General features: G+C 40.3%; 52 protein-coding genes and 1 riboswitch (2 of these 53 cut by a window edge). Of the genes, 24 read left to right on the top strand and 28 right to left on the bottom strand.

The features are described from left to right. The 3 genes from glnL to glnA all read right to left on the bottom strand — a co-directional run. Window positions 1-157, bottom strand: partial view of a nitrogen regulation protein NR(II) gene (glnL, locus tag I6E85_RS06500; protein ID WP_007582173.1) — the 5' end (the start) only. 914 nt of this gene lie to the left of the window's left edge; the window shows 157 of its 1,071 coding nt (coding positions 1-157); it begins with the start codon at window positions 155-157; its stop codon lies off the left edge, out of view. An 82-nt stretch (window positions 158-239) separates the two neighbouring features. After that, the gene (locus I6E85_RS06495; protein WP_024589531.1) at window positions 240-761 is read right to left on the bottom strand and encodes a DUF4124 domain-containing protein; all 522 of its coding nucleotides are present in this window, start codon (window positions 759-761) and stop codon (window positions 240-242) included. Window positions 762-874: 113 nt separating this feature from the next. Next, window positions 875-2,281, bottom strand: a complete 1,407-nt coding sequence (gene glnA, locus I6E85_RS06490; RefSeq protein ID WP_024589532.1) for a glutamate--ammonia ligase — start codon at window positions 2,279-2,281, stop codon at window positions 875-877. Between the two features lie 507 nt (window positions 2,282-2,788). Here glnA and typA point away from each other — a divergent pair. Next, entirely contained in the window at window positions 2,789-4,612 is a 1,824-nt protein-coding gene (typA, locus tag I6E85_RS06485; protein ID WP_024589533.1) for a translational GTPase TypA, read from the top strand. Window positions 4,613-4,981: 369 nt separating this feature from the next. Here the strand turns inward: typA and I6E85_RS06480 are convergent, their stop codons facing one another. The 3 genes from I6E85_RS06480 to I6E85_RS06470 form a co-directional block, all read right to left on the bottom strand. After that, window positions 4,982-5,710 (bottom strand): CBM9 family sugar-binding protein, encoded by a 729-nt coding sequence (locus I6E85_RS06480; RefSeq protein ID WP_024589534.1) that lies wholly within the window; start codon window positions 5,708-5,710, stop codon window positions 4,982-4,984. Between the two features lie 67 nt (window positions 5,711-5,777). Next, window positions 5,778-6,857 carry an MBL fold metallo-hydrolase gene (locus I6E85_RS06475; protein WP_024589535.1) on the bottom strand — a complete coding sequence of 360 codons (1,080 nt, stop codon included), beginning with the start codon at window positions 6,855-6,857 and terminating at the stop codon, window positions 5,778-5,780. 74 nt (window positions 6,858-6,931) lie between these two features. After that, window positions 6,932-7,588, bottom strand: a complete 657-nt coding sequence (locus tag I6E85_RS06470) for a DUF2959 domain-containing protein (protein WP_007582161.1) — start codon at window positions 7,586-7,588, stop codon at window positions 6,932-6,934. An 87-nt stretch (window positions 7,589-7,675) separates the two neighbouring features. Here I6E85_RS06470 and I6E85_RS06465 point away from each other — a divergent pair, with 87 nt between their 5' ends. After that, window positions 7,676-8,581, top strand: coding sequence for a virulence factor BrkB family protein (locus I6E85_RS06465; RefSeq protein WP_024589536.1), 906 nt, complete (start codon window positions 7,676-7,678; stop codon window positions 8,579-8,581). Further along, window positions 8,582-9,019 (top strand): D-aminoacyl-tRNA deacylase, encoded by a 438-nt coding sequence (dtd, locus tag I6E85_RS06460; RefSeq protein WP_024589537.1) that lies wholly within the window; start codon window positions 8,582-8,584, stop codon window positions 9,017-9,019. Here dtd and I6E85_RS06455 read toward each other — a convergent pair. Continuing rightward, on the bottom strand, window positions 9,008-9,721 hold the full coding sequence (locus I6E85_RS06455) for a spermidine synthase (protein ID WP_024589538.1): 714 nt from the start codon (window positions 9,719-9,721) through the stop codon (window positions 9,008-9,010). The genes dtd and I6E85_RS06455 overlap by 12 nt on opposite strands. A gap of 247 nt (window positions 9,722-9,968) precedes the next feature. On the opposite strand from I6E85_RS06455, the gene I6E85_RS06450 reads away from it, so the two are divergent. After that, window positions 9,969-10,862: a bifunctional GNAT family N-acetyltransferase/hotdog fold thioesterase gene (locus I6E85_RS06450; RefSeq protein ID WP_024589539.1), complete on the top strand. Its 894-nt coding sequence runs from the start codon at window positions 9,969-9,971 to the stop codon at window positions 10,860-10,862. 72 nt (window positions 10,863-10,934) lie between these two features. Here I6E85_RS06450 and I6E85_RS06445 read toward each other — a convergent pair whose 3' ends face one another. The 5 genes from I6E85_RS06445 to dapA form a co-directional block, all read right to left on the bottom strand. After that, window positions 10,935-11,969 carry a phospholipase A gene (locus I6E85_RS06445; RefSeq protein WP_002958796.1) on the bottom strand — a complete coding sequence of 345 codons (1,035 nt, stop codon included), beginning with the start codon at window positions 11,967-11,969 and terminating at the stop codon, window positions 10,935-10,937. A gap of 215 nt (window positions 11,970-12,184) precedes the next feature. Then, the gene (locus tag I6E85_RS06440) at window positions 12,185-13,306 is read right to left on the bottom strand and encodes a succinylglutamate desuccinylase/aspartoacylase family protein (RefSeq protein WP_024589540.1); all 1,122 of its coding nucleotides are present in this window, start codon (window positions 13,304-13,306) and stop codon (window positions 12,185-12,187) included. Window positions 13,307-13,311: 5 nt separating this feature from the next. Further along, a complete protein-coding gene (locus I6E85_RS06435) occupies window positions 13,312-14,517 on the bottom strand; it encodes a PLP-dependent decarboxylase (protein ID WP_024589541.1) in 1,206 nt (401 codons plus the stop codon). Further along, window positions 14,517-15,257 carry a 2,3,4,5-tetrahydropyridine-2,6-dicarboxylate N-succinyltransferase gene (locus tag I6E85_RS06430; protein WP_007376223.1) on the bottom strand — a complete coding sequence of 247 codons (741 nt, stop codon included), beginning with the start codon at window positions 15,255-15,257 and terminating at the stop codon, window positions 14,517-14,519. Before I6E85_RS06430 ends, I6E85_RS06435 begins: the two co-directional genes overlap by 1 nt. A 15-nt stretch (window positions 15,258-15,272) precedes the next feature. Continuing rightward, complete coding sequence (dapA, locus tag I6E85_RS06425; RefSeq protein WP_024589542.1) at window positions 15,273-16,157, bottom strand: 4-hydroxy-tetrahydrodipicolinate synthase; 885 nt, start codon at window positions 16,155-16,157, stop codon at window positions 15,273-15,275. A 190-nt stretch (window positions 16,158-16,347) separates the two neighbouring features. After that, window positions 16,348-16,547: riboswitch (Lysine riboswitch) on the bottom strand. A 192-nt stretch (window positions 16,548-16,739) separates the two neighbouring features. Between dapA and I6E85_RS06420 the strand changes: the two genes are divergently transcribed. The 6 genes from I6E85_RS06420 (at window position 16,740) to I6E85_RS06395 (ending at window position 25,278) form a co-directional block, all read left to right on the top strand. Further along, complete coding sequence (locus I6E85_RS06420) at window positions 16,740-17,435, top strand: DNA-3-methyladenine glycosylase I (protein WP_024589543.1); 696 nt, start codon at window positions 16,740-16,742, stop codon at window positions 17,433-17,435. 11 nt (window positions 17,436-17,446) lie between these two features. Then, window positions 17,447-18,856, top strand: a complete 1,410-nt coding sequence (locus I6E85_RS06415) for a YdiU family protein (RefSeq protein WP_197236726.1) — start codon at window positions 17,447-17,449, stop codon at window positions 18,854-18,856. Between the two features lie 390 nt (window positions 18,857-19,246). After that, a complete protein-coding gene (locus I6E85_RS06410; protein WP_024589544.1) occupies window positions 19,247-20,308 on the top strand; it encodes an OmpA family protein in 1,062 nt (353 codons plus the stop codon). Window positions 20,309-20,600: 292 nt separating this feature from the next. Beyond that, window positions 20,601-23,198 (top strand): bifunctional aconitate hydratase 2/2-methylisocitrate dehydratase, encoded by a 2,598-nt coding sequence (gene acnB, locus I6E85_RS06405; RefSeq protein WP_024589545.1) that lies wholly within the window; start codon window positions 20,601-20,603, stop codon window positions 23,196-23,198. Window positions 23,199-23,398: 200 nt separating this feature from the next. After that, on the top strand, window positions 23,399-24,031 hold the full coding sequence (locus I6E85_RS06400) for a 2OG-Fe dioxygenase family protein (protein WP_024589546.1): 633 nt from the start codon (window positions 23,399-23,401) through the stop codon (window positions 24,029-24,031). Between the two features lie 11 nt (window positions 24,032-24,042). After that, window positions 24,043-25,278, top strand: coding sequence for a cysteine desulfurase-like protein (locus I6E85_RS06395; protein WP_024589547.1), 1,236 nt, complete (start codon window positions 24,043-24,045; stop codon window positions 25,276-25,278). Window positions 25,279-25,298: 20 nt separating this feature from the next. Here I6E85_RS06395 and I6E85_RS06390 read toward each other — a convergent pair whose 3' ends face one another. Continuing rightward, window positions 25,299-26,003: a 2OG-Fe(II) oxygenase gene (locus I6E85_RS06390; protein WP_024589548.1), complete on the bottom strand. Its 705-nt coding sequence runs from the start codon at window positions 26,001-26,003 to the stop codon at window positions 25,299-25,301. A gap of 33 nt (window positions 26,004-26,036) precedes the next feature. Between I6E85_RS06390 and I6E85_RS06385 the strand changes: the two genes are divergently transcribed. The 7 genes from I6E85_RS06385 to I6E85_RS06355 all read left to right on the top strand — a co-directional run bounded on the left by I6E85_RS06385 (window position 26,037) and on the right by I6E85_RS06355 (window position 37,020). Then, entirely contained in the window at window positions 26,037-26,435 is a 399-nt protein-coding gene (locus tag I6E85_RS06385; protein ID WP_024589549.1) for a thioesterase family protein, read from the top strand. A gap of 200 nt (window positions 26,436-26,635) precedes the next feature. Then, the gene (locus I6E85_RS06380; RefSeq protein WP_024589550.1) at window positions 26,636-27,610 is read left to right on the top strand and encodes an aldose epimerase family protein; all 975 of its coding nucleotides are present in this window, start codon (window positions 26,636-26,638) and stop codon (window positions 27,608-27,610) included. Window positions 27,611-27,797: 187 nt separating this feature from the next. Next, complete coding sequence (locus I6E85_RS06375; protein ID WP_197236725.1) at window positions 27,798-30,545, top strand: TonB-dependent receptor; 2,748 nt, start codon at window positions 27,798-27,800, stop codon at window positions 30,543-30,545. 194 nt (window positions 30,546-30,739) lie between these two features. Continuing rightward, on the top strand, window positions 30,740-32,266 hold the full coding sequence (locus I6E85_RS06370; protein ID WP_024589552.1) for a tryptophan halogenase family protein: 1,527 nt from the start codon (window positions 30,740-30,742) through the stop codon (window positions 32,264-32,266). A 12-nt stretch (window positions 32,267-32,278) separates the two neighbouring features. After that, window positions 32,279-33,040 (top strand): SapC family protein, encoded by a 762-nt coding sequence (locus tag I6E85_RS06365; protein WP_024589553.1) that lies wholly within the window; start codon window positions 32,279-32,281, stop codon window positions 33,038-33,040. Between the two features lie 53 nt (window positions 33,041-33,093). Continuing rightward, entirely contained in the window at window positions 33,094-34,566 is a 1,473-nt protein-coding gene (locus I6E85_RS06360) for an SLC5 family protein (RefSeq protein WP_024589554.1), read from the top strand. A gap of 321 nt (window positions 34,567-34,887) precedes the next feature. After that, window positions 34,888-37,020 (top strand): alpha-galactosidase, encoded by a 2,133-nt coding sequence (locus tag I6E85_RS06355; RefSeq protein WP_024589555.1) that lies wholly within the window; start codon window positions 34,888-34,890, stop codon window positions 37,018-37,020. Window positions 37,021-37,180: 160 nt separating this feature from the next. Here the strand turns inward: I6E85_RS06355 and recG are convergent, their stop codons facing one another. The 3 genes from recG to asnC are packed head-to-tail and all read right to left on the bottom strand — an operon-like array spanning window position 37,181 to window position 40,507. Beyond that, entirely contained in the window at window positions 37,181-39,262 is a 2,082-nt protein-coding gene (gene recG, locus I6E85_RS06350; protein WP_024589556.1) for an ATP-dependent DNA helicase RecG, read from the bottom strand. 58 nt (window positions 39,263-39,320) lie between these two features. Next, window positions 39,321-40,007 (bottom strand): tRNA (guanosine(18)-2'-O)-methyltransferase TrmH, encoded by a 687-nt coding sequence (trmH, locus tag I6E85_RS06345; protein ID WP_007580009.1) that lies wholly within the window; start codon window positions 40,005-40,007, stop codon window positions 39,321-39,323. A 41-nt stretch (window positions 40,008-40,048) separates the two neighbouring features. Further along, on the bottom strand, window positions 40,049-40,507 hold the full coding sequence (asnC, locus tag I6E85_RS06340; RefSeq protein WP_002958822.1) for a transcriptional regulator AsnC: 459 nt from the start codon (window positions 40,505-40,507) through the stop codon (window positions 40,049-40,051). Between the two features lie 197 nt (window positions 40,508-40,704). On the opposite strand from asnC, the gene asnA reads away from it, so the two are divergent. Next, window positions 40,705-41,700 (top strand): aspartate--ammonia ligase, encoded by a 996-nt coding sequence (asnA, locus tag I6E85_RS06335; RefSeq protein ID WP_024589557.1) that lies wholly within the window; start codon window positions 40,705-40,707, stop codon window positions 41,698-41,700. A 49-nt stretch (window positions 41,701-41,749) separates the two neighbouring features. On the opposite strand, the gene I6E85_RS06330 is transcribed toward asnA, so the two are convergent. From I6E85_RS06330 to gmk, 5 genes are all read right to left on the bottom strand, one after another. Then, window positions 41,750-43,357, bottom strand: coding sequence for a DUF342 domain-containing protein (locus tag I6E85_RS06330; protein ID WP_197236724.1), 1,608 nt, complete (start codon window positions 43,355-43,357; stop codon window positions 41,750-41,752). Between the two features lie 151 nt (window positions 43,358-43,508). Next, window positions 43,509-43,901 (bottom strand): RidA family protein, encoded by a 393-nt coding sequence (locus I6E85_RS06325; RefSeq protein WP_007580015.1) that lies wholly within the window; start codon window positions 43,899-43,901, stop codon window positions 43,509-43,511. 12 nt (window positions 43,902-43,913) lie between these two features. After that, on the bottom strand, window positions 43,914-46,019 hold the full coding sequence (gene spoT, locus I6E85_RS06320) for a bifunctional GTP diphosphokinase/guanosine-3',5'-bis pyrophosphate 3'-pyrophosphohydrolase (protein ID WP_007580016.1): 2,106 nt from the start codon (window positions 46,017-46,019) through the stop codon (window positions 43,914-43,916). 388 nt (window positions 46,020-46,407) lie between these two features. Next, window positions 46,408-46,683 (bottom strand): DNA-directed RNA polymerase subunit omega, encoded by a 276-nt coding sequence (rpoZ, locus tag I6E85_RS06315; RefSeq protein WP_007378835.1) that lies wholly within the window; start codon window positions 46,681-46,683, stop codon window positions 46,408-46,410. A gap of 125 nt (window positions 46,684-46,808) precedes the next feature. Further along, window positions 46,809-47,429, bottom strand: a complete 621-nt coding sequence (gmk, locus tag I6E85_RS06310) for a guanylate kinase (RefSeq protein WP_024589559.1) — start codon at window positions 47,427-47,429, stop codon at window positions 46,809-46,811. A gap of 249 nt (window positions 47,430-47,678) precedes the next feature. Here gmk and I6E85_RS06305 point away from each other — a divergent pair, with 249 nt between their 5' ends. Then, window positions 47,679-49,154, top strand: coding sequence for an NAD(P)H-hydrate dehydratase (locus tag I6E85_RS06305; RefSeq protein WP_024589560.1), 1,476 nt, complete (start codon window positions 47,679-47,681; stop codon window positions 49,152-49,154). A gap of 13 nt (window positions 49,155-49,167) precedes the next feature. Here I6E85_RS06305 and I6E85_RS06300 read toward each other — a convergent pair whose 3' ends face one another. From I6E85_RS06300 to I6E85_RS06270, 7 genes are all read right to left on the bottom strand, one after another. Then, the gene (locus tag I6E85_RS06300; protein ID WP_024589561.1) at window positions 49,168-49,605 is read right to left on the bottom strand and encodes a hypothetical protein; all 438 of its coding nucleotides are present in this window, start codon (window positions 49,603-49,605) and stop codon (window positions 49,168-49,170) included. Between the two features lie 6 nt (window positions 49,606-49,611). Then, window positions 49,612-50,046 carry a VOC family protein gene (locus I6E85_RS06295; protein WP_024607667.1) on the bottom strand — a complete coding sequence of 145 codons (435 nt, stop codon included), beginning with the start codon at window positions 50,044-50,046 and terminating at the stop codon, window positions 49,612-49,614. Between the two features lie 92 nt (window positions 50,047-50,138). Next, the gene (locus tag I6E85_RS06290) at window positions 50,139-50,303 is read right to left on the bottom strand and encodes a hypothetical protein (protein WP_007375928.1); all 165 of its coding nucleotides are present in this window, start codon (window positions 50,301-50,303) and stop codon (window positions 50,139-50,141) included. A gap of 257 nt (window positions 50,304-50,560) precedes the next feature. After that, on the bottom strand, window positions 50,561-50,974 hold the full coding sequence (rnk, locus tag I6E85_RS06285) for a nucleoside diphosphate kinase regulator (RefSeq protein WP_010555031.1): 414 nt from the start codon (window positions 50,972-50,974) through the stop codon (window positions 50,561-50,563). 193 nt (window positions 50,975-51,167) lie between these two features. Further along, window positions 51,168-52,814, bottom strand: coding sequence for a chaperonin GroEL (gene groL, locus I6E85_RS06280; protein ID WP_024589564.1), 1,647 nt, complete (start codon window positions 52,812-52,814; stop codon window positions 51,168-51,170). 48 nt (window positions 52,815-52,862) lie between these two features. Then, the gene (locus tag I6E85_RS06275) at window positions 52,863-53,150 is read right to left on the bottom strand and encodes a co-chaperone GroES (RefSeq protein ID WP_007580032.1); all 288 of its coding nucleotides are present in this window, start codon (window positions 53,148-53,150) and stop codon (window positions 52,863-52,865) included. 110 nt (window positions 53,151-53,260) lie between these two features. Beyond that, a complete protein-coding gene (locus I6E85_RS06270) occupies window positions 53,261-53,737 on the bottom strand; it encodes an FxsA family protein (RefSeq protein WP_024589565.1) in 477 nt (158 codons plus the stop codon). A 178-nt stretch (window positions 53,738-53,915) separates the two neighbouring features. Between I6E85_RS06270 and cutA the strand changes: the two genes are divergently transcribed. The 5 genes from cutA to accC form a co-directional block, all read left to right on the top strand. Further along, a complete protein-coding gene (gene cutA, locus I6E85_RS06265; protein ID WP_007580036.1) occupies window positions 53,916-54,236 on the top strand; it encodes a divalent-cation tolerance protein CutA in 321 nt (106 codons plus the stop codon). Then, a complete protein-coding gene (locus tag I6E85_RS06260; protein ID WP_197236723.1) occupies window positions 54,236-56,071 on the top strand; it encodes a protein-disulfide reductase DsbD in 1,836 nt (611 codons plus the stop codon). Before cutA ends, I6E85_RS06260 begins: the two co-directional genes overlap by 1 nt. A gap of 228 nt (window positions 56,072-56,299) precedes the next feature. Beyond that, window positions 56,300-56,752: a type II 3-dehydroquinate dehydratase gene (gene aroQ / locus I6E85_RS06255; RefSeq protein WP_007580040.1), complete on the top strand. Its 453-nt coding sequence runs from the start codon at window positions 56,300-56,302 to the stop codon at window positions 56,750-56,752. 37 nt (window positions 56,753-56,789) lie between these two features. Next, complete coding sequence (gene accB / locus I6E85_RS06250; RefSeq protein ID WP_024589567.1) at window positions 56,790-57,245, top strand: acetyl-CoA carboxylase biotin carboxyl carrier protein; 456 nt, start codon at window positions 56,790-56,792, stop codon at window positions 57,243-57,245. A gap of 26 nt (window positions 57,246-57,271) precedes the next feature. After that, a protein-coding gene (gene accC / locus I6E85_RS06245; RefSeq protein ID WP_007580045.1) for an acetyl-CoA carboxylase biotin carboxylase subunit crosses the window boundary here: on the top strand, window positions 57,272-57,671 show its 5' end (the start). 941 nt of this gene lie beyond the right edge of the window; 400 of the gene's 1,341 nt are visible here — the first part of the coding sequence; it begins with the start codon at window positions 57,272-57,274; the stop codon falls past the right edge of the window.

Below are 57,671 nucleotides of genomic sequence, written 5' to 3'. Positions count from 1 at the left end.
GTTCTAACAAGCGCTTATTACCAAGGCCAAGCAGCTCGCTGGTACTGGTGTTGGCATATACAACGGTGAAGTTTTTATCAAGTAGCATGATAGCGGTTGTTTGATTTTGCCAAATGGCATCGAGTAGCTCAGGGCTAAAGTTTTTATTATTAATCATAGCTGCACCATTTTAGTGCGTGGATGTTTGCAAGCAAGTTATATGGTTAAATACACTGCTGCACGTTTAGTAATGCCCCAATTTAGTTACCTAGGTTTAGCCCTTTTCGGTGCATAAAAAATATGCAGGGTTCGCTTGTAGCAATAACTTGGTTTTTACTATTAAAAAGCTTTAATTGTAGTGTGTGCTGACCACGTTCTACATCTCTAATTGCAAAGGTTGAGCTGTCACTGGCTGGGCCGTGTGCTTTACCATCAATAAAAAGTTGTATAGTAAAACCCGTTTCAAAGCGTGGTTTTATTCGGCTAGTTACATAAACAGTGCCGGTATTTTCACGAATAGTCTGGTTATGATCAGGTGAGGAAATAGCAATACTAAAGGCCGCTTGTTGAGGCTGAGGTTGCTCGTCAAAAATGTCAGTATTTGTTGCAGGCATATTAAGATCTTGGCTGGTGAGTTTTACCTCTTGGGCCCCTTTATGAGGGGTGTCTGAGAACACTAATACGCCATTTTTATCTTTCCAAGCGTATATTTTTGTTTCACCGGCATAACCATAATTACTTAATCCTAAAGTAATTAATAGTAATAAAATCTTGTTATTCACTCTGCAGCCCTGCATTTTTATCGGTAACTTAACTTTAGTGGAGATTGACTAATTTTACCATTAAAAAAGCCCGCAAAGCGGGCTTGAGAACACACATATTTTTTACAGCTTAATTAACAGCTGTAGTACATTTCAAACTCAACTGGATGAGTTGTCATGTTAAGCTTTTCAACTTCTTTAGACTTAAGTTCGATGTAAGCATCGATTAAGTCATCAGTGAATACGCCACCTTGAGTTAAGAATTCACGGTCTGCGCTAAGTGCAGATAGTGCTTCGTCAAGTGATGCTGCAACAGTTGGAATTTCTGCTGCTTCTTCAGCTGGTAAGTCGTATAAATCTTTATCCATAGCATCGCCAGGATGGATCTTGTTTTTGATACCATCAAGGCCAGCCATAAGCATTGCTGAGAAAGCAAGGTATGGGTTAGCAGTTGGATCCGGGAAGCGTACTTCAATACGACGACCTTTTTCAGATGGAACCACTGGGATACGGATTGATGCAGAACGGTTACGTGCAGAGTATGCAAGCATAACTGGTGCTTCAAAACCTGGTACTAAACGTTTGTACGAGTTAGTAGACGCATTTGCAAAAGCGTTAATTGCTTTAGCATGCTTGATGATGCCGCCAATGTAGTAAAGTGCATCTTCAGAAAGACCGCCGTACTTATCACCAGCAAAAAGGTTTACACCATCTTTAGCAAGTGACTGGTGACAATGCATACCAGAACCGTTATCACCAACAACTGGCTTAGGCATAAACGTTGCTGTTTTACCGTATAAGTGAGCCATGTTATGGATAACATATTTCATTTCTTGAATTTCATCCGCTTTTAATACCATTGTATTAAAGCGAGTAGCGATTTCGTTTTGACCTGCTGTTGCTACTTCGTGGTGATGTGCTTCTACTACTTGGCCCATTTCTTCTAGAACTAGACACGTAGCTGAACGCCAATCTTGGAAGTCATCAACTGGAGCAACTGGGAAGTAACCGCCTTTAACACCTGGACGATGACCAGTGTTGCCATCTGCATATTCTTTATCTGAGTTCCAAGCAGCTTGCTTAGAATCAATTTTGTACATAGATCCAGACATATCTGATTTGTATTTAACATCGTCAAATACGAAAAATTCTGGCTCAGGGCCAAATAAAACAGTGTCTGCAATGCCTGTAGATTTCATGTAATCTTCAGCGCGCTTAGCAACAGAACGCGGGTCGCGCTCATAGCCTTGTAGTGTAGAAGGCTCTACTACGTCACAACGTAAAATTAATGTCGCTTCTTCAGTGAAAGGGTCTAGTTTGATTGACTCAGGAACTGGCATTAATACCATGTCTGATTCGTTTATGCCTTTCCAGCCTGCAATTGAAGAACCGTCGAACATTTTACCGTCTTCGAAAAAATCTTCATCAACTTGGTGATGAGGGATCGATACATGTTGTTCTTTACCCTTAGTGTCAGTAAAGCGTAAATCAATGAACTTGACGTCATTTTCTTTAATAAAATCTAAAACCGATTGTGACATGTGTCCTCCAACTATTGGGTTTTGTTATTGCTGCATAATTGCTTTGGTATTTACTAAGCTGATTTTGTGCCATTATTGTAACTGGCTGTTTATAAATTAAAAAAATATCATTGCATCAAAATGGAATATACAAACGCACCATATTGGTGCGTAAATATTCCATTTTAGTGCAAAATTTACAGAGCGTAATTTGTTGTTAATTTAATCAGCTGAAATTAGCATAACCTAAATGCAAAAGAGTAACAAAAAGATCGGAAAAATAGTCAAAAAGACTGTTTTTCAAAAAAATATTGAAATTTAATTCATATAATTGTCATATATAAAACAGATACTTAGTAAAAGTATTGAGAAAGTTTTAAAATATGTATTGGATAAACTTTCATCCATGTCATTAATGAGGGATAATATGCGCCCTTTTAAATCCTATGCTGGGACATCTCGCGAAAGCGTGGATGAGTGCGTAGATCTTGCAGGATCATTGAGAATTTAATTTCTCTGAGTAAATATATGAGCATCGAAAAGTTAAGAAATATAGCGATTATCGCGCACGTTGACCACGGTAAAACAACTCTGGTTGACAAACTACTTGAGCAATCAGGTACATTAGAAACACGCGGCGGTAACGAAGAGCGCGTGATGGACTCAAACGACATTGAGAAAGAACGTGGTATTACCATTTTGGCTAAAAACACAGCCATCTCTTGGAACGACTACCATATCAATATCGTAGATACTCCGGGACACGCCGATTTCGGTGGTGAAGTTGAACGCGTACTTTCGATGGCTGACTCAGTATTATTACTTGTTGATGCTCAAGAAGGTCCAATGCCACAAACGCGTTTCGTTACGCAAAAGGCATTCGCGCAAGGCTTAAAGCCAATCGTAGTTATCAATAAAATTGATAAGCCAGGTTCACGTCCTGATTGGGTTATGGATCAAATCTTTGATTTATTTGACAACCTTGGCGCAACTGACGAACAGTTAGATTTTAAAGTAATCTACGCTTCAGCTATCAACGGCTGGGCAACACTAGATTTAGACGAGCCATCAGACAACATGGAACCTATGTTCAAGATGATCGTTGACGAAGTATCACCACCGGATGCAGATCCTGAAGGTGACTTCCAAATGCAAATTTCTCAACTAGATTACAACTCTTATGTTGGTGTAGTTGGTATTGGTCGTATTAAACGTGGTTCTGTTGCTCCTAACCAACAAGTTACTATTATCAGTGCTGATGGCACTACACGTAATGGTAAAATTGGCGCAGTACAAAGCTACCTAGGTCTTGAACGTATCGAAACTGATAGAGCTTACGCTGGTAACATCGTAACTGTAACAGGTATTGGTGAGCTTAAGATTTCTGATACAGTTTGTTTCCCAGGAAACGTTGAAGCATTACCACCACTAAGTGTTGATGAGCCAACTGTAACAATGACATTCTCTGTAAATAACTCACCTTTCTGTGGTAAAGAAGGTAAGTTTGTAACGTCACGTAATATCCGTGAACGTTTAGACAAAGAATTAGTACACAACGTAGCACTTCGCGTTGAAGATACTGGTAGCCCAGATAGCTTCCGTGTTTCTGGTCGTGGTGAATTACACCTAGGTATCTTAATCGAGAACATGCGTCGTGAAGGTTACGAGCTTTCAGTTTCTCGTCCGGAAGTTATCTTACGTACTGTAGATGGCGTTCTAGAAGAACCGTTTGAAACAGTTACTATTGACTGTCAAGACGAGCATCAGGGTTCTGTTATGGAACAAGTTGGCCTACGTAAAGGTGAGCTTACTAACATGACTCCAGATGGCAAAGGCCGTATGCGTTTAGATTTCATGATCCCTAGCCGTGGTTTAATTGGTTTCCAAACTGATTTCATGACGCTTACTTCGGGTTCTGGTCTTATGTACCATACGTTCGATCATTACGGTCCTCACAAAGGTGGCGACATCGGTGTTCGTAAGAACGGCGTAATGATTGCAAATGCAACTGGTAAAGCACTTACTAACGCATTATTCAACTTACAAGAACGCGGCCGTTTATTCATCGGTCACGGTGTTGAAGTATACGAAGGTATGGTTATCGGTATTCATAACCGTGATAACGACCTTACAGTTAACGCCCTTAAAGGCAAGCAGTTAACTAACGTACGTGCATCTGGTACTGATGAAGCGCAAACGCTTTCTCCACACCTTAACTACTCACTTGAGCAAGCGCTTGAGTTCATCGATGATGACGAGCTAGTTGAAGTAACTCCACTAAACATTCGTATTCGTAAGCGTTACCTTACAGAAAACGAACGTAAACGTGCAGGTCGTGGACCTAAAGCATAATCTATTAATTTAGAATTATGATTTTAAAAGCCGCTGTATTGAAAAATACAGCGGCTTTTTTGTGTTTTGAAAACAAGAGCTGTAGGCTATAAGTCGTCAGCTGACAGTATTTAGCTCAAAATTACATAGCTACTGTTTTGTGATGAAATTTCCATAATATATTTACCTCTAAAAGCGCAGCGCCTCTTAACCTCTTTGTGAATAATTTACTTAAAGATCTTTTGCACAAGGAGAAGGGAATGAGAAGAGAAAGAGAGAGCTGAAACAGCCATAATGCAAAGTATCAGTGTTTGTTGGTGGGATTTTTTTGCGTTGGGTTTCGCTTCGCTCAACCCAACATACGTGTTCAATTATTTTATTGGTAGTTACTTACTTTTTAGGGAGTAGGGTGATTTTGCCAAATACGTCGGCATCTATAAATCCACGGTTTCTGTCGCCATTTACTGGCTGTACTTCGTGTGAGCCCATAAAGTGCTCGCGCACGTCACTGCCATCGTTATCGCAATACGCTAACATAAAGCCAATTACTTGTTTTTCGCTAAGTGTAATTGGGGTGTTTTTAGCACCTTCTTTATAATCATTAGGGTAGAGCTTTATTGCTACTTCCCAGGTAATGTTAAAAGGCGCAGTGGTGTTGCGCTTCCAGTTACTGACTAGGTGGTCGGTATACAAATGGGCTTTTTTATCAGGTCCGTAATCGGCGGCTTGGTTATCAAGGCCAATATGGTATGCCAAAGCGGTGTGATTAAATTGATGATTTCCGCCTGATGCATCGCTATCAATAAATACTTCAAGCGCATCGTCATCCCAATATTTATACGTTGGATCGGCGTGTGTATCTATTAAAACGTCATCCACAATATCGGCTTGTAGGTATAAATAGTTTTGATCCCACAGTAAGCGATAACGCCCTTTAAAGTCGGCATCGTTTGATGGCAGTGTGCCATCCATTAAATAAGGCATATCGTGCCAAGCGGCTTTATCCCACGCACTTTCTGATAGGCCATCAATAGTAATTGGAGTTGATGTATGTTCAACATCAATGGCCATTGCAGGCGTGCTTAATAAAAAGCTTAAGGCGAGTGCTAATTTTTTCATTAATTTCTCAATTTTATTGTGGATTTGTCTTAATGTAATAACAATCTTAAAACAGCTAAGTAAATAGTTATAGTGAAATACTTTCGCCTTCGTTTAAAATATACAGCGGTACTTTTGAATCCATTTTATTGTACATATGCAATAAGCGCAGCAAGGCAGAGTGGCTAGTATGGTCGCCCATTTTCCAACTTGAGTTACCGTATCCCCACGGTATCATTACTTTGCAGTTAAGTTCTTGTGCTGCGTTGAGCGCATCCTCTGGTGTAGTGTGAACGTAGCGGTAAAATTTGCCACTTTCTTTACTGTAGTAAGATGCGATTGGTATTAAGCACACATCTATATCGCCATATTTTTGCTGTATATCTTTAAAGTGTTTTGAGTAGCCCGTATCGCCTGCAAAAAATAAGGTACTGCCGTTTTGTTCAAGCAGCCAGCCATTCCACGCGTCTTTATTATTATCTTCGTAAATAAAGGGCACCAATACGCGAGCGCTAAAATGATGAGCTGGCACGGCATTAATAACTAAGTCGTCAATGTTGGTTGTTGAGTACCACGGCATTTCGCTAATATTAAAACCGCCGGTGGGGAAGTTGTCGGCCATACCGAGTGGTGTTAAATAGCGAGGTTTATTGCCAATGCTTTGTATGTCGGCTTTATTAAAGTGATCGTAATGAATATGCGAATACATTACAGCATCAATATTTTCCAGTTCTTGTTCACTAGGCCAAGCGCCTGCTTTACGATAAATACCACCGCCGAGTTTAAAGCCAAGTGCAACTGGAGAATCAAACTGATTTTTTACTGGATCAAACAGCACACTTTGACCATTTGGGGTGTTAATTACAAAACTAGCGTGACCAAGCCAGCGTACGGTATAGCCGGTGCTAAGCTGTGGTTTAGTTTGCTGGCCTTGGTACTGGCAGTTTTCGCTGCCGGTTTTGCATAGTAAGTCTGGGTGGGCTGGGTAGCAGTTTTCAGTACAGGTAGTGGGATATGTTTTTTCACCTGTGTATAAATTTTTATAACGACCGCTCTTATCATTAATAACAACAACTGAGTCAGAGCTGGTAATACGATTAATATTATTAGGTGCACCGCAGGCCGTTAATATACATAAGAGCATTGTTGCGATTAAAAAGCGTTTCATTGTAAATCCCTTTTAGCATTCCCTTTAACATAAAAAAGCCTGCAATTAAGCAGGCTTGTTAAAGTAACAAATGATTAGCCAGCGCTATTCATTTGTTCAATAAATTTGTTTGAATCGGCAATCGATTTGTTCATGTCGTTCATCAACAATTGAATATCGCGCTTAAGGTTAGTGAATTCACCTTTAATAGCCGATACCGCTTGTGCATTTAAGTTATGCTTTAGGTATAAAACGTTATCATGAAGCGAGGTTAATACTGGCTCCATTTTACTCTCTGCGCTGCGCATTGAGCGTAATAGCTGATCAAATTGACGCTTAGTCGCAGTTAGCTTTTTGCTGCTTTCACGCTTAAGTGATGCACTTTTGTACTGCTCTAACTCATCGGCCCACTCATCAAATAGCGCTTCTGCCACGTCTTCTACTTTATTGATGTTAGTTGATACTTCGTTAGCGGCATTTAAGCTCGACTCGTAATCATCGTTTAGTTGATTGTAAGTGTCTTGTAGTTCGCCACCATTAAAATCGATTAGAGTAGTTAAGCGCTCTAGTGCCGATTTAAATTCTTCTTGTGACTCTTGCTGCGAGTCTTTGGTTTCTTCTACGCGGTCAATAAGAATATCGCGTTTGTGAACACCCACTTTTTCCATCGCAGAATAATAAGCTGATTGGCAGCCAGTTAAAGTAAGTGTTACTACAAGCATTGAAACACTGAGTAATGTTTGTTTTTTCATTTGAATTCCTGTTTACGAGCGTTAGTGCTGTAAATTATGGCGCTGATTGTTATTATAATCAAAACTATATAAGCACAAGTCAATTGTATGAATGATAAGCTCTCACATTACAAACAGCAAGTTAAGTCCTTTATACGCCAGCAACCTGGTTGGTGGATGCAGTATTTTAATCGGTGTATAGACGATCAAATAACGGTTAATGCAGGTTACCTTGCTTACGTAACCCTTCTTTCTTTAGTGCCATTAATTGCGGTGGGTGTTGCTATATTTTCAGCTTTTCCGGGCTTTGAATCTACTCGCATGGAAATTGAGAGCTTTTTGTTTACTAATTTTGTACCTACCTCTACCGATGTTATTAGAGAGCATATTAGCTCCTTTGCCGGTAACGCTAATCAAATGACGGCAGTAGGTATTGGCTTTTTAGCTGCAATAGCCTTGCTGTTAATACGTAATGTAGATGCCACATTGAACCGAATTTGGCGCATAAAGAAAAAGCGCCCAATGATGATCTCATTTGCTGTGTACTGGATGGTTTTGAGCTTAGGGCCTATGTTGCTCGGTGCCAGTATTGGTGTTACCTCTTATATTGTATCTTTGGTGTCTTTTGCTGATCAGGGGATTCCTGGGTTTAGCGGGTTTTTGTTAAAGTTATTGCCGTATGGAATTTCGATGGTGGGCTTTATTATGCTCTACACCTTAGTGCCTAATACGCGGGTGTCGTTTAGGGCGGCAATACCTGGCGCTTTTTTTGCGGCACTTTTATTTGAGCTGACTAAAAAAGGGTTTGCACTTTATATTAGCCATTTTCCGTCATACGAAGTTATTTACGGCGCAGTAGCAACCATTCCTATTTTGTTTGTATGGGTGTATTTGTCGTGGGTAGTTGTTTTGCTTGGCGCTGAATTTACTGCGTGTATTAGTCCAAATGATGTACCAGAAACACCAGAGCTTGAACTAGAAGATGATGAACCAGCAATAAAGGACACAGTTTAAATGCAAGGTTTAATACAACGTGTAAAGCATGCCAAAGTAGAAATTAACAACCAAGTAGTAGGTGAAATTAGCCAAGGTATATTATTGTTGCTGGGCGTTGAAAAACACGATGACAAACAAACGGCCGATAAGCTTTTACACAAGGTAAGTAATTATCGTATTTTTACTGACGAAAACGACAAAATGAACTTAAGCCTTAAAGATATTAAAGGTGAGTTACTTGTTGTTTCGCAATTTACGCTAGCGGCTGATACTAAAAAGGGTATGCGCCCTAGTTTTTCATCTGCGGCAACGCCAAGCCAAGCTAACGAGCTTTACGAATACTTTGTAGCTCAAGCTAAAGAGTTGGGGCTTACAATAGCCACAGGTGAGTTTGGTGCCGATATGCAAGTAAGCTTGTGTAACGATGGGCCCGTTACGTTTAACTTATCTGTTTAAGTTTTTGGTTACCACGACAATATGATTTACATAGCCCGTAATTTTTTGCGGGCTGACGTTACAACCAAATACATCGAGTAATAGCTGCTGAAGTTGTTTTAATTGCGACTCATGCTGCGATAAAAAGTTAATAAATAGCACGCCGTCGTTATTTAAAGCTGAGTAGATTTTTTTATAAAATGCCTCTTCAAATAAAAATCGAGGCGCATCTATCTGGCTAAACAAATCTAAAATAATCCAATCAATATTTTGCACACTTTTTAAAACCTGTTGCGCATCGGCGCACAGCAGTTGCTCATTTTTATTTGACGAAAAAAACTGGGTATAGCAATCAATAATATCGGCGTTTTTTTCAACCGATGTTATTTGTGCTTTAGGGTATTTGTGTTGTAAATAATTACGAATTGCACCGCCGCCAAGGCCGAGTTCTAACACTTTTTGTGGCGGCTTAAGAGTCTGCCAGTGCTTATCTAGGTACAATAAGTGTGGAAAAAGTAATGAATCCGGGCTATTTGAATCAATAACAGATTGAAGAGTGTCGTTAATAAGTAACCAGCGTAACTGCTCGTGCTCACGTACTTGAATGTGATCGCCACTGCATTTATGCCAATAGATTAACTGACCAATGCTGTGGCTATTTTCAATAAATTGATCGCTCAGCAAACCCGTCAGTGAATTTATATAATTGATTTTTTCAGTCATATCCTCAGCATAAACTAGCAACGTTAAAGCGCAATGGCCTTTGCCATTATTTTTTTACGTTATTTTACAGCCATCACCAAAGTCGTATTTGCAGTTTTTTTAAGATGGAGTATGGTATTTGCCATAATAATGCCAATCAATTTAATTATTTTATTTTTTTAGCTTGGTAGATAACCAATACTATTAGTATAGCGCCGTAGCCTTCTTTTGACTTTTATTTACGGCTTATATAACAACAGGAGTATGTATGTTTCAGGTAAGCACCCCACAAAGTAGCGAAGATTGGCAAGCGTATTACCAATTGCGTTGGCAGGTATTACGCGCGCCTTGGGGCGAGCCTCGAGGCTCTGAACAAGACGATATGGAACAAGACTCTGAGCACCGCTTTATAAAAAATAAAGAAGGCGAAGTGCTAGGTGTAGCACGTTTGCACTTTAACAGTCATGAGCAAGCACAAGTGCGCTACATGGCAGTTGCAGAGGGGAACCGTAATCAGCATATTGGTAGTCGTTTGCTTCATGAGCTTGAAAAAATAGCATGGACACAAAATGCCGATGAACTGGTTTTGTTTGCACGCGAACGTGCGCTTGAGTTTTATAAACGCCACGGTTACGAATTAAAAGAAAAAGCGCACTTAGCGTATGGCGATGTACAACACTTTAAAATGGTAAAGCAAAAACCGTGTGAGCCAGGCTGGTTCCGTCATCCAAATTGGACGCAAGTACTACAAAATACGTGGCGTGAGTCTATTCCAATTAGTGACGCGATGGGTATTAAGGTAGAAAGCTATACCGATTGGCAATTTACAACCAGCGCCGACCTAGACGCTAACTTAAACCTACATAACACCATGTTTGCAGGCTCTATTTATAGCTTGGCCACGCTAACAGGTTGGGGCGCTACGTACTTAGCACTTAAAGAAGCTGGGCTTGAGGGTAATATTGTATTAGCCGATGCTAACATTAAGTACTTAAAGCCGCTTACTACCGACCCACGTGGTTGTGTTGATATACAAACCTGTAAGGGCAAGTTAAGCGATTTAGAAACCGATGGTAAAGCAAGTTACGTAGTGCCTGTAACTATTTACGATGGTGATAACGTGGTTGCAGAATTTGAAGGGCAGTTTGTAGTAAAAAAATAACTGTTTAGCTGTTCAAAACACAAAAAAGCCAAGCGATGCTTGGCTTTTTTGTGCGTAAAACTTAGGGAAGTATTACAGCAGATCGGTTAATAATATACCTACACCAATACGTTCTACATCCGCATTGTAATCAATTAAGCTTTCGCCATAACCGTTAAAGTATTGTGCATAACCACGAACGCGGCCCCATAAAGGAAACGACCAGTCGAGTTGAATTGCACCACGATTATCTGAATTTAAGTTGTTACGTGTCATAAAGCTAAATTCATGGTCATGAAAACGATACGCGCCGCTAAACTCAAAGTAACCCATGTATTTATATATGTCTGGGTTGTCGTCGCCATTGGCTTCTAAAATATCTTCTTTTTCGTCCTCAGCTATTCGGTACCAAGGTTTAAAGCTAAAAACAAAGCCTCTGTTTTCCCAGATAAAGTCTGCATAAATACGGTTCCACGAACGTGAGTTTGGTTGGCTTCGACCATTTGATTGATGCGAAATACCTAATGCGATTGCCATTTCGTCGCCCCATAATACGTTTTCTGGGTCGAGGTAATTTATCCAAAATATCTCTGGTTCGTAGTTGGTTTCACGAAATGGAGAAGAAATTTCTGAGTTATAAATCTGCCAATATGATTGCAGTGTAAAGCCAAAAAATATGGCTTGGTCTTTATCCGAAAAATCATCGTAAAGAGGCACTTTTATCGATAGCTGGTATTTTGCTTCTAAGTTGTCGAGCGGTTCACCGTCGTTATCGTCGGTTAGTGCATCAAAGCCATCAAATGGGCGATCGTTTGGGTGTGATACGTACGAAAGAGGTAAAATATAGTTACGCTTATGTGGAGTAATTACATTTCTATTTTTTTTACCAACTTCTTCACGAGCTTGGCGTTTATCAAGCGCGGTAAGTTGTTTGTTTTCTTCAAGAGCTGAACACTTTTTACGAAGATCGTCTAATGTTTGTTTACCATCTCCGCCAATTACCTCATTTAAAATACACTGCTTTACAAGTTCGATGTCGTTGTCTTGCTCATTTGTAGCAACTTCTTCTTGTGCGAAGGTAGCTGTACTTATTAAGGCAGAAAGTGTGATCCAGTGGCGCCAGCTCATTGTAATTCCTTGTGAGTTTGGGTTGTTGTATGCGTTAATTTAATTATAACGTCTTTTTACATATGTAACGGTGAACTTTTACTGAATTTGTATTTATAACAAGTTCACTACGTATACAAAGTAAATATAGATCAGAAAAAAAGCGGCCTAAGCCGCTTTTTTAATGCACATTAACTATTTTGGTTAATGCGCTCTCACGCAATGAGAAGGGTGAGCTAAAGCTCAAATACGTTAGTAAAAAACTTATAAAGCTCGGTGCCTTGGTTAACACTCGCTGAGGCAAAGTGCAAAATGGCAATTGCATCGCAATCGAGAGTAAGTGTTTGCAGTGGTTGCTCGCTTAAGTAGCGCTCCATTCGCAAAATATTGGCAATAGGCTCACCGGCTTTAATGTGTCCGCCAAGCGGGGCTATGTATTCAACCATGCCGCCAATAGGGGCGTAATAAGCAAAGTAGTCATTTAAATTACATGCATAGCGAGTGATATTAGCTGGCGTATGCGGCGCGTTTTGCAGTACGCCTTTGTGATTTAAGTAACTTAAAATGCTGTTAGCATCGTTTAGTGCTTCTTTTAAGTCTATTTTTTCTTGGCTGCCTAGCTCTACAGTAAATGCTTCTACAGGTATTGATAATTCGCGACCTTGCCCACTAAGTGCATCACTTAAATGCCACCATGGGCAAAAGTTAGCTTCATCCATTGCACCGTCAAAATCACTAGGAATAAGCAGTACATGTTCAATATTAAAGTAACGTGCGCTGTCGGTTGCATAGGTTGGGCAGTACAAATGTTTGCTTGAAATAGGACCTGTGTGTAAATCGAGTACTATATCAGCTTGATGAGCAAGCTTTTGTAGGTTAAGCGCAATGCGTTTACCCGTATTAAGTAAATAAGCAGGGCCGTTAAGTTTGTTGTCTACTTCTTCAATAAGCGCCTGTTTGAAGTTACTTTTTAATGTGGCGTCATCATACTGAGTATGATTTTGTGCAAACTGTGCCACTAAATTTTTATTGTAGTGATACATGCGATTCCAATTAGTGCCCGTAATCGGATCGAACCTGCCAAGGGTAAACTCGCCAGATTTTTGATTACAACCAATTGGGTTAGCATAAGGTACTAATGTAATATCGCCATTAAGGTTTAGGTGTTTTAATTGCTCAAGTAGCTGAAAAATAACTGCGTTACCTTGCACTTCAGCGCCATGCATATTGGCCTGAACATAAACACTAGGCCCTGTGCCATCGCCTTTTAAACGATACACCGGAATTGTAAGCGGTAAGCCGTTTGCAACTTCCCCTACTACAATGTTCTCTTGGCTGATGTGTGTTGTATTACTCATGCTTATTACCTTAAGTAGTGGCTGGCATTTTCGGCTTGGCGAACACAGGTAAGTTCACCGTTTTGCAATGTGTACTCAGCGGCGAGCTCGTGGCATAAAAAATACGGCATACTTTCGGTAAAGCCGTAAGCACCGCATTGGCTAAACACTAGCCAGTCGCGCTCATTTAAATCGCTTGGCAGGTTATGTTCACCCAAGCAATCAAGCGCTGTACAAAGTGGGCCGTATAAAGTGACCGCTTGAGTTTTAGCACTGGATTCACGCAGTAATGCAGCAGGAAAGTCTTGGCTGGTAACAGCAGGGCGTAATAAGTGATTTATACCGCCGCTTAAAATGACTTGCTGTTGATTATAGTTTTGTTTGCGCTCTATTACTGGGTTTGCGTAATGACCGCATTCGCCAACGGCATAGCGGCCAAGTTCCATCCATAGCTCTTCTACACCCGCATCATTTTTAATTTTAGCGAGCGCAGCAATTAAGTCATCCCAATCAAGTGTTGCTTCATTTTGTGTATAAGGAATACCTAAACCGCCACCTAAATCGAGAATTTTAAGGCTAATATTTAAATCGCCGGCAAGTTGACTAAGTGGTGCAATCATTTGTGACCACAATTCGCTTAGCTTTTGTGTGCTAAGCATGTTTCCCCACTGAAAAATATGTAAGCCGTCAAACTTAAGTGCAGGGTAGTCGGTTACATTGAGTGCTTGCCACTCATCACAACCCAAACCAAACGGCGTAAGGCTGTCGCCGCCCAGTGGGTTTTTTTCACCCTCAGGCCAGCGTAATTGCACTCGCAGTAATACTTGTAACTGCGTATTTTGCAGCTGCGCTTGTTGGTTTAACCAACGTACTTGATTGAGGCTTTCGGCTACGAATATACGTACTCCGCGCTCAATAAAGTGTTTAATTTGTTTAGGGCTTTTTGCAGGCCCTGTGTTGAGCACGCGCTGTGAGCTAATACCTTGTGCTAGCACTTGCTCAAGCTCACCTTTACTTGCTACGTCAAAATTAAAGCCAGCGCTGTCTAAGCTTTGAATAATTTTAGACAGTGGATTTGCTTTTACCGCGTACCACAGTTTTACATCGGTTTGCGCAACTAAACGTGCAAGATGCGCGTTTAGTTGATCTAGGTCGTAAACAAAAAAAGGTGTATCAAGTTGTTGTGTAATCGTATTTACAGCGGTTTTGATAGGCGTGCTCAAAAAGCTCATTATCGTAAAACCTCTTCAAGCAATAACGATGCATCACTTTTTTCGTCGCGGTATTTAACAATTAACGCACACGACATGCTTAGGCCTTGCTCGCGCGCCCACTCGTTTGACGCAGGGCGAGAGCCTGGTATTACAATCGCGTATTCTGGGATTGGCTCGCCTTTATCTAGTTGGCGCTCGTTTACGCAGTCGTATACCGGAATAGTTGCTGATAAACGCACGCCTGGGGCAAGTACTGCACCTTTTTTAATAACTACGCCTTCAACAATAATACAGCCAGCGCCAATAAAGGCGTCGTCTTCTACAACTACTGGGCTTGCACCGATTGGCTCAAGTACACCACCAAGCTGAACTGCAGCACTTAAATGTACGTTTTTACCTACTTGTGCACACGAGCCAACTAATGCGTGGCTATCTACCATTGTGCCTTCGTCGATATATGCACCGATGTTTACATACGCTGGTGGCATAATAATCGTGCCTTTAGCCACATAAGCACCACGGCGAACACTAGAGCCACCTGGTACCATACGAACGCCATCGTCAGTACTAAATTCTTGCGGAGCTAAGTTATGTTTATCAACAAAACCACCTGCAAACTCAGTATTAGTGCCATTTTTGAAGGCATCCAAAATGCCTTGTTTTACTTCTACATTAGCTTGCCATTGGCCGCTTTCGTTTTGTGATGCTGCGCGTACTGCGCCCGATTCTAAATTATTTAATAGTTCTAACCAGCTCATTATAAAAACCTGTATTTAATGCCAAGATAAAATGGTGTTGTTTGCAGTTGTGATGCAATCGGTTTGAGTTAACTCAAGGTGTGTTAAAGGTGGACGAAGTTGCGGGCTGCTTAAGCGACCTTGCAAATGCATCAATACCTTTACGGGAATAGGGTTTGCAACAGCAAATAGGCTATTAATAGCGCTTGACCACTGGGCAAATAAATTAGGGTGTTGACCACTTAAGCTGCGTTTAACAAACTCGTGAGTTTGTGCGGGCCATGCATTTGCAGCTACCGACACCAAACCTTTTGCGCCAGCTTGAGCAAAATAAGGCATTAGCGCATCGTCGCCACTAAAAATAGCTAAATTAGGTGCAGCTTGGCGATAAGCTTCAAACTGAGCAATGCTGCCGCTCGCTTCTTTTAACGCCCATAAATTTTTATTATTTTGTAAGTTTTGAATTGTTGCCGTTGGAATGCTAACAGCACTTCGACCCGGTACGTTATAAAGCATACACGGGTGAACACTTGCATTAAGTAGGCTTTCAAACCAATGAGTTTGACCTATAGCGCCAGGCTTTGCATAAAGCGGTGAGCCAAGTAAAAAGCTATGAATTGGGAGTGTATTACAGTAGTTAACCCACTCAATTTGTTGCTTTAAGTTACTACCGCCCACAGCAACCATGAGTGGTACTGCTGGTTTTAGCTGGCATACGTGTTCAACAATGGCTTGTTGCTCTTTTAGCGTTAGTGCTAAACCTTCGCCCGTGCTGCCAAGTAGTAAAATACCGTTATGCGCTGCTTCTTGATTGCTAACCAGTTTAGTTAACGTGTTGTAGTCAACATCGCCGTGTTGATCAAATGGCGTTACGAGCGCGGTCCACAATGAGTAGTCGTTTAAATTGAAGTTGTTGATCATCTCTCACGAACTTATAATTTGTACCAACTTTATTAAAAACGTGATCATTTTAGCGATAACTAATTTAATGCAATTGGTATTATTCGAAGAGTTAAAAAGCTTTATGGAAGGAGCCGCATTAACGTCGTTCGAACTAATAATTCGAAGAGCGAATGGGCTTAAAATAATAGGGCGCACGGCCTTAATATTTAAGACCAGAAGCTCTCCACCAAACTAATAAGCTGCTTTTATAAGCAGCTATTGGTGACAGTCGCTAGGGTTCAACCTAGTCGCCCGAAATAAACACCTCGCAAAAGTGGTTACTTCTCGGCGTTAATTCCCCTCACGTATGCTCACTGGAGTTTGCGCTCCTAACATACGCTACCTGAATAACGCACCTCTTCTAGCCCTTTACACCTGTTTGTAGAGTAAAAACTTACAAACCTGTGCAATTTAAATAGGGTAATTACGGCGATTAAAGCATTTTAGCCGTCTAGGTGTCAAGCGACTAAATGCATATTCATTCATCCATAATGGGAGTGGTTACGTATTGGGTGCTTTTCTCGTACACTAGCAATATAAGTAGTGAGGTATTTAATTAGTATGGAAAAATTTAGCGATATTTATAAGCGAGCGGTAGAGCGAAAAGGCTCCGAAAAAATGCTTAAGTTATTACTTGCAAAACCGCTATCTAAAAAACAACTAAGCACGTTAAGTGACGACGATTGGCTTGAGGAATTTACTCGAAAAGTATTTCAAAGCGGCTTTTATTGGTCAGTCATTAATAATAAGTGGCCAGGCTTTAGAGAGGTTTTTTGGGATTTTAGCGTTGATAAGTTATTAATGATGCCACCTGATATGCTGGAACAAAAAGCAACGGATGAGCGAATCGTTCGTAACTATAAAAAAGTAAAAACAATTACCGAAAATGCTTACATGATCCACGAAATAGCAGGGGAACATGGCAGTTTTAGCCAGTTTGTCGCTAATTGGCCAGCAGACGATATTATTGGTTTATGGGCGTATTTAAAAAAACATGGTTCGCGTTTAGGCGGAAATACAGGACCTTATGCGCTACGAGCACTTGGTAAAGATACTTTTTTACTATCACGCGATGTAGAGAATTACTTACGTGCTCATAAAATTATAGACGGCGGCTTACAAACTAAAAAATCACTGAGTGCTGCCCAAGCTTTTTTTAATGAAATGCAAAAGCAAAGCGGCTTAAGTATGCAAGAGTTAAGTTTAATTGTTGCTTATGGCGTTGGTGACAACCGTGTTGGTATAAGTCAGCAATAATAGGAATTACCATGAAATTAGTGCCAAGATACACAGACATTACGGAAAACTTTGCGATAGAAGATTTCCCTGCAAGTGTTGCCTTTCCTCAGTTATTACTGTGGAACGAGAGCTTAGCAAAAGAGTTTAATATTAACGTTGCAGCTGATTTGCGTGCTAGCACTTTTAGCGGTAACGAAAAACAGGCGATTCCTGCAGTAGCACTTGGTTACTCTGGGCACCAATTTGGACATTTTTCACCACGTTTAGGCGATGGGCGAGCGCATTTACTGGGCGCTATTAATGATGATAAAAACCAGTTGTGGGATATTCAATTAAAAGGCTCTGGTGCTACTCCTTACTCAAGAGGGGGAGATGGGCGTTGTGCTCTTGGTCCTGCTATTCGTGAATACGTAATGAGCGAGGCAATGCATGCACTAGGCATTAAAACCACACGCTGCTTAGCGGTTGTTGGTAGTGGTGAAACGGTTTATCGTAATCCGCCACAAGCAGGCGCCATAGTGACTCGTTTAGCAACGAGCCATATTCGTGTTGGCTCGTTTCAATATTTAGCGACGCAAGGCGATGTTGAAGGACTTAAAAATTTAGCCGATTTAGCTATAGAGCGACACTACCCAGAAATAACGGATACAGGATCGCAGCGCTATTTAGCATTTTTAGGCGCTGTGATTAAAAACCAAGTTAAGCTAGTTGTGAGCTGGATGCGTGTTGGCTTTATTCACGGAGTAATGAATACCGATAATACGCTAGTAAGCGGAGAAACCATTGATTACGGCCCGTGTGCCATGATGAATAGCTTTGATTTTGATACTGTATTTAGCTCTATCGACAAACAAGGTCGGTATGCATTTGGTAATCAACCTAATATAGCTAACTGGAACTGCGCACGCTTAGCTGAGAGTTTAATACCGCTTATTAGCGATGATGACGAGCAAGCGGTTTCATTAATGACGCCATTTATTAATAGTTTTGCTGAGCAGTTTAATACTGAGTTTACGGCTATGTGGGCACAAAAACTGGGTTTAAATGAATCTAGCGATAGTAGTGGCGAGTTAATAGCAGAGTTGTTAACGCTATTAAAAGATAATCAGCTCGATTACACCAATACCTTTGATGCGCTTACTGAATCCTTAAAAGGAGAAAAAAGCGTACCTGAGTCATTAATTGAATGGAGAGCTAAGTGGGTAAGTTTAACTGACGATAATAGTTATGAAGTAATGAGAGCGGCAAATCCTCGTGTTATACCGCGTAATCATGTGATCGAAGAAATAATTGCACAATATAACGCTACTGGGTCTAGTGAGTTGCTACAGCGCTTTATAAAAATAGCCAGTAACCCGTATTCTGACAGTGAAAAATTATCAGAATTTCAGGCTGCACCGATAAATGATAATGATTACCAAACTTTTTGTGGTACTTAATACTTAACTTTGAGTATAACTACATGATTAAAAAGAGCCATTTTTTAATCAAATATGTGCATATACCTAGGGTAATGTTAATTCTGGTGGTATTATGCGCCGAATTAAAGCCAAGCAATATTTCTTTGCATTTATAAGTGCATTTAATTTAATTGCTCTTACATTCCTTGCTAAGTACTAATTTACAACAAACTACTATATTTATTTTTCAATAAAGTTTTAATTTCGCCTATAGTAAGTGGATGTGTGTTGTGACGAGGCATAGAAAAAAGTTATAAACTTTATTTTTCGTTAAGTATTGATTAACAAAGGCTCAGTTAGTCTATATAAAACTGATTGAGCTAGTATCGATTAGCTACAATTTAAAATTGTTCAAATGGGAAGAAAACAATGAAATTAAAATCACTTACAATTGCAATCGCGTTGGCTGCAACTAGCGCATCTACATTCGCTGCTGATAAAGAAGAAGGTTTCTACATTGGCGCATTTGGCGACTATTATGACGCATCTTGGAAAAACATGCGTGCTCAAGCTGGTCTTGATGTAAATGAATCAACTGGCTGGGGTGTTGAAGCCGGTTACCGTTTCAGTGATTACTGGAGCGCACGTCTTGAATATGCAGATATGGATTTTAATGCTTTTGATAAAGTTGCTGGCAACCGCAACGGTATTGATGGCGAGCGTTACGGTATTGATGCTCTTTACCATTTAAATGGCGGTCCTTTCTACGGTCTTTTCGGTATTAAAGAAATAGACGTAGTAGATGACAATACATTCTTAAATGCAGGTGTTGGTTACCAACATTTCATTACAGATGGCTTATTTGTAAATGCTGAAACAGCTGTATACCAAGGTCTTGACCGTGGTTACACAGATGTAGGCGCTAAAATTGGTATTAACTACTTATTTGGCCAAAATTCAGCTCCTGTAGAGCCAGTTAAACCAGCTCCAGAGCCTAAGGTAATTGAAGTAGCTGTAGCTCCTACAGATAGCGACAACGACAACATTTCTGATGCAGATGATAAGTGTGCTAACACACCTATGACTGATGCAGTTGATGGCACTGGTTGTACTTTATATGAAGATAAAGAAGTGACTGTAAGCTTATTAGTGACTTTCCCTAACAATGCTTCAGCAGTATCTACTCAGTACTTAAACGATATTGAAAAAGTATCTGCATTCTTAAAAGATTACCCAGATACAACAGTACTTTTAGAAGGTCACACTTCTTCTGTAGGTAAAGCAACTTACAACAAATGGTTATCGAAAAAACGTGCTGATGCAGTAGCTAAGCAATTAGTTTCTGATGGCATTGCTAAAGACCGTATTACTACAGTTGGTTTAGGTGAAGAGCGTCTTAAAAATGATGCAAACACTAAAGCTGCAAACGCAGAAAACCGTCGTGTAGAAGCGCATATCAAAACTATCAAAAACGTTAAAGTTTTACGTTAATTAAATAGTTTGTAATAAAAACCCAGCCAAGTGCTGGGTTTTTTTATGGCTGTAATAAATTAATATTGTTTAATGGTAATGATTCTTACTTAACAAGTATTCATGAAAATAGTTTTTACTACAACCACTATTCATAGTATTTATAATCGGTATAATCAGTTGCGTAACTGGATGGATTTTCATCTATCCATAAAAGCTTTATAATTACGCGTTAGAATACTATAAGTATTGGGTAACTTATTTGCGCTTGAAGCGCTACCGGATACTTTCACGTCACCAAGAGGGCAATATTGTGCTACAAGAATATCGTAAACACGTAGAAGAACGTGCCGCGTTAGGTATCGTACCAGCGCCATTAGATGCTCAGCAAACAGCTGATCTTATTGAATTAATTAAAACTCCACCGGCTGGTGAAGAAGAGTTCATTTTAGATTTATTAGTTCACCGCATTCCTGCAGGCGTGGATGATGCTGCTTATATTAAAGCAGGATTTTTAGCGGCAGTTGCTAAAGGTGAAGCAAATTCTCCACTTATTTCTAAAGAAAAAGCAGCAGAACTGTTAGGTACAATGTTAGGTGGTTACAATATCGCACCTATGATTGACCTACTTGATGATGAAACGCTTGCGCCGATCGTAGTAAAAGGCCTTTCAAACACATTACTTATGTTTGATGCGTTCTACGATGTAGAAGAAAAAGCAAAAGCAGGTAACACATTTGCTAAGCAAATTATTGAGTCTTGGGCAAGTGCAGAATGGTTTACTAATAAACCAGCTGTTGCTGAAAAGATCTCAGTAACTGTATTTAAAGTAACTGGCGAAACCAATACTGATGACTTGTCTCCTGCACCAGATGCATGGTCTCGTCCAGATATCCCACTGCATGCTTTAGCAATGCTAAAAATTGAACGTGACGGTATCACACCTGATAAAGCGGGCGAAGTAGGTCCAATTACTCAGCTTGAAGAATTAAAAACCAAAGGTTTACCACTTGCATACGTAGGTGACGTTGTTGGTACGGGTTCTTCTCGTAAATCTGCAACTAACTCTGTACTTTGGTTTATGGGCGATGATATCCCGTTCGTACCAAACAAGCGTGTTGGCGGTGTATGTTTAGGTAATAAAATTGCTCCAATCTTCTTCAACACAATGGAAGATTCAGGCGCATTACCAATCGAATTAAATGTTGATGAACTCAACATGGGCGAACAAATCGACATCTACCCATATGAAGGTGTTGTTAAGCAACATGGTACTGATAAAGTGATTTCTACTTTTGAGCTTAAATCTGATGTGATTTTAGATGAAGTTCGTGCTGGTGGTCGTATTCCACTAATCATCGGTCGTGGTTTAACTGATAAAGCGCGTACATCTCTTGGCTTAGGCGCAACTGATACATTTAAAGTACCAACAGCAACAGAAGTTTCTGATAAAGGCTTCACACTAGCGCAAAAAATGGTTGGTAAAGCATGTAACGTTGCAGGTATTCGCCCAGGTCAGTACTGTGAGCCTAAAATGACAACTGTTGGTTCGCAAGATACAACAGGTCCTATGACACGTGATGAACTTAAAGATCTAGCATGTTTAGGTTTCTCTGCAGATTTAACAATGCAGTCATTCTGTCATACATCAGCTTATCCTAAGCCTATCGATGTAAGCACTCACCATACGCTTCCTGATTTCATCATGAACCGTGGCGGTGTTTCACTTCGTCCAGGTGATGGTATTATTCACTCATGGTTAAACCGTATGTTATTACCAGATACCGTAGGTACTGGTGGTGATTCACATACACGTTTCCCATTAGGTATTTCATTCCCAGCAGGTTCGGGTGCAGTAGCATTCGCAGCAGCAACTGGTGTTATGCCACTTGATATGCCTGAATCTATTTTGGTTCGTTTTAAAGGCGAAATGCAACCAGGCATCACTTTACGTGACCTTGTTCATGCAATCCCTTACTACGGTATCAAACAAGGTTTATTAACAGTTGAGAAAAAAGGTAAAATTAACGAATTCTCTGGTCGCGTACTAGAAATTGAAGGCGTTGAGCACCTAACTGTTGAGCAAGCGTTTGAATTATCAGATGCATCTGCAGAGCGTTCGGCAGCAGGTTGTACTGTTAAGTTATCTAAAGAGTCTATCTCTGAATACCTAGAATCAAACATTGTTATGCTTAAGTGGATGATTTCTGAAGGTTACGGCGATGTACGTACGATTGAACGTCGTATTACTGCAATGCAAGATTGGTTAGCTAACCCAGAACTAATGGAAGCTGACGCTGATGCAGAGTACAAGCATATCGTTGAAATTGATTTAGCTGAGATTAAAGAGCCAGTTCTTTGTGCTCCAAATGACCCAGATGATGCGCGTCTTCTTTCTGATGTTGCTGGCGAGAAAATTGATGAAGTATTCATCGGTTCTTGTATGACTAACATTGGTCACTTCCGTGCTGCTGGTAAGTTGCTTGATGGCTTTAAAGGTCAACTTCCGACTCAGCTTTGGGTTGCTCCACCTACTAAGATGGACAAAGACCAACTTACAGAAGAAGGTTACTATGGTATTTTTGGTCGTGTTGGCGCACGTATCGAAACTCCAGGTTGTTCACTATGTATGGGTAACCAAGCACGTGTTGCAGATAAAGCAACGGTTGTGTCTACCTCTACACGTAACTTCCCTAACCGTTTAGGTAATGGCGCAAACGTATTCTTAGCATCATCTGAGCTTGCTGCAATTGCTGCAATCATTGGTAAATTACCAACAGTTGCTGAGTATCAAGAATATGCTGCGAAGATCAATGCAACGGCGTCAGATACATACCGTTACTTGAACTTCCACCGTATGCCTGCTTACACTAAAAAAGCAGACAACGTGATTATTCAACAAGCTGTATAATTTTTAGAGTTTGTTTAAAAACCCGCTTAGGCGGGTTTTTTATTGGCTAAAATAAATATTAGATAGTTCATGCTTCTTTTTTTATATTATTGTATTAAATCTAGTCTTAAGTTGCTTTTAAAGTAAGTAATCGCGCAAAAATTCCTATCAAAATGCATTAAAATCCTCATCAATATTCTCATTATTTTAGGCGAGATTTTATGACAGCATTAAACAACCAGAATTTACTGCAACTACGTTTTGTTAACCAAGCAAATATTGATTTGGTTAAGCCTTCTTTTGATAACCTGCCTGCAAATCCTTATGCAGATGGCGCCTTTCGTAAACGTCGTTACTCAGTAGTTAAAATGCAAAATGGTGAAATAAAGTTACAACAAACCAAAGCATTTGTTCAAGACGATTCAATTAATACTTTTCAAGGTAATGTAGAGCGTACTTACGAAAACCTAGAGCAAAGTTTACTTGAGTCAGAAGGCATGAAAAGCATTGTAAATGAGTTTCGCCAACTTACCGGTATTGATGAACAGCGTGATATTGAAATTCATCAGTTCCGTATGCTTGCAATTAACAGCGATACGCCGGCAGCGCCAGAAGGCGTGCATCAAGATGGTTTTGACCATGTATGTATATGCGGCGTTTCTCATGAAAACTTAGAAGGCGGCGAGCTACTTGTATACGAAAACAAGCAAGCTGAGCCTTGTTTTAAAATGGAAATAAAAGACGGCATGTTTGCATTAATAAACGACCGTGAAGTGTGGCACAACGCAACACCTATGAACAAAATTGATGCTAGCAAACCAGGTTACCTGGATTGTTTTGTATTAACGTCTTAAGGAAGTTAGGCATGAACATAACGCAATTACGTGAGCAGTTTCCTGCATTAATGCAAAACGTTGATGGTAAATCGCCAATATTTTTAGACGGACCGGGTGGCTCGCAGGTACCAACATCGGTGCTTAATGCGATGACAGCTTATTTAGGTCATTATAATTCAAACTTAGGTGGCGCGTTTTTTTCAAGTGATAAAACCGTTGAATTGATGGCGAATGCGCGTCAAGCAGCCGCTGATTTACTTAATGCACCTAGCTCACAACAAATTGTGTTTGGTCCAAACATGACCAGCCTAACATTTAGCTTTAGCCGTGCTATTTCACGCGACTGGCAGGCTGGTGATGAAATAATTGTAACCAATGCCGATCATTTCTCAAATGTATCGTCGTGGCAACAAGCCGCAGAAGATAAAGGCGTAAAGGTAAATACAGCGCTTATTAACGAAGCAGATTGCAGCTTAGATATGGCGCAGTTTGAAAGCTTATTAAACAGCAACACTAAGCTTGTAGCGGTAACGTATGCGTCAAATACCACAGGTTCAATTAATAATATTAAACGTATTGTTGAGCTTGCTCACGCTGTAGGCGCACTTGTTTATGTTGATGCCGTACATTACGCACCGCACGAACTTGTAGACGTACAAGCACTTGATTGCGACTTTTTAGCCTGCTCTGCATATAAGTTTTTTGGCCCGCATTTAGGTATGGTTTACGGTAAAAAAGAACATTTAGACGGGTTTACGCCTTATAAAGTTGAGCCAGCTAAAGACGTAGCACCAGGTCGTTGGGAAACCGGCACACAAAGCTTTGAAGCCATGGCGGGTTTTATCGCGGCTGTTGATTACATTGCAGCAATTAGCGAACTTGACGATAGCCATTCACGCCGCGAAAAGTTAAGTGTGGCTTTTGCTAAAACTAAACAACACGAAATGGCGCTTAGTGAGCACTTTTTAACGCGCTTGGTAAACTACCCACGCATTAAGTTGTTTGGTATTGATGACTTTGATCGCTTAAATGAGCGTACACCTACTTTTGCTTTAATTTTTGAAGGGCTTGAGCCACGCGCCGTTTCAGAATTTTTAGGTAAGCAGCATATTTGTGTGTGGGATGGTAATTTTTACGCGCAAGGTTTGTGCAAGCAATTAGATGTGCTTGATAAAGGCGGTGTAGTGCGCATTGGTTGTATGCACTACAACACCATTGAAGAGCTAGATCAGTTGTTTAATTTATTTGATGAACTGCTCGGTTAAATAATACTGATTTTGGTGCGCTAACTCTTTGGCGCACCATATATTTGTTCTGCACGATTAAACAACACCCACGATGTTAAAATATACTTATCGTTTGATACTGGCTTATTGCCTCTATGAGTATGTGTAAAGTAGCCTGGGGCTATTACCATAGTGCCTTTTTTAGGGGCGATTTTACGGTTTTGATAGTAAAACTCCGTTTCACCGCCTTCATCAACATCGTTTAAATAAAACATAAATAACAACACGCGATGCAGTGCTTCATTATGCTGTAGCTGCGGGTAAACTTCACTATGCCAGTAAGGGTAGCCACCTTTATTTACTTCGTATTTTTGCGCTTGAATATTACCAAGTCTAAAAATTTGCTGAACTAGCAAAGGTAATTGCGGTTTACCCACTTCTTCAAAATTCTCTTGGGTTAAATCGACAACGTCACCTGTTTTTGGGTGATAGACCTTTAAGCCAAACGCCCCAATCATCATAAAAATATGTTCTTCAACATACTTAAAAACATGCTGTGCAGTCGTTTGTTGTATATGTTTTAATTGTTGTGCATATTCGGGGTGATTATTTAAGTGTAGGTCGTGACTGTCTTTTTTCTTTAAGTCGACACCGCCCGATGTTACCCCTTGTTTTACATGCGGGCTTTGCGCGAATGTGGTAATAAATTCATCGCAAAACTCATCGCTTAATGCGTTATCAACAACGCGTATAAAGTCCGTCATGGTTTACCTTTATATAATTATTATTGGATTTTTATGTTTATTGAAAAAGTGATGCCGCGCTTTAGCGAAACAGATGCACTCGGACACATTAACAATACCGTACTACCTGTATGGTTTGAAGTCGCACGTGGACCTATTTTTAAGTTTTTTACACCGGACTTAAATCCACATGATTGGAAATTGATTATCGCCAAAGTTGAAGTGTCGTTTGTGGGCGAATTATTTTATGGCCACGAAGTGACCGTAAAAACCTCTGTAGAGCATATAGGCACTAGCTCTTTTACGCTGAGACAGGAAGCATGGCAACACGATAAATGCTGCGCAATAGGTAAGGCCGTTATGGTGAGGTATGATTTTATTGCTAAATCAAAACAAGCGCTTAGCATTGACGAAAAAGCAGCGCTTAACGAGCACATTTACCAAAGCAGTTAACCTTACGAGGCTTATGTTTTACATAAGCCCATACTGAGCTGAATTATTGTAAATATATGATGGCAGCTGTAAATATTTGTCGAGAAATTTCAACGTATTTAGATTGAGTTACAGGCTTCAATTATATACTATTTATATTATATATTGTTGCGCCGTTATAACAGGAAATGTTAATTCGGTAATTTGATTGGAGAATGCGTGTGACATCTATTGCCAATAACCAACCTTTACAAGTTATTCAGCTCAGTGATGGTCAAAATTTAACAGCTGAAATTTTGCCATTTGGCGCAATAATAAAAAGCATTAAATTTAAAAAACAAGAAATGACGCTTAGCGTCGATGATCCTCAATACTATCTTGAAAACCCATTTTATCTTGGCGCTACAGTAGGTCGATACGCTAATCGCATTGCAAAGGGGCGTTTTAACTTATCTGGTACGCAGTATCAACTAGAAGCAAATAACGGCCCTAATAGCCTGCACGGCGGCGTTAAAGGCTTTAATAAAGTACTGTGGCAAGTAACCAAACAAACTGAAAGTGAAGTTGAGCTTTATTATTGCTCGCCCGACGGCGAACAAGGTTTCCCCGGTGAGTTGCAGGTTTGGCAAACGATTAGCGCTAAAAACGGCGAGCTTACTCTGCACTTTAAAGCGCTAACCAATAAAGAAACGCTCGTTAACTTTACTAACCATTGCTATTTTAATCTTGATGGCAGTGAATCAATTAATGAGCATCTTGTTCAAATTAATACCGATCGTTACCTTCCTATTGATACAACTAGTATTCCACTTAATGAAGCCGCTTTAGTTTGCGGTACCTGCTTTGACTTTACTAAGCCAGCTCAAGTTGGTGAGGCCTTAAGCGCCGTTCATCCTCAACTAGAAGCTGGAAATGGCTTTGATCACTGCTATATTTTTAATGATGACAGCAGTTTAAAGACGATGGCTACATTAACCTCGCCACACACGAAGGTTAATTTAACGCTCAAAAGCACTCAGCCAGGTATGCAGTTATACACCGCTAACTTTGTAGGTGCGCCTTTTAAAGCACGACAAGCTTTGTGTTTTGAAGCGCAAAATTGGCCAGATGCGCCAAATCGTGAAAATTTTCCAAAAGCTAATTTATTACCGGGAGAGGATTACGAACAGGTTATTATTTACGCATTTTCTGAGTGAATACAGCATTCTAATGTTAATTTAAAGAAAATTAAAAGCAAAAATACAGTGATTAAATGCTATCCATAATTCAGGAAAAGGTTGCACTTTTTGCTGGTTTAAAGTATTTATAATATAAATAGTATTTGAAACTATATGCACTACCACAACGACACAACGACTACACACAATCAGGAGTTTTTAAAAAATGATAATTAACAATAAGTTATCGTTCAACAAGAAAACCGCGATCAGTATTGCTATCACTGGCATATTGGCAAGCGGAAACGTTGCAGCTCAAGGCGCTGAAGGCAATACGCCTACAGTAGTAAATGAAGATGTTGAAGTTATCGCAGTAACGGGTATCCGCAGCAGCTTACGTTCATCAATGTTAGATAAAAAAGCATCTAATGTTGTTACAGACGGGATTAAAGCAGAAGATCTTGGTAAATTTCCTGATTTAAACGTAGCAGAATCTCTGCAACGTATTACAGGTGTAGCAATTGACCGTAGTGGTGGTGAAGGCCAAGCGGTAACTATTCGTGGTTTTGGTCCACAATTTAATACTGTACTTGTTAATGGTCGTCAAATTGCGACAGACAGCGCAGGTCGTGAATTTAACTTTGATGTATTGGCCGCGGATCAAATCACCGGTGCTGATATTTATAAAAGTAATACAGCAACTCTTCAAGAAGGCGGCATTGGTGGTACGGTTAACGTAACTACAGCACGCCCTTTTGATTTTGGTGGTTTACATATTTTAGGTTCAGTTAAAGGTATGTACGAAAGCCTTTCTGAAGAAGTATCTCCATCAACATCATTCTTAATAAGTAATACGTTTAACGATGACAAGCTAGGTGTGCTTTTTGCCATCACTAATCAACAACGTAAACTTCAAAATAACCAAATTTTAACGGCAGGTTGGCGCGGCGGTCAAACAATCTCTAACCCAACGGATGGTGTATTGTTTGATAATGCTTACATTCCACGTAACTGGGACCAAGTAGTTGATGAGCAAGACCGTGAACGTACAAATGCAAGTTTAGTACTACAATATGCACCGTCTGACGATGTTACGATTACTGTTGATGGCATGATTTCAAAATTCGAAGTTGACTCAACAGTACGCGATTTAGCATCGTGGTTTGAACCAGACCGCGTAGGCAGTGCAACGATTGATCCTGAAACAGGCACGCTTTTAACTTTCTCTCAAGAAGTTGGCTTAGGCGTGCCAAGTGGCGACCCTGCAAGCGACTTTGTATCACATACACGTAACTCACGTGATGTAACTAATAAAGCATTTGGTATTAACGTTGACTGGCAAGTAAACGAGTCATTAAAAGCTAAATTTGATGTATCTCGCTCAACAGCCGAAAACGACCGTGCGGGTAGAGATCGCTTTAACGTTGTAGGTGTTATCAATAGCTATACTTTTGACGGTACAGGCAGCATTCCTACTGTACAGCATGATGGTTTTGAAAATGGTTCGTTGCCAGATCCAAGCCTAGCGCGACTTCATTACAACGAAATTGGTAATCAATTTACATATGAAGATGAAATTACTGAAGTAAAAGCCGATTTTGAATATGTGCCAGATAAAGGCCCCGTTGATCGCATTAACTTTGGTGCTTATCGCCAAGAACGTGAAAAATCAAGCTTTCAAATCTTTGGTAGTCAATGTCAGTTCTGTGGTTATGGTACACAAGCACCACTTGATGCAATTGATTTTGAAGCTTATACAGCGAGTAACTACTTCCCTGGTTTAATCGATACATTTTATAGCTACGATGGCGATAAAATGCTTGATTACTTAGCCGATCAAGGTTTCCCAGTAGAGCCAACACTACAAAATAACCGTTACACAATTAACGAAGACATCACTAGCTTATACATGGACTTTACGCTTGGTTTTGACCTTTCAGATATGCCTGTAACAGTTAACTTTGGCGCGCGTTACTCAGAAACTGATATTGAAGTGGCTGCAATACAAAGCTTTATTAGCGATGTAATACCAACGTCAGATGCGACATTGTTTGCTAACGTATTTGGCCCGGCTACAAGCATTGAACAAGGTACTAGCTACTCAAACTTACTCCCTTCTTTAAATGTTAAGTTAGAGCTGCAAGATAACATGATTTTACGCTTTGCAGCGTACGACAGTATCACTCGCCCAACGATGTCTCAGTTATCTCCTGCGACAAACTTTAACGAGCCACGTCGTCAAAATTTAACGGCAAGTGGTGGTAACCCAGCACTTAAACCATTCCAGTCTGAAAACTGGGATATTTCTTACGAGTGGTACTACAACGATGCTAACTTATTTAGCTTTGCAGTATTTAGTAAAGAAGTAGATGACTTTATTGTTACCCTAACAGGTGCAGAAACATACGAAATGTCTGACCGTTCAGGTCCTGATTTTGCGTGTACTACATGTACAGACCAAGCAGATGACGAACTTATTGGTAGCTCAGAAGTTTACACAGTGACTCGCCCTCAAAATGGCGAATCAGCTAAAGTAACGGGTTACGAAGTTGGTGTAACTCATATGTTTGAAAATGGCTTTGGTTTTATTGCCAATGCAACAGTAGTAAACAGCGACATTAGCGTGGGCGCAGACACTACACAAACATTTGCACTTGAAGGTTTAGGCGATTCACAAAACTTAATATTTTTCTATGAGCAAGATAACTGGCAAGCACGTGTTGCATTTAACAACCGTGAAGGTTTTTTACGCTTAGTTGATAACGGCTTTAACGGTGAACCAGTGAACGTAGAAACTTACGGTCAGTGGGATATTAGTGCAAGCTACGATATTAACGAAAACTTCACTATTTTTGCAGAAGGTATCAACATCACTGAAGAAGAGTTGGTACAAACAGGTCGTTTTGCTAACCAAATCTATTCAGTAGAAGATAATGGCTCACGTTACGCGTTTGGTATTCGCGGATCGTTTTAATTAATGATGGAGGCGTATTTTTCGCCTCTTAGTTTTCATTACAGCACCAAGGTGCTAATACCAATTAGGTTAATTTAGCAGTAATGTATATTAGTTAACCTAATTGGCTAAAATGAATACACATTAAATCAAAATGCCCTAACGGGCATTTGTTGTATAAAACGTTATCAAAAATACTCAAAGAGTAGTCCATTATGAATAAAGCAATAAAAACAGTAGCAGTAGTTGGCGGTGGTACAGCAGGATGGCTGAGCGCTGCAATTATAGCTTCGTATCACCAAGGTCAAAATGGTGATGGCTTAAAAGTGATGTTGGTTGAATCGTCAGACATTCCAACTATTGGCGTAGGTGAAGGTACCTGGCCCACGATGAAAAACACACTTCAGCAAATAGGCTTGCGTGAAGTCGATGTGTTTAAAGCCTGTAATGCTACCTTCAAACAAGGCGGGAAGTTTGTAAATTGGACTCATGGCAATAATGACTTTTACTACCATCCATTTACTGTACCGCTAGGCTACGGCCGTATAGATTTAGCCCCATATTTAGATAATGTTGAAGACTTTGCACAGCAAACTAATTTTCAACATGATATTTGCGAAGCAAGCTTAGCCCCAAGAGGTATAGCGCAAGGTGAATATCAAGGTAATTGTAATTACGCTTATCACTTAGATGCCGGCGCTTTTACAGAAATGCTTAAACAGCATTGTAAAAGTAAGCTTGGCGTAGAGCATATTATTGGTACTGTTGATCAGGTAAAGCTTGATGACGATGGTGCAATAAATGTGCTTACTCTAAAAGATCAAACCCGCACTATAAACACCGACTTATTTATAGACTGTACTGGTTTTTCATCATTGTTATTAGGCCAAGCGCTCAACGTACCGTTTAAAAAAATGGACCACGTGCTATTTAACGACAGCGCACTGGCGATGCAAGTCCCTTACGATGAAAACGATGACTCCTTAGCCAGCCATACCATAGCAACAGCGCAAAACGCTGGATGGATTTGGGATATAGGTTTAACGCACCGCCGAGGTGTAGGGCATGTCTATTCAAGCAAATTTTTATCAGACGATGAAGCAGAGCAAAACCTAAGAGACTATTTAGGCGATGCAGCAAACGGTTTAACTGCCCGTAAAATTAGTTTTGAATCAGGATACCGTGAGAAGTTTTGGCATAAAAACTGTGTTGCTATTGGTATGTCAGCAGGGTTTGTAGAGCCGCTTGAAGCAACCGCTATTATGCTTGTTGAAATTTCAGCACGCTTTGTAGCAGAGCACATGCCAGCAGATACACAAGTAATGCCTATAGTAGCTAAACGCTTTAACGAGCAAATGGATTACCGCTGGCAGCGTATTATCGACTTTTTAAAGCTTCATTACATGCTAACCAAGCGCCCAGAGCCTTACTGGCAAGCACATGTACAGCTCAATACTATTCCACAAACCCTGCAAGAAGATTTACTTCTTTGGGGAAGCCGTGGCCCGCTTATTCAAGATTTTTATGGCGCATTAGAGTTATTCCCTGCTGCCAGTTATCAGTATGTTTTGTACGGTATGGGCTTTAAGCCTGACTTTACTAAACAAGCATATTTGTATTCACAACATGTGCAAGCCAAACAAATAATTGAACGTAACAGCCAGCTTACACAGCAGATGTTGCAAACTTTGCCACCTCACCGTGCTTTTATAGAGCAGTGGTTAGCAGCTAACCCAGTTTAAGGATGTGTAACTATGGCTATTAGTGAACTAGTAAACACCAAACACCAAACATTAAAAATTAACCCCAATGCAGCCGTTGAATATGCAAAAACGCAGCATTTAGTTAATTTAAGAGCAAATGAAATAGCAAAAGCAGCCTGCGACTTACCTATTTTTTTAGCACGCAATACACAAAATGGCAGTTATACAGTATCAGCGTTAACCAGCTTTAGTGCAGGTCAAAGTTTATTGGTTAATAACAACCAATGGCAGGCACTTTACACACCGGTATGTATGCAAACCCAGCCTCTTTATTTAATGACTCGAGAAACAAATAGTAGCGATTATTTTATCGCGATTGATGATCAAAGCTCAGCCGTAAACACGCAGCAAGGTGAGGCACTATTTGATGCTAAAGGTAATCCGAGTTTATTTTTAAGTGCACAGCAAAAACTGTTAGAAAGCGACTTAAAAAATGACTATCAAACGTATCAATTTACCCAAGAAGTTGCGCGGTTAGGGCTCATTAAAAACATAGATATTGTATTGCAGTTTGAACAAGGCGAAACCCAAACTATTCAAGGTTTGAGCACCGTTGATGAAGACAAACTGCAAACATTAGGTAGCAATACCATTGCAGAGCTACAAAAGCAGGGTTACTTGAGTGTGCTTAACAGCATGCTTATTTCACTGTTTCAGTTAAATGCATTGGTAAAGCTGCATAACCAACGTCCCGAACTTATGCCTTTAAAGCAGATTAAGTTAGAACTAAGTCGAGATGCGCACGCGCTGTAGCGTGCACTTTTTTATTACACAGACATTGCGCATAACGCGCAGGAGACACACACATGTCAGATAACATTTTACAGCTGGTGGTTTTTGTTTTTGTCACCGCTTTAATTGGTGGCCTTACTTATTGGAAATGCCGAGGCCAAAATCGCAATAACGGACAAAGCCAAACCAAAGAGTATTTTTTAGCGGGCGGTGGCCTTACTTGGATGTTTGTTGCAGGTTCAATCACATTAACTAATTTAAGTACTGATCAGCTTGTAGGTATGAATGGTAACCAAATGGCTTTACTGGTTTGGTGGGAGCTTGCAGCAATTATAGGTTTGATTATTTTAGCCAAAGTGTTCATTCCTGTTTATTACAAATACAACTGTACAACGACCACAGAGCTTTTAGAAAAGCGCTATAACAACAAACATATTCGCGCTGTTATTGGTGGTTTATTCTTTTTAGGTAATGCACTTATTTATATGCCAGCGGTTATTTATTCTGGCGCGCTATTTATGCAAACCATGTTTAAGGTTGATATTCCGCTAATGTATATTGCCACCGCATTTGCCATTATTGGTGCTGTTTATGCGTTTTTTGGCGGCCTGCGAGCAGTTGCTGTATCGGATACCTACAATGGCATACTTGTACTAGGCATGGCTGTTTTAGTCGTGTTTTTAGCACTTAATGCGATTGATTATGACTTTACGGGTATTCCTGAGGAGCGCTTAACACTCATAGGCGATGCTGACTCACCTATTCCGTGGCCAACACTTTTAACCGGTATGATCTTTATTCAAATGTATTACTGGGGTACTAACCAAACAATCACACAGCGAGCAATGGCAGCACCTAATGTTAAAGAAGCGCAAAAAGGTATATTTGCAGCTGCGGGTATTCGTTTTTTAATCGTCCCTGCAATTGTGGTATTACCGGGTATTATTTCGTTTAAACTTTATGGCGATATTGGCGACGCTGCTTATGGTCGAATTGTGGGTGATGTAATGCCAGCATGGTTAACCGGTGTGTTCGCAGCGGCAATGGCAGCAGCTGTGCTTTCTACTTACAACAGCTTATTAAATTCAGCTACAGCACTATATGTGTGTGACATTCACGAAGCGTACTTTAATAAAGAGCCAAGTGTTGTAAAGCTAAGTGGTTACGTAACATTGCTACTCACAAGCTTAACACTGGTACTTGTACCAATTTACCAGCAAGCAGATAGCATTATTAACTTACTACAGCAATTAAATGGCTTATTAAGTATGCCTATATTCTCAATTTTTGTAGTGGGCTTATTATTTAAAAATGTGGATGCACGTGCAGGTATTGCAGCAGTAATTTTAGGTGTTGTAATGTACGGCATGCTTACATTTGCAAACTCACCACTACATACTGACATTCATTACATTCACTTAATGCCAATTACACTGATTGTATGTGTAGCCTTTGCATTGATAGTAAATAAAGTGGTATTTGGTTTGAATGCGCAGTGGGCAGGTAAAACACCGGCACTTGATGACGCAGGACAAGTACAAAAATAGATTATAAATAGTTTAAGCTGACAAAATCGGTCATGGGGAAACTCTGGCCGATTTTTTATATGTATTAAAAGCAACATGAGAACTTCCAAGCGAAGGTTAGTTTAATACTTTTTATTACAGTGGTACTTCCAGTGAGTTTATCTGACTATTTGCGATGTAAAGACTATCAAAACCTAATTTGTATGATATATACTATTATTATTGAGTGTCACCATCTGATAGATTGTGGCTCAAGCAAAGAGATACATTTAGTAAATAGTGTAGCTTACTAATTTTCGTTATATTTATAACTCACACAATGAACAAGAGGATAGGAAAATCATGGCCGACACTAAATCATTTTATCGATTAGACAGTGTAAACAGCACCGTTATTTTCGACTGCCAGAGCAAAACACCGGCGTTACTGTACTTTGGTAAACGCCTATCTGAGCAAACAACAGAAACAATGCTAACTCAGCTTGCTACGCGTCAAGAAGTAAAATGTGCCGTGGTTGAAGAAGCGCCTATTTCTCTATCTCCGTTATTAGGCGAAGGCTTTACTGGTGCGCCAGGGCTTGAGCTAGTAAATGATTCAATCGCATGGTCAGTAGGGCCACAACTTCAAGAAGTTCGTCAGCCTTCAGCCGCAACACTTGAATTTGTAAGCGTAGATAAGCTTCGTGGTATTGAAGTCGTGCACAGCATTACACTTGATAAAAGCACTGACGTACTTAGCGCGCATACCGTATTAACTAATTTAGGTGACTCACCACTGGGCGTTAATTTTTGCGCCGCGCCAACATTTCAATTGCCAGATAGCGTAAGCAAAATAGTGAGCTTTGAAGGTCGTTGGTCAAATGAATTTCAACGTCAATCGGTTGATTTAGTCTTAGGCAGTTTTGTTCGTGAAAACCGTAAAGGCAAAACATCACACGATGTATTCCCTGGTTTATTAGTGCATAACGAAAATGCAGGCGAGCAGCACGGCGAATGTTACGGCTTTCATTTAGGTTGGAGTGGTAATAATAAACTACGCGCAGAGCTTTTAGCTGAAGGTCGTCGTTACGTGCAAATGGGTGAGCTATTACTTCCTGGTGAGCTTACGCTTGCTAAAGGTCAAACGTATCAAAGCCCGAGCATTTATGGCTCGTTTTCGAGTGAAGGTTTTAGTGCGCTTTCTCGTAATTTTCATCGTTTTGTTAAAGCTAATTTACTTAGCCAAGCACAGCGTGAAAAAACGCGTCCTGTGCATTACAACACATGGGAAGGCATTTACTTTGATCACGACGTAGATACGCTTAAGCAACTAGCCGACAAAGTGGCCCCGCTAGGTATTGAACGTTTTGTACTTGATGATGGTTGGTTTAAAGGCCGCCGTGGCGATAACGCTGGCTTAGGTGATTGGACAGTAGATTACAAAATTTACCCCGATGGTTTATCACCAGTTATAGATCATGTGAATAGCTTAGGTATGGAGTTTGGTATTTGGTTTGAACCAGAAATGGTTAACCCAGATAGTGATTTATACCGCGCGCATCCTGATTGGGTTTTAGGCTCTCAAAACAACGAACAGTTAAGCTTTAGAAATCAGCTAGTACTTGATTTAACGCGCTCTGAGGTTGTTGAGTACCTATACAAAGCAATTGACGATATTTTAGTTGAATACCCAACTATTAAGTACATTAAATGGGATATGAACCGCGATATTAACCATGCGGGTAATTTTGATGGTAAGCCAGCAGTGCACCAGCAAACATTAGCACTTTATCGTTTAATTGACCGTATTAAAGCGGCGCACCCAGGGCTTGAAATAGAAAGCTGTTCGTCAGGTGGTGCACGTGTAGATTACGGCGTACTTGCACACACTGACCGTGTATGGACGTCAGATTCAAACGATGCGCTTGATCGCCTTGAAATACAGCGTGGATGTTCGTTCTTTTTCCCATCGTCGGTTATGGGTGCACACGTAGGCCCACGCGATTGTCATATCACAGGGCGTAATGTAAGTATTGAAATGCGTGCTGCGGTATCAATGTTTGGCCACATGGGAATCGAAATGGACCCACGTGAACTGAACGATCACGAATACAATTCACTTAAGGCGGCAATAGCACTTCATAAAGAGCATCGTGACTTTATTCATAGCGCCGATTTGTACCGCCTTGATAGCGACGATTTATCAATTAACTTTGGTTTAATCGATGAGCAAAAAACAAAAGCGTTATTTGCGTATAACAGTGTTCGCGAAACACCGCGTACAGCGCCTAATAAATTACGTTTTGTTGGCCTAGATGCCGATGCGCAGTACACACTTAACTTAGTGTGGCCGGTAAAATTTGAAGAGTATCGCCCATCTTCTATTGCTGCGGTAAATGGTCAAACATTTACAGGTGAAGCGCTAATGCAGTTTGGTTTACAAATGCCAATATCATTCCCGCAAACATCGCTTATATTTGAGCTTAACAAAGCTTAAATTTAACTAAGAGCAGTAAAAGGCGCTAATCGCTTTTATGCTGCTTAGCTTAGATATCAGTAGTCAGCTCTATATTGTTTAGGGCTGGCTTTTTTATATCCTTTGTAAGCTAATTTAGTAAATTAACTTAGTAAACTCAAAAGTATCGAAAATAGAGTGGTTACGCTTGCGCGTAATTTTGCTTGTTACCCAACCAACGTTGAATTAGTGGGTCAACAACCTCTGGGTGTTGCTTAAGCATTTGCTGTGCAATCGGTCTAACTTGGTTAAGTATGTGCTTATCGCGGGTAAGATCGGCAATTTTAAACTCGGCTAACCCTGTTTGTTTTGTACCGAGTACTTCACCAGGGCCACGAATTTCTAAATCGCGCTCAGCTATCACAAAACCATCGTTACTATCGCGTAGTACACCTAATCGCTTTTGAGCAGTATGAGACAGTGGTGCGTGGTATAAAAGCACGCAATGCGATGCAGTAGCGCCACGGCCAACTCGCCCACGTAACTGATGCAGCTGTGCTAAGCCTAAGCGCTCAGGGTTTTCTATAATGATTAAGCTCGCATTAGGGACATCTACACCAACTTCAATAACCGTCGTGGCAACTAAAACATGTATATTACCTGCTTTAAACTCGCTCATAATGGCTTGTTTTTCAGCTGATTTCATTCGCCCATGTACTAAGCCTACGTTTAGCTCTGGTAGCGCCTCTTTTAACTGCAGTGTACTGTCTTCGGCGGCTTGGCATTGCAGTACTTCAGATTCATCAATAAGTGTACACACCCAATAAACTTGGCGGCCTTGCTCGTTACACGCTAATTTAACGCGGGCAATAATATCGTCTCTGCGAGTATCAGGAAGTGCCACTGTTGTGATTGGCGTACGCCCAGGTGGTAGCTCGTCAATCACAGAGGTTTCTAAGTCGGCATAGGCGGTCATAGCGAGCGTACGTGGAATGGGGGTTGCGGTCATAACTAGTTGATGAGGGTAACAATCACCAAACTTACCCTTTTCACGCAGTGATAAACGCTGGTGGACACCAAAGCGGTGCTGTTCATCGATAACGATAAGCACTAAGTTATTAAACTTAACTTCATCTTGAAATAAAGCGTGAGTACCAATAATCATTTGCGCCTCACCAGAGGCTATTTTTTCAAGTGTTGCTACGCGCTCTTTGCCCTTTGTTTTACCGCCAAGCCAAGCAACGGTTATACCTAGTTGATTAAACCACGTTGTAAAATTAACGCCATGTTGCTCTGATAAAATTTCAGTAGGAGCCATTAAAGCTACTTGAAAGCCCTGCGCAATGGCTGTTAGTGCACTAAGTGCTGCTACTAGGGTTTTACCTGAGCCTACATCGCCTTGTACTAAACGCATCATTGGATACGCGTGTTGCATATCACCTTTAATTTCAGCAACTACACGGCTTTGCGCATTTGTGGGTGCAAAAGGAAGCAGCTCTAAAAATTGGCTTTCTAATGTGTTTACCGGATTTAATGCCACGGCTTTAACTTGTTGCCCTTGCTCTCGTACTTTTAATAAGCTGAGGTTTTGAGCAAGTAACTCCTCAAATACAAGGCGCTGTTGAGCAGGGTGAGTACCTTGCTCTAATGCAGTTACATCAACATCATTTGGTGGGCGGTGCAGTAATAATAAGGCGTCACTTAGCTGCATATTTGATGGCTGCCACTGTGAAGGCAGTAGTTCTTCTACTGAGTATTTATGTAGTAAATCAATAGCCTGCTCGCTTAAAGCTCTAATCGATAGTTGCTTTAAACCTTCGGTTGTTGAATAAACAGGCGTTAATGTCGTCGCTACTGGTTGCTCGTTAGAGGTATCGCTGATGCTGTATTCAGGATGACTCATTTCAAAGCCAACGCGGCCACGTCGCACTTCACCAAAACAACGTATTATTTTACCTGCACTAAATGCGTTTTTTTGTGCGGCGGTAAAATTAAAAAATCGTAGTGTTAGCCTGCCAGTACCATCATTGATTTGGCAAACAAGCATGCGCCTTTTACCAAACGTAATTTGGCTTGTTTCAATTGTTGCTTCAACACTCACATGGCTATGCAATGCCAGTTCATTAATCGCGTATAAGCGAGTGCGATCTTCATAGCGAAGTGGCAAATGAAAAAGCATATCTTGCACAGTTAAAATACCTAGCTTTAACAAACGCTCAGCCATTTTTGGGCCGACCCCTTTGAGCTCTGTAATTGGGTATTGATTTAAGCTAGGTTTAGACAAAGTGTATCAATCTTATTATTTGTGAGTAGGCTAAGTGTACTTACAGAGCTTTAGTCCATCAAGTATGTTTTAAAGCTTGCCAAAATTGCTCGTCAGCGACTATTTCGCCGTTTTCATCAAGTGCAGGATAAGGTAATTTTTTTTGTTTACACTGCCTTGCGATAATAGGGTGGCAGCCTTCAAAGTAAAGTGGATGTTTAACTTCGGCGCTCAGCATATCTCTATTATATAAACCAGCCAGCTCACGTTGGCGCTGTGCTTCAAACAATATTAGCGCAGCAGCAACCGAAACATTTAGCGATTGCACCATGCCTTGCATTGGAATAATAATATTTTGATCGGCATATTCTAGGGCTTTTTCTGATATCCCCGTTTTTTCTTGTCCAACAATAATGGCCGTTGGCTTGGTGTAATCTACTTCTCTAAAATCAACGGCATCTTCTGATAGGTGAGTCGCTAATATTTGTATTTCTGGATTGCGCTCACGCATTGCAGTAACGGCATCATCAATATTTCTATGCAGGTGCGTCTCTAGCCAATTTTTGCTACCACCTGAGGTATTGTTTGTTAGCCATTTTTGCTTTTCAGGCCATACAGCATGTACGTGATGGCAACCAACCGCATCAGCACTTCGTACTATTGCAGATAAGTTATGGTGTTTGTGCACGTCTTCTAAACACACGGTTAGGTCTGTTTGACGGCGCGAAAGTACGTCTTCGATTCTTTGATAGCGAGTTTGCTGCATGGTTATCCTCTTTTTTCGGCAATTATACGAGATTTTTGCAGTTAAGGCATTACCGTACGGCTAATTGGATTTTGTAGAGAAATAAGTGTTTCTGTTGACTGAATGGCTTCTATTGCCTGTATTTTATTAATCAGCACATCTTGTAAGTGATCAATGGACTTTGTCATTACCTTTATAAATATGCTGTAGTTACCTGTTGTGTAATAAGCCTCTACCACTTCCTCCAATGCTTCTAGCTTTATAAGCGTTTGCGGGTAATCACGTGCGTTATTTAAATTAATGCCTATAAAGCAGCACACATCGTAGCCCAGCTGTTTAGTATTAATCGTTAATTGCGTTCCTGTAATGATCCCTGCTTGCTTCATTTTTTCAATTCTTACGTGAATTGTCCCTGCGCTTACATTAAATCTTTTTGCTAATTCGGCATACGCAGTACGGGCATTTGCCATTAACGCATGAAGTATCTGTTTATCGAGATTATCGATTAAATAATTTTCCATTATATATTTGTCATAAAATTATCGAATATATGCTTTTTATACCACTTAATTGATGGTTTTTATATATTAAAGCTATTTTTGTTATGGGATGTTGAATTAATCCTTTAAATCGTTACATTAACTTCATTAAGGGCGCTAGTTAGAGCGCTTTTTATCAATTAAGCAAGTAACAATAACTGGGAATGAGGCCAATTATTATGAGTTCACACTATGTGCAGCAACAGCAGCAAATAAGTAAAGTTAAGCAATTTTTTTCACAACAACTTGAAACCCAACTTGGGTTGGTTGAGGTTCAAGCCCCAATTTTGGCTAAGGTTGGCGACGGTACGCAAGATAACTTGAGTGGCCATGAAAACGCAGTTGCTGTAAATGTGAAAGCGATTACAGATAGCCGCTACGAAGTGGTGCATTCACTGGCTAAGTGGAAACGTAAAACACTGGCAACTTATGGCTTTAGTGTTGGTGAGGGTATTTACACTCAAATGAAGGCTTTGCGCCCAGATGAAGATTCATTAAGTCCTATTCATTCTGTATATGTTGATCAGTGGGATTGGGAAAAAGTAATTAGCGAAACGACAGAGCGTTCGCTGGCAACACTAAAGCAAACTGTTCAGTCTATTTATAAAGGGATAAAAGAGACGGAAGCTTTTGTAAGTGAGTCTTATGGTTTGACGCCTTTTTTACCGGACGATATTAAGTTTGTACACAGTGAAGAGCTACGTAGAATGTATCCTGACTTTAGTGCTAAGCAACGCGAAAAAGCCATTGCACAAGAATATGGTGCTGTATTTTTAATTGGTATTGGTGGCGCGCTTGGAGATGGCAAAATTCATGATGTAAGAGCCCCAGATTACGATGATTGGTCTACGCCAACATGCGATCAATATATGGGTTTAAATGGTGACATTTTAGTATGGAACCCAGTACTTGAAGATGCATTTGAAATATCATCAATGGGTATACGTGTAAGCCCTGAGGTTTTAAAAGCGCAGTTAAGTACAACTGGAGATGAAGACCGCTTAGAGTTTGATTGGCATAAAGCGCTACTACAAAGTAAATTTCCGCAAACGATTGGCGGTGGAATAGGGCAGTCGCGGCTAGCGATGCTATTGCTACAAAAGCAGCATATTGGCCAAGTACAAGTGGGTGTATGGCCAAGTCAAACTTATGATACGGTAAGTGGCTTACTTTAAATTGTAAAAAAGTGAGTTAATTTGAGTGCTCAATAGAGCACTCAATTTTTTAGTGTGTTTTAAACTCTATTTCAATTTTATTATTTAAAAGTTTAACGTTGCACGGAGGGTAATTGCGGATTGTTTTAAGTACTTTATCAAAAATATGAATCTCTACGCCTGAATGCAAAACAGAATTCACCGTTAAATTAGCGTCGCTAAGTAAATCGTGTAAGTCATGATCTAAGTTTGAAAGACGTTTTTCTAATTTCTCTGCTTGCTCACAATAATGTTTCTGAGTAGCTCCAATTTTAGTGATTAATATTTTCTTCTTTTCGGCATCCTTCACTAAATCAGTTTTTTCTAGCGCTGCTTGCAGCGTATCTAATTGTGCATCTGTTTTAGCTAAGTCTCTAAAGCAATTATCAGTATCCGCTGTTATTTCAGCACCAGAAGCTGCTAAATTAATAATCATTTTAGCACCTGATTCATTCCCTATTTCGCCAGCAATGAGAGTTGTTGCATCAAGTATTTCACCACCAAATATTTTACCTTTAGGTAAGTCTGGTTGGCCTACTTGCAGTAAGCGTTTAGCTTTCATTACACAATGGCTTGTTTGGCGATCAATAAAAATATTATTTGCATCGAGATAACAATACTGTGAGTGAGATACATGAATATCACCTAGCGCAATTAGCTTGCAAGAAAGTGACTTACTATCCACTTTTTGATGGCCAATAATGCCTTGTTTAACAGTGATGTTTCCGCCTGCGGTAAGCTCACCTGATTCAACCGTGCCAAATATAGTAATATCGCCTTTGGCAGTTACTTTCATCCCAGGGTCTATATTGCGAGTAACAATAACACTGCCTTGAAAGTCAATATGGCCGCTTTTTACATTTACATCTGAAATGGTAAAAATATCGTCGACACGCATACCATTATTAATTTCAACCGGAACACCAGCAATAGTAGAGACTAACTCAAGCGGATTCATTTTTGATATTTCAGTCCCTTCGCCTGCCACTAATTGTTTATTTTCTCCGGGCTTTGCGGGCAGTATGTCACCTATTACGGTAAAGCCTTCTTTACCGGGGGTTGCTGGTTGCTGGCGAATAAGCACAGAGCCAGGTTCTACGCTTGCAAGCTTGCCAAAGTCGCGCATGTCCACACTGCCATCTTCTTTGAGCTTGGGCGCTTTTAAGCGGTCTTTTAAAGTCTCTACGGTTGTTATTAGTTTAGTGGCTAAACCATCGCTTGGGAGCCTACCTTTAGCTAATATCCCTTTAACTACAGATCCCGCAGAGTGTTCAGATTGTTTTTGCAGCAGCTGTTCTAAAAAAGCTTGTTTATACCCACGCACAATGCCTGCTTTAACGAGTTGTTTTTTTGCATCTTCTAAACTTAATAACTTTCCACCTTGGGCAATCGTTAGCTCGCCAATGGCCAGCATTTTATCGTCGCTAATTGTTACATTTAAAGTGGCATTGTGTTTTGTTGCTACAACGAGAGTTTGTTGTGTGTTTTCGTTTTTAAAAAAATCATTAATAGCGCCATGATCTATTTTACAGTCGCAAAAAGCTGACTTTTCGAGAGCCTCTAAAATAAATGCAGCGCTGGGAGGAATATGTTCTTTTACATCAAGTAAAACATTTCCATTGTTGGCAAGCTTAAACACGAGTTAATCCTTTTTTACTACTTAAGTTAAGTTTGTTTTTTAAAACACAACTACAGATTGCTAGAAATTTACATTTGAGTCAAGAAGTCAGATAAAACGAAGTGCGGAGCGAAAAATAAAGGCTATAGAGAAGCTCTATAGCCTGTAATACTTAATTGGTAGAAGGTAATTCCATTATTCCGTCTATTTCAACTTGTGCACCTTTTGGTAGTGCACGAACACCTAATGCAGCTCTCGCTGGGTAAGGTTGTTTAAAGTATTGGCTCATCACTTCATTTACAGTGGCGAAGTTAGATAGATCAGTTAGGTAAATATTGATTTTAACTAAATCGTGAATTTTTCCGCCTGCTTCTTCACATACCGCAGCAATATTTTTAAATACTTGATGCGTTTGCTCGCTAAAATCTTCTGAAATCATTTCCATCGTTTCTGGAACTAATGGAATTTGACCAGATAAATAAACAGCGGTACCTACTTTAACTGCTTGGCTGTAAGTGCCAATAGCTGCAGGTGCTTTGTCGGTAGAGATAAATGCTTTATTCATGTGTTTCCTATTTTATTTTTTACGATAGACTTTTTGTACATCAGGCATAACGCGAATGCGGCGCATAATGTTAGCAACGTGGATACGGTTTTTAACGGTAACCCCCAAATCTATCACGTATAAATTACTTTCTTTTTCATCGGTGGCAATTTCGACAATATTGGCTTGGGTTGTAGCGACAACATTGGTTAGCTTAGCTAACGCGCCTTGATGGTTAATAATTTCAACTCTCAGAGCTGCAATATATTCTTTTTCTGGGTTATCGTCCCATTTTACAACTAAGTATTTAGAGCGCTCATTTTCCCAACCACGAATATTTTTACATTCTTGGCGGTGAACGGTCAGGCCCTTACCTTGGCTTATATGAGCTGTAATGGCATCGCCTGGTACAGGTCGGCAACACTTAGAGTAATTCACTAACATGCCTTCAGTACCAATAATGGTCGCTTTAGCTTGGCTTGTTATATCAGTTAAATCGTCATTGTCATTTTGCAATAAGCGCTTGGCAATTAACATACTCATTAAGTTACCAGAGCCAATTTCTACAAGTAATTCAAGAAGCGTAGTTAGTTCGTGCTCTTCAAGTACTCTCGCTATATTTTCATCAGCAATGCTATCTAGTTTGTTTTCGCCTAATGCCGAATCAAGTAAACGACGCCCTAAAAGCATAGCCTCTTCATGATGCTGGCTTCTAAGGTAATTACGAACACCTAAGCGTGCTTTACCAGTAACAATAAAGTTTAGCCATGTTGCATTAGGGTGGGCACCTGAGCTTGTTATTATCTCTATGGTTTGCCCTGTATCTAATGGCCGACTTAAAGGATGTGGCTTGCGATTAACGCGAGCGCCTACACAAGTGTTGCCTACATCAGTATGCACTGCATACGCAAAATCGACTGCGGTAGCGCCCATTGGTAGCTCAACAATACGACCATCAGGTGTAAATACGTAAATTTCTTCTGGGAATAGCTCAGTTTTTACGTTTTCAATAAATTCAAACGATGAACCCGCACTTTGCTGAAGCTCTAATAAGCTTTGCATCCATTGGCGAGCACGTTGCTGCGAAGTATTACCGGCACCATCACCTGATTTTTTATACATCCAGTGCGCCGCTACACCTTTGTCGGCCATCTGATCCATATCGTGAGTACGAATCTGAATCTCAACAGGTATCCCGTGTGGGCCAACTAATGAAGTATGAAGCGATTGGTAACCATTAGTTTTTGGTACAGCAATATAATCTTTAAAGCGTGTTTCTATAGGCTTATAAAGACTATGAGCCACACCTAATACGCGATAACACGTATCCATAGAATCAACTGCAATTCTAAACGCGTAAATATCCATAACTTCGTTAAATAGCAGTTCTTTATTAAGCATTTTTTTATAAATACTATATAAATGTTTCTCACGGCCTGACACAGTCGCTTTAATGCCTGACTCTTCAAGACGTGCTTCTATTTCATGTTGGATATTAGTGATAACTTCTTTGCGATTACCACGTGCTTTAGCTACTTCAGATTTAAGTGCGCGATGACGCATAGGATATAAAGCTTGAAAACCTAAGTCTTCAAGCTCATTTTTAATATCGTGAATACCTAAGCGGTTTGCTATTGGCGCGTAAATCTCAAGCGTTTCACGTGCTATTCTGCGGCGCTTATCTGGGCGCAGTGCCCCTAAAGTACGCATATTGTGCGTTCTATCAGCAAGCTTGATTAAAATAACTCGAATATCCTGAGTCATTGCCATAATCATTTTGCGGTAGTTTTCAGCTTGGAATTCTTTTTTATCTTTAAAGCTGAGCTTATCGAGCTTACTTACACCTTCAACGAGTTCTGCCACAGTTTCGCCAAAAATTTCGGCTAAATCTTGTTGGCTAAAATCAGTATCTTCAATTACATCATGCATTAGCGCGGCCATGAGCGTTTCATGGTCAAGATGCATGCCTGCAAGAATTTGGGTTACTTCTACTGGATGAGTTATGTAAGGTTCGCCACTTGAGCGAGTTTGTCCTTCATGGGCCTCTCGGGCTACCACGTAAGATTTTTGAACCAGCTCTACATCAGCAGCGGGCAAGTATTCTGAAATTTTCTTTTTAAGACCTTCAAAAAGATACATTCACACTCCAATGTTCTAGGGCCTGTTGACCTTTCAGGATTAAAATTTGTTCAATCTAGGGGCGATTTAATCGCGGCGCGAGGTTTTTAGCCTAGCGGGCTAAGTAAAAATCGAGCAACAAAGAGTAAATTGCCCCTAGGCAGAACCCTTTGGGCAGCACATGTTTGGCATTTATACTGCGTTATCGCCTATTTATGGGAAATAACCACACTACATAGGCTCTGCCTTGCCTAAATACCAAGCATACTGCTGCAAATTTAACCTCGAAAGATAAACAGGCCCTAGTGAAGCAAATTAGGTAAGCTACGAATATACGATGAAATGAAAGGATTGCCAACGGCTATAGTAGAAATACTGCGCCGTTGGCTAAATCAGACCGGGAGGTCGATTATTGGTTGCCACCAACAATGGCAGCAACAGCAGCTAATTCTGCTGCTTCTTGGTGTTGTTGTTCTTCACGGTCAATTAAGTCCATTGAAGCGCTATCAACTAAACCTAATTCAATTTCACGTAAAGCAACTACCGTTGGCTTATCGTTTTCAGGGTCTACTAGTGGAGTTTTACCACCAACAGCAATTTGGCGGGCACGACGAGCCGCAACTAAAATTAAGTCAAAACGATTACCAACTGCATCTACTGCATCTTCAACTGTTACGCGGGCCATCACAGCACTCCAAAAATAATTTAAAAGCAAAGACGTAGTTTACTCCAAGGAGCCACTTTCGCCAATAGCCAGTGTTCAATTTTTATCAGTTTTACTTGCCTAAGCCTAATTTAAGTAAGCTTAAATTATTTAAGCAGACTATTTAGTAAAACTTGGTGACGATCTTCTTGCGCTTTTAGTGTTAAGCGCTGAGCCATTACAATTATTTCTATGTCGGCAAGTGCGCTCTCAAAGTCATCATTAACAATTACAAAGTCGTATTCGTTATAATGTGATGTTTCAGATTGTGCTTTTGCCATACGAGAGGCAATAATTTCAGCCGAATCTTGGCCACGGTTATTTAAGCGTTGTTCTAATTCTTCTTTTGAAGGAGGTAGAATAAAAATAGTTTGTACGCTTGGCATAATTTTGCGCACTTGCTGAGCGCCTTGCCAATCAATATCTAAAAACACATCAATACCGGCATCAAGTTGCGACTCAATAGCCTGCTTTGATGTGCCGTAGTAATTATCGAATACTTGAGCCCATTCAAAAAAGTCATCTTTGGCAATAAGCGCTTTAAATTCGTCTGTAGATACAAAGTGATAATGCACGCCATTTTCTTCACCTGGGCGAGGGGCGCGAGTTGTATGTGATACAGATACTTTCATGTCAGCGTGTTTTTTTAATAACGCATTGATTAAGCTTGATTTACCAGCACCAGAAGGGGCTGACAAAATAAATAAGTTACCGCGAGTTTGTGCCATGTTTTTATCTACCTAAAAATAAACAGGCTTGGGTTACAAGTAAGCCAAGCCTTTAATTAACTGCATTGTACTTTAATTAGCTCACCTTGCTCAAGTTAGTCGTGCTCATGTTGGTCATGCCCAAATTGGCTCGGGAGTGTTTTACTAAGTTACGCTTTAAATAAAATTGCAGTTTAAAATTATTAACAGAACTAGCCGCTAGATATAAGTATTTGATAAGGTGAAGTATCACCTATTACAGGATCCGTCATGCTCAATAAAACTTTATTTACCGCACAACAAGTAAGAGATAGTGAAGCTTTAGCTGCTAAAAATAGTCATTGTGATTTATTTACCCTAATGCAGCGTGCAGGCGAGGCCATATATAAGCAATGGCAGTTATTTGATGCACAGCATACATTAGTTATTGTTGGCCATGGTAACAACGCTGGAGACGGTTACATTGTAGCTAGGCTTATTATGCAATCAGGTAAAGAGGTAACAGTATGCGCAGCTGAGCCTAATAAAGTATTAACCGGTGATGCAGCAAAAGCGCAGCAGTTATGGATTGAAGCGGGTGGGGTGGTTTCTCATTTTACAAAAGACACTCTTAATAAGTGCGATATAGTTATTGATGCGCTCCTTGGTACTGGCCTTAAAAACGCAGTGCGCGATAATTTTGCGAATATAATAAAAGCTGTAAATAACAGTGATAAGCCCGTAATAAGCATTGATATTCCATCAGGTATTGAAGCAAATACAGGGCAGCCTTTAGGATGTGCAGTACAAGCGACTTCAACCGTTACTTTTGTGGGCATTAAGCAAGGGCTCGCAACGACGGCAGGTAAACAATATAGCGGTAAGTTAGTATTTGATGATTTAGCAATTGGCGATGCGTTTACTTGTATCGCTCAATCTTCAGGAACCCTTGTTAATATCAATAGCTTTAAAGGAATAGCCACGCGGGCAATCAATAGTCACAAAGGAAGCCACGGTAAACTTTTATGTGTTGGTGGCAATCAAGGTACTGCAGGTGCAATTAGGTTAAGTAGTGAAGCAGCTCTTAGAACGGGTGCTGGCATGGTAAGAGTGTATACACACGAAAGCTCAATAACGCCTATTAGTATTGGCAGACCAGAACTTATGGTAAGCAGTAATAACTTACATCAAGCGCTAGAGTGGGCAAGCTGCGTTGTTATTGGCCCAGGGCTTGGGCAAGACGAGTGGGCACAACAAACATTCGATGAAGTAATGCAATATTGCCAAAACAATAAAATGCCATTGGTTATAGATGCAGATGCCCTTAATTTACTGGCTAAGCAAGCTTCATCATACACGTTAGAGCAATGCGTACTTACTCCACATCCCGGCGAAGCTTCGCGACTGCTAAGTGTTAGCACCAGCGAAATCGAATCTGATCGTTTTAATTATGCCCGCCTTTGCGCTAAACGCTATAACGCGACTTGTGTATTAAAAGGCGCAGGAACATTAATAGATAATGCCCAGCACACGTGGGTATGTGAAGATGGCAACCCGGCATTGGCCGTTGGCGGCAGTGGCGATGTACTCACTGGTATTATTGGGGCATTGCTTGCCCAAGGTTTAACTATTGATGAAGCAGCACGCTATGGTGTAACACTGCATGCTAAAGCCGGTGATATTGCAAGTGAGCGAGACGGGCAAAGGGGAATGCTACCCAGTGATTTATTCGCAATTGTAAGAGAGTTAGTTAATAAAGTGACGTGAGTTTAAGCGTCACTCAACTATCAGTGTTCGGCTTTAAATTGTGGAACGTTATTGCACCCACTAAAAAGCATACACCTACATAAAGCCAAACACTGCTCGCTATAATATTCCACGTATCGGCTCGTATTAATGCAGGGATAATTATTAAGCTTCGTATGATACACAAGGTTGCAATAGCAGTTAAAGCGGTTCTAGTAAGTACTATGTTACGCACTAAGCCAATTGCTGATAAGGCAAATGCAGTACAGGCAAACATGAGTCCAGCTATTGCAATACTACCTAAAGGCGCAAGGAATGTACCTTGCTGTGATGATTCTATTATTTGTATTGGGGCGCGAGCAAATATAAACCAACTAGTGCCACCCCATATACAAAGTAAATGCCATACAGCCGCTGCAGATGCAATAACTCCTGCGCTTAATAAAAATTTTGCTTTTATATTTAACAGCATTTTATCTCACTGATTATTAAGCTGTAATAAATCCCATTTTGTACCATACAAGTCTTCAAAAACCGCTACGGTGCCATAGGGTTCTACTCTAGGCTCTTCGTTAAATGTAACGCCTTTAAAAAGCATTAAATTATAATCTCGCCAAAAGTCATCAGTATGCAAAAATAAAAACACGCGCCCACCCGTTTGATTACCAATAGCGCTGATCTGTTCGGGTGTTGTGGCTTTAGCAAGCAGTAGATTAGTCCTGCTCGAATTAGTCCCATTTGAACTAGCCCCGTTTGAATTTGGAGGTGAAATCAACACCCAGCGTTTACCCTCTCCTAAATCAGTATCCTCAACTAACTCAAAGTTAAGCTTTTGAGTATAAAACTCAATGGCATCGTCGTAGTCCTTAACAACTAATGCAATGCTGCCGATATGCTGTTGAACGTTAGTCATGTTTAGCTCACTCCGTACTATTAAATAAATGTGCTTTTTATCATATTTAGTAAACGATTACGCAGGTATATGCCCGCAGTATGTAATATGAATTAACTTACGAGTTCGTCTTCATCATCGGGTGGATCACCTGAGTCTTCTTTGCGTTTTCTTTGTTCTTGTTTTGCTTTTTGTACATTTTCGTATGTAGGCGGTGGGATAGGAATAATAGAAATAAGCGGAAAGAATGCCAAAAATAAATAAGCCCCCTTAGACATACTTTTACCCCACGTGACCATTTTGAGCATAGCCCAAACTACGAATGAAAATAACCCAGTCACAAGGGCAACAAAAACAAAGAAGATGAATATTCCGTTATTATTTAATAAATCCATTTAATATAAATCTTAGTTATACGTAACTTAGATGTGGGTATAAATTAAACAATATCAATCTGCTTTATAATAAAAAGCAAAACCCAGCCGAGGCTGGGTTTACTTTAAATCGATTTTTTAGTACTAAGTGCATAAAGTGTTTATCTGTGTAATTCACCAGCACGTTCTGGTTGATAGGTTACTTCTTTTATTTTTACCTTTATTAAGCCGCCACTCGGTTTAGGCCACTCAATTTCGTCGCCTTGGTTTAGCCCAAGTAATGCGCTACCAACGGGTGATAATATCGATATTTTATCGCCGCTAGAGTCACTGTTCTTTGGGTACACCAAGGTTAACGTAAATTCTTCTTTAGAAGACTCAACAATAAAGTTTACAGTTGAGTTCATCGTTACAACTGACGATGGCATATCTTTAGGTTCGACTATTGTAGCTCGTGCCAGTTCAGCTTCCAATTCTTCTTTATTAGCAAAGCTACCTGCAGGCAATGATTCCATTAAGTCATACAATCTATCTGCATCGAGTGATGAGATGATCAGTTCAGGTTTTTTATTCATCTTAATATCCTTAATAATTTTTAATAAATAAAATTAACTCTGAGTATGGCTTGGCATGCATTTAAGAAGCAAAGGGATACGCGAAGTCATTTTATTAATTAGCCACACCTGTGGCTTTTACTTTATTTGTGCCCAATAGCTAAAAACCCAGCCGAAGCTGGGTTTTTATTTGAGCTAGGTGTTTAGGGGGTGATTACATCATGCCGCCCATACCACCCATTCCGCCCATGCCACCCATATCAGCGCCACCAGCTTCATCTTTTGGGATTTCAGCTACCATTGCTTCAGTAGTGATCATTAGACCCGCAATAGACCCTGCAAACTGTAATGCAGAGCGTGTTACTTTAGTTGGATCTAGGATACCCATTTCAATCATGTCGTTGTATTCGCCAGTTGCTGCGTTGTAACCGTAGTTACCTTCGCCGCCTTTAACTGCGTTAATTACAACTGATGCTTCTTCGCCAGCGTTAGTTACGATTTGACGAAGTGGTGCTTCCATCGCACGAAGTGCAACTTTAATACCGTGGTTTTGATCTTCGTTGTCGCCAACTAAATCAACCAGCTTGCTAGCTGCACGTACAAGTGCAACACCGCCACCAGGTACTACGCCTTCTTCAACCGCTGCACGAGTTGCATTTAATGCATCTTCAACGCGGTCTTTTTTCTCTTTCATTTCCATTTCAGTAGCAGCACCTACTTTGATTACTGCAACACCGCCAGCTAGTTTAGCCATGCGCTCTTGTAGTTTCTCTTTATCGTAGTCTGATGTTGCTTCTTCGATTTGTGCTTTAATTTGTGAAACACGACCGCTAATACCCGCTTCTTCACCAGCACCATCAATGATTGTTGTATCATCTTTAGTAATAATTACGCGCTTAGCTGTACCTAGGTCTTCAACTGTTGCTTTTTCAAGCTCTAAGCCGATTTCTTCAGAAATAACAGTACCGCCAGTTAATACAGCGATATCTTGTAGCATTGCTTTACGACGGTCGCCAAAACCAGGTGCTTTAACTGCTGATACTTTAACAATACCGCGCATGTTATTAACTACTAATGTAGCTAGTGCTTCGCCTTCAAGGTCTTCTGCGATGATTAGTAGTGGTTTGCTTGCTTTAGCAACCGCTTCTAATGTTGGTAATAATTCGCGGATATTAGATATTTTTTTATCTACAAGTAGAATAAATGGGTTATCTAGTTCAACAGTGCCTTTTTCTGGGCTGTTGATAAAGTAAGGAGATAAGTAACCACGGTCAAACTGCATGCCTTCAACAACATCTAGTTCGTTTTCAAGTGATTGACCTTCTTCTACAGTAATAACACCACTGTTACGGCCTACTTTTTCCATTGCTTGTGCAATGATGTCGCCAATCTCTTTATCAGAGTTAGCTGAAATAGTACCTACTTGTGCAATTGCTTTAGTATCAGAACAAGGAACAGATAACGCTTTAAGCTCTGCAACAGCAGCAATAACTGCTTTGTCGATGCCGCGCTTAAGATCCATTGGGTTCATACCCGCTGCAACAGCTTTAAGGCCTTCATTAACAATAGACTGTGCAAGTACTGTAGCGGTAGTTGTACCATCGCCGGCTGCATCATTTGCTTTAGATGCAACTTCTTTAACCATTTGTGCGCCCATGTTCTCAAACTTGTCTTCAAGTTCGATTTCTTTTGCTACAGATACACCATCTTTAGTGATAACTGGTGAGCCAAATGATTTATCTAGTACAACGTTACGGCCTTTAGGACCTAATGTAACTTTTACTGCGTTTGCCAGGATGTTTACGCCAGTTAGCATTTTAGCGCGTGCGTCACCTGCAAAAAGTACTTCTTTTGCTGCCATGTTTTAAATTCCTCTAAATTCTTAAATGTTTATAAACGAAAAGTAGGTTTAGCCTACAATGCCTAAAATATTATCTTCACGCATGATCAGGTACTCTTGACCTTCGATCTTTTCAACTTTTTCAACATATGAGCCAAATAACACAGTGTCACCGGCTTTAACTTCTAACGCTCTCACGTCACCGTTTTCTAAAACGCGACCATTACCAACGGCTACAACTTCTCCGCGAGTTGATTTTTCAGCTGCAGAGCCAGTTAATACAATACCGCCAGCAGATTTTGTTTCTTCTTCTAGACGTTTAACGATTACGCGATCTTGTAAAGGACGAATGTTCATGTTTTTTAGTTCTCCTAACAGTTTCTGTACATTACAGAAAAAAGCTTTTCTAATTTGCATTCATTAATGGGGGTAGAGTGTAAAATTCCAAGAGAAAAAACGATAAATTTTTAATCTTTTCTCTCATATTCACCATCAATAGTTGTTGGTTGTTCCATTTGCCCTTGCTCTCGTTCAGCATGTTGCTGCCCAGCAAACGGCGATGGCCCTTGTTGCATGCCAGCGCTCATTCTAACAGTTGCTTGGCTAGCAAGGCCTGCGGCCAATTTGTTACGAATTGCAGGGGTTAATAATAGTAGCCCAAATACGTCAGTCATAATGCCAGGAGTAAGGAGTAATACACCTGCAATTACAACGCATATTCCGGTAAATAATTCTTTGGCTGGCATTTGCCCTTGCGCCATTTGCGCTTGTACGTTTTGCAGCGCACCCATACCTTGTGTTTTAACCATTTTGGCACCTAAAATCGCAGTAATAACAACAAGTGCAATTGTTGCAAATCCGCCAATCACGTCGCTTACTTGAATCAGCAAAGCGATTTCGATAATAGGGATGATAATAAACAACACAAATAAAAATCTAAACATAGCGCTCTCTAAATAATGACACTCAAAAGAGTTGATGAAATATAAATGAGGGTGACGAGGTCTCTTTTCAAGGTTAGGGCATAGGTATCGTCATTTTACTGATATTTTAGCGTCTACACATTGTATCGGCTATCAGATACTATGATGATAGACACTGTCCAATAAGTATAGGTTCATAATGACTACGCATTTTAAAATGATTTTTACGACCTGCAAAGACGAAGCAGAAGCACGCACACTTGCAAGGGCGTTGGTAGAAAAAAAACTAGCTGCTTGTGTAAATATTTTACCTAACATGGGCTCTATTTATATGTGGGAAGGCGAAGTTGCAGAAGCAACTGAGGCTAAGCTACTTATAAAAACGAAATCAGATAAAATGAACGATGTGTTTCTAACAATAAAAGAGTTACATAGCTACGAAGTGCCAGAGATTCAGGTTTTAGAAGTTTCTACGGGAAATTTGGCGTATTTTAATTGGATGGACGAGGTACTGAATTAATGCGTTTTTTCTTTTTATTGTTGGTTACATTATTAACCGTACCTGTAAAGGCTGCGACTAATAATGTGCTTGGTGATCTACTTGGGCCTCCTCAACACACTTTTTTACCTGTAGACCAAGCGTTTGTATTTGACTTTGATCAGCAAGGCAGCACCTTGTTTGTAGGTTGGGATATAGCACCAGACTATTATTTATATAAAAAGAAAATAGAAATCATTGCCAAGGGTGCAAACATCCAAGTAGGTGACTCTGGTAGTGGCGAAATTATTGAAGATGAATTTTTTGGTAAAACAGAAGTCTTTTTTAATACCGCGAGCGTTGTTAGTAAGTTAAGTAATATCACTGAGGGAGCGGTTGTTAAAGTTCGCTATCAGGGCTGTGCAAAAGCAGGGCTTTGTTATCCACCAGAAGTGATTAGCATTCCACTTAGTGTAATTAGTGGCGCACAGATTAAAAATGTAGATCAAAATAGCGCTACAGATGAAGCGGCAACAGCGCAAAGTACATTTGCAGCACTCAACGAGCCAACTACTGAACCTACAACAAATTCGGATGACACCGAAAAAGAACTGACTTTTACTGAGCAATTAGCCAGTCAGAGCTTAATAACTAATTTACTCATATTTTTTGCTGTTGGTGTAGGCCTTGCTTTTACGCCATGCGTATTCCCAATGTTTCCAATTTTGTCTAGCTTAATTGCGGGTCAGCAAAACCTTTCAACTAAAAAAGCGTTTGCGTTGTCGTTTGTATATATACAAGGCATGGCAGTTACCTATGCAGCACTAGGCTTAGTTGTTGCGGCGCTTGGTGGGCAAGTGCAGGGGTATTTACAGCATCCATTTGTGTTAATCAGCTTTAGTTTATTATTTGTATTATTGGCTATGTCGATGTTTGGTTGGTACGAAATTAAACTGCCAAGCAGTATGATGAGCAAGCTAACCCAAGTAAGTAACAACCAAAAAGGCGGCAACTACGTTGGCGTATTTTTAATGGGTGTACTTTCGGGCTTAATAGCATCACCTTGTACTACTGCGCCACTGTCGGCGGCACTGTTATTTGTAGCGCAAAGTGGTGATTACTTAGTAGGTGGTTTAACACTGTACGTGCTCAGTTTAGGTATGGGGTTACCACTTTTATTACTTGGTACATCTGGCGGTAAATTGCTTCCTAAAGCGGGTGGTTGGATGGAGCAAGTTAAAACCTTGTTTGGTTTTGTGATGCTCGTTGTGCCGCTTATATTACTTGAGCGACTAGTAAGCGCCGAGATTATATTATTAATGGCAGGTGTGCTTGCATTAGCAACAGCACTGTACTTACATCATTGGCAAAGTAGCCAAACACAAAGCAAGTTAAAAACTGCATTATGGTTTGCTGCAACTCTATTAGTTATTACAGGCTTTACGTTAACTAAAAACTACCTTTGGCCGGTACAAGTACAAACAGTACAGGTAAGCTCACAAAATAATGAATTTAAACAGGTTGCTGATTTAGCAGAACTAAAAGAAGCAGTTGCACAAGCAAACGACGAAGGTCGAATGGTTATGGTCGATTTATATGCCGACTGGTGTGTGGCGTGTAAAGAGTTTGAACATTACACCTTTCCTGATGCCAAAGTGCAAAGTGAGTTTAGCCACTATCAGCTTATTCAAATTGATTTAACTGAGAGTGATAATAAAACAATTGAGCTAATGGAAGAGTACACGGTGTTTGGTTTACCTAGTATTTTGTTTTTTAATACTCAAGGACAAGAGCTTAGTACGCAGCGCGTAACGGGCTTTTTAAATGCTGAGGACTTTGCTAAACAGCTAGCAGTTGTGCGCGCCAGCGCACAATAATAGTGCAATAGTGCCACTTGAATTGACTAAGTGGCACCTTCTTAATTCTTCTTATATTTGTACCCACGACACTGATAAGACCAGTATTTTGCTGCTATTTACGTCGAAATCACTATAATAGTTGGTTAACGTGAGAAATTGTTGCTACATTGCTTTTTCTGCTTACTTAAAAGTGAAAAACTAGTTAGTAACCGCTTAACTCATTACTTATAGGATATATCGCGTATTATGGCTGCAAAATTTAACCTTTTAGTTATAAATGGTCCAAATTTAAACATGCTTGGTAAACGTGAACCGGATAAATACGGTTTTCAGACGCTGAGTGAGATTATGGAGGAGCTAACCAGTGCTGCTAATAGTCTAGATGTTGAGTTAACGCATTTTCAAAGTAATAGTGAGCAAGCACTCATCGAACGAATTCACGATGCTTGGCAAGCGGTTGATTACATAATTATCAACCCAGCTGCATTTACGCATACTAGCGTCGCATTACGTGATGCACTGTTGAGTGTTGATATTCCGTTTTTTGAGGTGCACTTAAGTAATGTGCACGCACGTGAAGCCTTTCGTCATCATTCGTATTTTTCTGATGTGGCACAAGGCGTGATATGTGGATTAGGCGCAATGGGTTATCACGCAGCATTGAATGCCGCTGTGAGCCGGTTGCAAAGCGCAATTTAATTTAAATTAACACACAAACTAACAGGCGGGTCGTGTAATGGATATTCGCAAGATAAAGAAGCTTATCGAATTAGTAGAAGAATCAGGTATTGCTGAGCTAGAAATCACTGAAGGTGAAGAATCAGTACGTATTAACCGTAACAACATGAGTGCAGGCCCAGGTTACCCGCAATTTGCTCCACAGCAATATGCACCAGCGCCAGCAGCACCAGTTGCAGCGGCTCCTGTAGCTGTTGAAGCAGCACCAGCTGAGCCAACGGGTCATCAAGTTAAATCACCAATGGTTGGTTCTTTTTACTCTGCTGCGTCTCCTGAAGCTCCAGCATATGTAGAAGTTGGTCAGCAAGTTAAAGTTGGCGATACACTTTGTATTATCGAAGCTATGAAAATGATGAACCAAATTGAATCAGATAAAGCCGGTACAGTAAGAGCTATCTTAGCTGAAAATGGCGAGCCAATAGAATTTGATCAACCTCTATTCATCATTGAATAATAGCGTAACCTAAAAGGCCAACTCTAATGTTAGATAAAGTAGTCATTGCAAACCGAGGTGAAATTGCACTTCGTATATTGCGCGCCTGCAAAGAGCTTGGGATCAAAACGGTTGCTGTGCATTCAACGGCAGATCGCGATCTTAAGCATGTATTGCTTGCAGATGAAACCATCTGTATTGGTAGACCATCAGCAACTGAAAGTTATTTAGATATTCCGCGCATAATTGCTGCGGCTGAAATAACTGATGCTGTAGCGATTCATCCTGGTTACGGTTTCCTTGCAGAAAATGCTGATTTTGCCGACCAAGTTGAGCAAAGTGGTTTTGTATTTATCGGTCCTCGTGGCGACACTATTCGCCTTATGGGTGATAAAGTGTCTGCTATCGCAGCAATGCGTAAAGCCGGCGTTCCATGTGTTCCTGGCT

Origin of the sequence: Pseudoalteromonas sp. NZS71, assembly GCF_015864715.1 — a bacterium.
Classification (GTDB): domain Bacteria; phylum Pseudomonadota; class Gammaproteobacteria; order Enterobacterales; family Alteromonadaceae; genus Pseudoalteromonas; species Pseudoalteromonas arctica.
The sequence above is the reverse complement of the archived record's forward strand: the minus strand, read 5'-3'. Positions and strand labels throughout refer to the sequence as shown.

Coding starts and splice junctions, on each gene's coding strand:
- I6E85_RS06300 (WP_024589561.1), bottom strand. CDS start 49,605: ATGCTGTTAAATATAAAAGCAAAATTTTTATTAAGCGCAGGAGTTATT.
- I6E85_RS06270 (WP_024589565.1), bottom strand. CDS start 53,737: ATGTTTAGATTTTTATTTGTGTTGTTTATTATCATCCCTATTATCGAA.
- I6E85_RS06360 (WP_024589554.1), top strand. CDS start 33,094: ATGTCAGATAACATTTTACAGCTGGTGGTTTTTGTTTTTGTCACCGCT.
- dapA (WP_024589542.1), bottom strand. CDS start 16,157: ATGATCAACAACTTCAATTTAAACGACTACTCATTGTGGACCGCGCTC.
- aroQ (WP_007580040.1), top strand. CDS start 56,300: ATGGCTGCAAAATTTAACCTTTTAGTTATAAATGGTCCAAATTTAAAC.
- asnC (WP_002958822.1), bottom strand. CDS start 40,507: ATGGAAAATTATTTAATCGATAATCTCGATAAACAGATACTTCATGCG.
- gmk (WP_024589559.1), bottom strand. CDS start 47,429: ATGGCACAAACTCGCGGTAACTTATTTATTTTGTCAGCCCCTTCTGGT.
- cutA (WP_007580036.1), top strand. CDS start 53,916: ATGACTACGCATTTTAAAATGATTTTTACGACCTGCAAAGACGAAGCA.
- rnk (WP_010555031.1), bottom strand. CDS start 50,974: ATGAATAAAAAACCTGAACTGATCATCTCATCACTCGATGCAGATAGA.
- I6E85_RS06455 (WP_024589538.1), bottom strand. CDS start 9,721: ATGACTGAAAAAATCAATTATATAAATTCACTGACGGGTTTGCTGAGC.
- I6E85_RS06480 (WP_024589534.1), bottom strand. CDS start 5,710: ATGAAAAAATTAGCACTCGCCTTAAGCTTTTTATTAAGCACGCCTGCA.
- I6E85_RS06465 (WP_024589536.1), top strand. CDS start 7,676: ATGAATGATAAGCTCTCACATTACAAACAGCAAGTTAAGTCCTTTATA.
- I6E85_RS06445 (WP_002958796.1), bottom strand. CDS start 11,969: ATGAGCTGGCGCCACTGGATCACACTTTCTGCCTTAATAAGTACAGCT.
- I6E85_RS06410 (WP_024589544.1), top strand. CDS start 19,247: ATGAAATTAAAATCACTTACAATTGCAATCGCGTTGGCTGCAACTAGC.
- I6E85_RS06395 (WP_024589547.1), top strand. CDS start 24,043: ATGAACATAACGCAATTACGTGAGCAGTTTCCTGCATTAATGCAAAAC.
- groL (WP_024589564.1), bottom strand. CDS start 52,814: ATGGCAGCAAAAGAAGTACTTTTTGCAGGTGACGCACGCGCTAAAATG.
- accB (WP_024589567.1), top strand. CDS start 56,790: ATGGATATTCGCAAGATAAAGAAGCTTATCGAATTAGTAGAAGAATCA.
- rpoZ (WP_007378835.1), bottom strand. CDS start 46,683: ATGGCCCGCGTAACAGTTGAAGATGCAGTAGATGCAGTTGGTAATCGT.
- trmH (WP_007580009.1), bottom strand. CDS start 40,007: ATGCAGCAAACTCGCTATCAAAGAATCGAAGACGTACTTTCGCGCCGT.
- I6E85_RS06430 (WP_007376223.1), bottom strand. CDS start 15,257: ATGAGCTGGTTAGAACTATTAAATAATTTAGAATCGGGCGCAGTACGC.
- I6E85_RS06450 (WP_024589539.1), top strand. CDS start 9,969: ATGTTTCAGGTAAGCACCCCACAAAGTAGCGAAGATTGGCAAGCGTAT.
- I6E85_RS06440 (WP_024589540.1), bottom strand. CDS start 13,306: ATGAGTAATACAACACACATCAGCCAAGAGAACATTGTAGTAGGGGAA.
- I6E85_RS06470 (WP_007582161.1), bottom strand. CDS start 7,588: ATGAAAAAACAAACATTACTCAGTGTTTCAATGCTTGTAGTAACACTT.
- I6E85_RS06385 (WP_024589549.1), top strand. CDS start 26,037: ATGTTTATTGAAAAAGTGATGCCGCGCTTTAGCGAAACAGATGCACTC.
- I6E85_RS06435 (WP_024589541.1), bottom strand. CDS start 14,517: ATGAGCTTTTTGAGCACGCCTATCAAAACCGCTGTAAATACGATTACA.
- dtd (WP_024589537.1), top strand. CDS start 8,582: ATGCAAGGTTTAATACAACGTGTAAAGCATGCCAAAGTAGAAATTAAC.
- I6E85_RS06295 (WP_024607667.1), bottom strand. CDS start 50,046: ATGACTAACGTTCAACAGCATATCGGCAGCATTGCATTAGTTGTTAAG.
- I6E85_RS06415 (WP_197236726.1), top strand. CDS start 17,447: ATGAAATTAGTGCCAAGATACACAGACATTACGGAAAACTTTGCGATA.
- I6E85_RS06400 (WP_024589546.1), top strand. CDS start 23,399: ATGACAGCATTAAACAACCAGAATTTACTGCAACTACGTTTTGTTAAC.
- I6E85_RS06290 (WP_007375928.1), bottom strand. CDS start 50,303: ATGTCTAAGGGGGCTTATTTATTTTTGGCATTCTTTCCGCTTATTTCT.
- I6E85_RS06305 (WP_024589560.1), top strand. CDS start 47,679: ATGCTCAATAAAACTTTATTTACCGCACAACAAGTAAGAGATAGTGAA.
- I6E85_RS06375 (WP_197236725.1), top strand. CDS start 27,798: ATGATAATTAACAATAAGTTATCGTTCAACAAGAAAACCGCGATCAGT.
- I6E85_RS06390 (WP_024589548.1), bottom strand. CDS start 26,003: ATGACGGACTTTATACGCGTTGTTGATAACGCATTAAGCGATGAGTTT.
- I6E85_RS06325 (WP_007580015.1), bottom strand. CDS start 43,901: ATGAATAAAGCATTTATCTCTACCGACAAAGCACCTGCAGCTATTGGC.
- typA (WP_024589533.1), top strand. CDS start 2,789: ATGAGCATCGAAAAGTTAAGAAATATAGCGATTATCGCGCACGTTGAC.
- I6E85_RS06355 (WP_024589555.1), top strand. CDS start 34,888: ATGGCCGACACTAAATCATTTTATCGATTAGACAGTGTAAACAGCACC.
- I6E85_RS06275 (WP_007580032.1), bottom strand. CDS start 53,150: ATGAACATTCGTCCTTTACAAGATCGCGTAATCGTTAAACGTCTAGAA.
- I6E85_RS06420 (WP_024589543.1), top strand. CDS start 16,740: ATGGAAAAATTTAGCGATATTTATAAGCGAGCGGTAGAGCGAAAAGGC.
- asnA (WP_024589557.1), top strand. CDS start 40,705: ATGAGTTCACACTATGTGCAGCAACAGCAGCAAATAAGTAAAGTTAAG.
- spoT (WP_007580016.1), bottom strand. CDS start 46,019: ATGTATCTTTTTGAAGGTCTTAAAAAGAAAATTTCAGAATACTTGCCC.
- glnA (WP_024589532.1), bottom strand. CDS start 2,281: ATGTCACAATCGGTTTTAGATTTTATTAAAGAAAATGACGTCAAGTTC.
- I6E85_RS06260 (WP_197236723.1), top strand. CDS start 54,236: ATGCGTTTTTTCTTTTTATTGTTGGTTACATTATTAACCGTACCTGTA.
- I6E85_RS06475 (WP_024589535.1), bottom strand. CDS start 6,857: ATGAAACGCTTTTTAATCGCAACAATGCTCTTATGTATATTAACGGCC.
- I6E85_RS06365 (WP_024589553.1), top strand. CDS start 32,279: ATGGCTATTAGTGAACTAGTAAACACCAAACACCAAACATTAAAAATT.
- I6E85_RS06370 (WP_024589552.1), top strand. CDS start 30,740: ATGAATAAAGCAATAAAAACAGTAGCAGTAGTTGGCGGTGGTACAGCA.